Raw genomic sequence first — 57,671 nt, 5'->3', positions numbered from 1 at the left:
TATTATTCAAGTATAGGTACTACTAGTGTTCATTGTTAATATATCAGTTAGATCTTTTCAACTCCTCTGGAGAGAGGAATATAAATACTACATGAGAGAAAGGAGATCAATTATGGCTAAAGTTTTTAAAAAACCAAAAATAGTAGTCAAACAAACGACTGTCGTTGTTAGTATGACTAAGTCAGCATTATGTAGTGGTGGAAGTTCCCATATTGTTGCTGATACAAGTAATAACTAATCTTTTTATAGATTTAGTAGTATCAAAGGTAATGCAAGGAATGAAATATTTATACCTTATATCATTCTTTGCTTACCTTTTTATTTTTAGGGTTATGATTTGTATGGATAAAACTATAAAAAATATAACAGATATTGTAAAAATATATAGAGAAAATCGAAATTTATATTCTGTAACAATTGAAATAACTTCGTTTTGTAATTGGAGATGTGAACACTGCTATATTTCAGAATATACACAAAAAGGATTTGACGAAGTTACTTTTAGAAATTTATTAATTCAATTACGAGAAATGGGGACATTTGAAATTGTTTTTACTGGGGGAGAAGTGTTTGCTCATCCTGATGCTATGAAATATATAAAACTAGCTAGGGAAATGTTCTTCAATGTTATTGTCTATTCAAATATATCAATGTTGAATAAACATAGTATTAAGACTCTTTCAAACCTGTATATTGATTATATTTCTTGTACAATATTTTCTATGGATGAAACGGTTCATGATAGTATTACAAATAAAAAAGGTTCTTTGAAAAAATGTCTTCAAAATCTGGGATTATTGAAAGAATTTGGTATTCAAATAGAAATTAAAACACCACTATTCGAACAGAATATACATTCAATAGATAATGTATTTGAATTTTGCAAGAAGAATAATTTTAAATATAAAGTCGATACTCAGATTGTACCTAGAAGGGGAACTGTCAACAATAAAGTTAGAGTAAAATCGTTAACTCTTAAACAACTTATTACAATACAGAAAAAGATAGATATAATAAACGGTGTCCGTTTTATTGATAAAAACGAAAACTTCCTAACTTGTAGCTCTGTTCAGATATCCCTTTATATAACTTGTTTAGGTTCAGTACAACCATGTTCCCTTTATAGTATAAGTATTGGAAATATCTATCACACTTCTATAAAAGAAATATGGAACAAATCGATGTTTAACAAGATCGCAACATATAGTTTAAAAGATAGCAAAAATTGTAGTACTTGTACAATTGCCAATTATTGCACCCAATGTCCTGGAATTGCCTTATCTGAATCAGGTAATAGCAGAAATTGCTCTGAAATATGTAAAAAAACAGCACTAGCAAGGAGTTTCGTCTATGCTTCAATACCTTAAGCCTCTGCGCTGGTATCTTTTCTTTAATTTTCTCTTTAGTGGACTGTCCAATATTTGTACGGCTCTTCTTCCATACTTTACACAAGAATTAATTCGTGGCCACTATCAAATAGCTTTGTCAGGTTATTGCATCGCAGTTATAGGTTACCTGACTTGCAACTACATCCAAATGCGACTTGACTGGAAACAGGCCATTCTCTTTTCGACAAATCTAAAGAATGATTGGTTTCAATCTCTTTTAGGACTTGCCCACCATGATTTCAAGCAGAAAACAGTCGCAGAATACATTTCTTATCAATCTAATGATCTTGATTCACTGGAAAAAGATTATCTACCTCCACTGATGAGTTTTTTTAAGCAGATTCTACGAATTTTGATTTATACCATCATTATTACCAGAACGATCAATCCTATAGTGGCACTGATCCTACTGATTTCAACATCCATCAGTATTCAAATCCCAAAGATCGTTGGTCAATTGACTGCGAAGCGTAGACAAACCTATCTTAAAAAGCAAGGTGATTATTATCGGACCTTGGAGGATCTATTCCGAGGACATCACCTAGTTAACAAACTCACTCTACCTCATTTTATAGAGCAACAAAGAAGTTCTCTCAAAAACTTGCAGGATAAGTATCTTGGGTATGGTTTGACTAAAATTACAGGTATTCTCTTGACGGGTATTTCTTTTGAATTCATTAGCCTTATTCTCTTTTCCTATCTAGCTTACTCTCTATATCATCATCAAATTGGTATCCCTGAGGTGGTTGCAAGTTTTGGTTATATTACAGCCTTCTCAGAACCAATTCAAGAAATCCTTTACGATCTGCAAATGTTGGAGTCGGTAAAACCTGTAATTAAAAGCTTTCAAACTATTGTTAAGCATCCATCTTCAATTCAGTCACCACAGCCTTCCTTTGAAACGATCACATTGAAGAATCTTTCTAAACAACTTGGGGAATCAACATTGAAGATTTCTTTTGCCACCATTCACAAAGGAGATAAGATTGCCCTCATAGGAGAGAACGGATCAGGCAAGAGTAGCCTACTCAATATTTTAAATGGTACGGATGAGGATTTCCAAGGCGAGATCTTGCTGAATGATCTTCCCCTAAATCAGCTTTGGGGGAGATTTGGCCTGATCTTGCAACAGGAGCATAGCTTCATCTCTAGTTATGAAAATAATGTTACGCTATTCAATACTTTCCCCGCAGAGTTTAAGGATGCGGAATTCGAAGCAACACCTCCTCAATCCCTGTCAGGTGGTCAACAACAACGCATGTACCTCAATCGAGAAAAAAACCGCCAGAGTCCATTAGTTATTATGGATGAACCTTTTTCAGCCTTGGATACTCATCAGTTCGAGGCAGAATTGAAAAAAGTACTAGACTTACCGTGTGCTGTCATCATTACTTTACACCGACAGAATGAAGCACTGAAGAACTTTGACCAAGTCTGGGAAATTAGATCTGGAGAACTAATCATTGAAAAAAGTAAGTAAATTTATATTAACCATAATATAGGATGTACACTGATCTAAGTCGCATTTTCAATTTGTTATCATTACATAATTAAATGCTTTAATATTATAACAAAACGGCAGGCTAGTAATTTCTAGCTTGCCGTTTTGTTATAATATAGGCTCCGTAATTCCTATGGTAGTTTTACTCACTACAAAATTATAGAACCCAAAACAACTGTTATAATGGACATTATTTGAAATTTCCATTATAACAGACATTGATACAGTTTTGTAACATTATTTTGGTATAGTAATATTATAAAAAGAGGCGAGAAACATGAGAAAAATTGTTAGGACTTAATTTAAAATTTTTTAGGTCTTGCCATCTTTAGAAATCCTTATTTTAAAGGATTTAGCATTCAATAAATTTATCAACATTAAGTAATATTACATTATATTGGACAGTAAATGGACAGTGACAGAGTGTTTGAAGGAGAGAAAAGGAGGCCTAAGGGTCTCTTTTATGTTAATTACTTTTATTATTATAAATAATAATAAATCAATTTCAGAAATTATTAAACGTAATATAGTAAGAGTTGATAGAATGAATCTTTCAAAACTTCTAAAAATTAGTTTGATTATATTACATAACTTTTTATTTGATTATCATTTTATTGAATTATATTTTGATATAATTAATGAAATAAGATAATAAAAGGTAGAAAATATGCAGAAGATAAAAGAGAATACTGCTTTTGAAAAAATTCCTGAGATTTCAAAAAAAATAGAAGAAGTGAAAATCACCTCTTTCTATATGTTGAGCACAGATTTATATAAGATAGACAACAATAAACTAATAGAGATAATTACTAAAAAATTTGAAAATCATCCGGCTACGATTTTGACACTAATAGGTACAAAAAATAATACTCTTTTAAAAAAGAAATATAAGCCATGGAAAATTCCCAAAGAGTTGCAACATTTAAAAAACAAAGTGGATGAGAAAACTAATTATTATTTAGACTTATATTTTGCAAGATTAGAAAAAGGAAAACAGAATTGTTTATTTAGTGCTAGATCTATTCAATTTATTAAATTTGTTTTTGCTCCTTTAATAGAAGTGGATAGTGAGGAAGAATTACATTTTTTCTTTGTGACACTCACTGTTTTTCAAAACGGATCAATAGTTATCGAATTATTTGAAGATTTAAGATCATCATTCTATAGATTTGACTTTTTTTATCCAATTACAATGATGAGATGGCAAATATTTCCTGATTTTGAAAAGAGTGATAGAGAGTATTCTTTAAATACTAATCATCAACTTGATGATATATTGAAGTATATAAAAAAAGAGCTCTCATCAATAAATGGGGGATTGAAGTTAACGGAATGTATATTTTGTTTACATTTTGTCACAAATATGGAGCAGATGAATAAAATGGAGTTTTTTAAAGATGATAAATTGTATACTTGGATGGTTAATGCTCCCTACAACAAGAATAATGTATCTTCAAAATCTAGATCAAAAAATTATCTAACAAACTATTATGATTTATCTAATATCAATTACATAAATAAGGGGAGAAATTATATCATATGGCCTAATGATAATTCTAATAATTTTGAAAATAATTTTTTGAGACAAGCCAGTTTCTTTTTATCTTCAGCAATTCCATTCTTTCAGTTAGTTTGTTTAGATGAAACCATTATGGATGGACTAGACAAATTCCAACTTTCAAATGATAAACAGCTAATTAAATTTAACGAGTGGGTTCACGGTTATAAACGATCTTTTCTATATATCTATCGAATAAATCATATTGCTATTTTTGATCTATTTAAACATTTAAAAGAAACTTCTTATTTCAAGCATGATGAATATATAGAAAAAATTAAGCAGGAGGAATATGATTTGTTAAAGGATAGAAATCAATTTAATGAATTACAGAAGAATAGAGTTATGGAAATTATACTTTTCTTTGTTAGTTTGGTCTCTGTTTTACAAGTTGTAGATATTTTTACTAATAGTAAAATAATATTATTGATAAGTGCTCTACTCACTATAATTTTGTCAATTAGTATGCTTATATACAGAAATCGTAAATGAGATTTGAAATTTGATAAAATAAATATAAATGGCATCCGAACAGTTGATTTGTGTAACTGTTCAGATGCTTTTCAATTTCTATCAATAATTTTTTCGAATACGACATATTGTAATTGATTTTAAATTCTGACTTTTTCTTAAAAAATGATTTGTATTGATTTTAAATAGTATGGTATTAAAAATTATTAGTTCGTTATGAAGATTATCACTTTTTTTGTGTTTTCTTATAGAAGATTAATGTTATATTACTTAAAAAATGTACTCCAAATATAATTAAAAATAGGTATAGAGGAGAATGAAGTTGGATTTTTAAATAATTAAAGCCATATAAAACTGTGACTATTAAAAACAAGTTGAGATCAATTACAGATTCAACATAATGACCTTTTAATGTAGGCTTAATCTTTGTATGACGTAAATTAAAGTAAAAATTTAAGAAATCGGGAAGCTTTTTTAAAAAAGTTGGTACAAAAATTGGTAAAGACAGTTTTATTATTTCAAATGTATTATCATTAGTTTTGTTAAATGTGTAAAGAGTTAAAAGAATAGTAGAACTAATAATTAATGAAACCATATTTACATAGAATATAAATTTCTTTTTGTCTTTTTTAGATTCATCATTAATTAAAAGTTTGCTAGAATCGGTTTTAATAGTTTTTTTAGATCTGTAATTGGAGTCATCTTTTATAAAAAATTTCCTAGGTTTGGTTTTGATAGTTTTTTTAGGTCTGTAATTAAGAACTTTATTGGATTCATCTTTTAATTTTAATTTAAGAACTTTAAATTTAAAACTTCCTTCCCCTTTTTTGATTGAAATATTGTACCTTTTATTTATCTGATAATATAAACTCTTTGAACGATAAAATAGAAAAGAGAATACTGAAATAAGAACAAAAGAGAGAACCAAGCTCCAAGAAATTGAATTCGAAATATAAGTAGTAATAACTACACTATTTAAATTAGTTTTTGTCTTAGGAAGTAATAATAGTAAACTTAAATAAAAATTATATATAAAAATATTCACAAATCCAGTTATTGCCTGATAGTCTGTGGATTTTGGAGAGATTACACCTTTAAAATACGATGCTTGTGAAAGTATATTATCCATAATTGCAGGTACAATTTTAGGTAGTATCCAAAGTAGCATACTTATGCTAGCGAAATTTAACTCATTATGGTCAGATTGGTTGATATCGTTTATCATCATAGCTATTAATAAAAATACTACAAATCCAGTTACAATGATCATTGCCATTATAATCTTAAACTCATCCTTCTCGATTACTATAATTCGCAAAAGAGAAATTCGGATAATTAGTAACACGTAATAAATTGCTATTATAGCAATTAGTTTATCAAAAAAAGTTTTATCAAATTGTAGCTGGGAATTTAAAAGGAATACTAGTAATAATAAATATGAAAATAGATTTCCGAAAATATGAGTTTGGTATTTAACATTGGTTTTAATATCTTCAGATTCTATGTTTAAATCCTGTGGAACATATGGAGTGTAGAAAAATGATTTTTTTATTTCATTGTAAGTTTGTTCTGGTATATCTTTTAAATTAGTTTTAGTAACAAAACTATTAATAAGAAAGTGATATCCCAAAAAACCAATAACAATTACTAATAGAAATAACAATTCTTCTATGCTATCAATAGTCTTTTTAATGTATTGTATAGAGTTCAGTATTGTGGTTATGGTTGTTAATACTATTATGTCTACGATTAAATAATATATTTTTAAATAACGTCTAATTTGCTTATAATAAACTAGATATGATGATCGTAAAATAAGACATACTATTAATAGAATTAAGAGAGATAAAAATTCATCGACAGTTTTGCCTTTATATGAAATTGATATTAATTCTTTTACTATCTTTATTTCACATATCACAATTGGCAAATAAAATAAAATTCGGTATATCCTACCCCAGAATCGCTCTTCTTGAAAAATACCGTTTAAATATTTACTTGATAAATACCAGAATATGAAGAAATTAATTGACAACGTACTAATGATTGAAATAGTCCAATATAGCCACGGGGGTATTGTCACAGATATAATAGATGTTGTAGCTATAGGTAAAGGTAAAAATATTATACTAGGAATAGTTATAATACTGATTAGAATTAAGAATGCTATGGGAAACATGAATAGCAGTAATAATGGCTTATTCCAATCATTAATTAGCTTAGTTTTTATTTGTTGAAAAAAAGTTTTTGTGATATTTAAGAAATTATTAATCTTTTTCTCTTCCATATTCCCCTCCTCTTTATATGAATATCATAACACACTTAATTGGAAAAATTAATTAATTTTATCTTAGTAAAAGTTTTTTAAATAAAAGGTCATTATTACATTTTTGTGGATAATTGAATGCCCCATCTTACTTAATAATAAATTTCTTATAAAAAACGTCTGTTACAATAGACATTTTTTTGATTTTCCATTATAACGGACATTGACACAATTTTGTAATATTATTTTGGTAAAATAATATTACAAAAGGAGGCGAAGGATATGAAAAAATTTATAAGTGTTTTGCTACTTTCAATAATGGCAGTGATGTTAATTGCATGTTCTAATAGCAATCAACAGTCTTTGGATGGAGAATATTATTGGGTATCAAGTGAAAGAAACGAGCTGGCATTCACTATAAAAGGTGATAAAGGTTCCATTGAACATGGAGAAGCCGATAACTTTAAGATTGATAAACAAAAGAAAACCATTGAGTTAACTGGACAAGATATTGCAAAAAGGACAGAAGGATATTCGTTTAAAGATGGGGTCTTTTCTGTTGATATTAGTGGAATGAAACACGACTACTACTTAAAGGGTAGCAGTGCCTATAAGAAAGCTCTCAAAGAATTTGGTTACAAATGACATCATATACACCTATTTTACCGAATAGGTGTATTTTAGAGTATTATAGATGATTTTTCTATTTTGGACTTATCTATTTGTACCAAATGGTTTATATTTCTTACCAAATAATTAAATCAAAAAATTATATAATACTTTATTCTATAATTGATCCATGAATAATTTAAAAGAAGAAAATATTAGAAGAGCTATCTGGGGGAGAAGTACAACGTGTAGCCTTGGCAAAGATCCTCCTCTAATTTTGGCAGATGAATTAACTGCCGCTCTTGATCCTGAGACCCCACAGGAGATTATGGACTTGCTCCTAACATTAAAAATAAGGAACGTCTGATCATTATTGCAACACATAATCCAACCATTTGGATACAAGCTGATCAAGTGGTAAGCCTAAAAATTAGTCAATGAAGAATAGGGTAATAGCACAGATTTTCATTCTACTACATATTAATTTTCATAACAAAACACCCCAAAAGATAGATTATAACATCTATCTTTTGGGGTGCTGTTTATTATTAATTTGACCCTAAGTCTTTTTCTACGATTCTTAATCCGATTGGAAAATCATCTTTTCCCAATTTTAATTTCTGTTTCTCAATCAACTTAGCATCCTTGAGACTATATTGTAATAAATGTTGATCAGTAGCTAGATACAACATATTTTCATTTGAAATTGTAAAAGAATTTATTTCCTCTGGTGTTTCACCTGAATTGTCATCCAACACAATCGCTTTTATAGTTTCATTTTGTAAATCAAGAACAGATAAAATATTCTTTCCTTCTACCTCGTGCTTGACGACAAGGTAATGATTATCTGGACTTGGATAAAGCATATTAGGATAAGGATTGGGTAAGGTAAATAATTTCCTTTCTCCAGTGTGCAAATCGACTGACAACAATTGGTTTCCTGCCACCTTCTCAAAAGTATCTGTATCACGAATTGCAGAGATACTTACGAATGCCCTATCTTTGACAATTGCCAAGCCTTCTAACATTTCAACCTTTTTACCATCTGAAGTTAATCGAATTCTATCTTTTTCTTTCCAATGCTCTTTTTCATTTAGTACTATTAAATCTGAATCCAACACGCCTTCTGGACGATTTCGTTTTGGATCTTGATAAGCAATCTCAGCATATACGTTAGAATTATTTGCAACAATCTGACTCGAAATTGCTGTCATTTGGTTAAATTTTTTCTGAAAAACTTGCTTTCCATTAAGAGAAAAGACTGTTAATATTCCTGAGTTTGCATCTGTTTGAGCAGTATAAAAGTAATTAGAAGAGATACCTGATCCCATCATTGCATAATTCTTAGTATGATTTTTCCTTATCTCGCCTTTGGAAAAATCAATTGAAATGATATTTTGATGATCTATTGGTGCAAAATCATCACCTTCAGTTACGATCATCTTATCACCACTGTTTAAACACGAAAACCAGAGATTAACATACGTTGCTACATCAATTTTTTCTACTCGATGTAACTCGAGCTTATTCTCTTTCTTAGTATATGATTGAATACTTTTTGAGGTGACCAAGTAAAGATTCGATTCTGGATCAACTTGAAACATTGGTGTTTGGACCTTAGAACAAGAAAGCAAAAGGAAGAATAGAAATAAAATCCCAAAAAGATAAGAGCGTTTCATATATCATTCCTACTATCTATTTCTGTATACAATAGTTGTCTTAGAATTTTTAACAAATTCACCCGGATGAATTGCAATTGCTGAGCCAATATCATTGTCACTTTTATTCAAATCGATTCCTGATGTGTAGTAATACGCAGCCCATACAAGTTGAGAACAATAAAAACTATTTGTTTGTCGAGCATTCCAAAAATTTAAATTATAGGGTTTTCCTACCTGCTCACCTGCCCAATGACCGGCATTCCAATCTTGTTGAATAGTTGTTGTCTTTACTCCTACTTGCCAAACAGTTCCTTGAGTCCACTTTCCTTTTCTTAATCTTACAGGACTATTACTATTAGCTGCCTCTGCAACAGAGTAATTTTTTTGTGGCGCAATTATTCCAGCATGCCAAGTATTAAAGGGGCCTACCCCAAAACCTTGATCTGTTACACAAATTAGACCGTCTCGCCAGCTCCACGAACCAACACTTGTCCGTTCCATTGTTTTTAAATCACCTAATACAGGAGCATTTAGACCGTACTCTTTATATTCTATTTCTTTATTTGGAATATCATTTAGAATACTTTGTTCTTTATCGCTACTTTCGGTATTACTAATTGTATCTACACTCACAATTTTTATACTTTGAAAACTAAGAATGAATACCATCGACATTATGATTATTCTTGTAAATTTTCTCATTTTTTTCACCTAATGAAGCATAATCTTTTAACTGATTTAGCGGAATACATAATTCATCTTTTCTAATTCACGAATTTAATTTTGATACACTCTTTATATTATGTTATCAACTCTTATTTCTTGAAATTTAAATCACCTCTATCCATTTCTTGACTCACTTTCTCACCAAGCATAATTTTTCTCACTGCATGTAACCATGGCTCCTAATAATTCCTCTGGTGTCAGTTTCGTCAAGCCTCCATAGGTTGGATCCTGTACATGTGTATCGGAGTCTAGATAATAGATTGCTGAGATGTCCTTGGTCAACAGCCTCGCCATAAGCAATCCCATCATTTGACAGTGCGGTAGGTGTAAAGATTTTCCCATCTGGATAAGGGATAGAAATAGAATTTTTTAATAAATCTTCTGCCTTTCTTTCCTCGAACCCTATTTTCCTGGATACATTGGCACTACCGGATGGAGATTTTTTTGTGGCCCTACAAGTGTGCAAGCTGATAAGAGAATGATAATACCAAGGATGATAAAACTGAAAAATTTTTGTTTGAACGAATCTTTTTTCATCAGCCTATACCTCCTGGATAGCTATAAAAGATAATCTAGAAGATCCTACCATTCTTCAACCATGGACTAGTCGAGCCTTATCACTTCGTCGGCTTTTTCCCAAATCACTGGATTATGGGTTGCGATAATGATTAAACGATCTTGCTTCTTTAACATTAAGAGCAAGTCCATCACCTCTTGAGAGGTTTCTGGATCAAGTGCTGCAGTTAGTTCATCCGCTAAAATCAAAGGTGGATCTTTTAAAATAACTTTAGCTAATGCGACACGTTGTGCCTCGCCACCAGATAATTCATAAATCTTTTGATCCAGAGAAAGGTAAGCCAGTCCGACTTTTTTTAGCACTTCTTCTTCTTGTTGCTTCTTCTCCTTTTTCGTTAATTTTTGACCAATCAATCCCAAATCTAAATTTTTACCGATCGTCTCGTTTTCAAGTAGGCCAAAGTTTTGAAAGAGATAGCCTAATTCATGCTTAAAAAAGTGATGCTGTTTAATCTGTTTCAGTTCTTGCCCTTTATAGCTTATACTCCCTTTTTCATAAGGTTCTATCTTCGCCAAGATATTAAGCAAGGTTGTTTTACCACACCCACTATTTCCGATCAGAGCATAGACCTTACCTTCTGTAAATTGCAAACTCAAATCTTGAAAGACCGTTCGTTGGCCAAATGATTTGGTTAAATGTTCTACGCTAATCATATTAGGCTCCTTTCAGTACAGTGGCTAACAAGTGGTCTTCTTTATGAGACCGATACAGGAGAATGAACCAAGCATTAGTAATAAATAGCAAGAGAGTGACAAGAGCAATCCACCATTCTTGAGTGAGAAGGAATGTCAGGAAGCTTCCTAATAGTAAGAGGATACTTTCTGAGAGCAAAATCATTTGGTGAATCTTTACAAATCCCAGACCTGCAATTTTCTTCAAGAAGATTGGTCTTCTAAACTCTTCAAAATAGAGGAAATTCATGGTGTTAAAGAGTAGTATGGAAGTAGCTATTGCAAAGATTCCTCCTGCAATGGTAATGAGATTCTCTAATTGAATGGATTGGATCATCTGCTGGTATACAGACGCCGCATAGTCATATTGACTAACATTTTTTTCAAGCCCATTCTCAACTACTAGTTTCTTGCTTTTTTCCAGACCATCAAAGTAAAGATAAGAATTAAGATGAGAGAAATAAGGATTATCGTAGCCACCAAAGCTTCTAGGTAGAACAACAACCAAAATCGGGTCTGTCAAGAATTGCTGATAGCTCATCGGTGTATTATTATAGATAAATCGTTTTTGGTTGTTAGGAAGATAGGTCACCCGTGCTTTCATAGGCAACTGACTCTTTCCTTGTTCATCACTAGGAGTCAGATAATCTTCATAGCGTTTTTTCAACTCCTCTTCTTGCCCTTTCAACTTTTCAGGAAGCAAGAGTCCAAATTCTCCAGCTTGCAAGTGATTCAAGCGCTCTTTTTCCTCAGGGGATACTAAGATCCTTTGGATATCAAGGTAATTTGGTGTTACATACAGGGTGTTGGCAAGAGGATCGTAATCTGTGATCGAAAGCTCTCTCCCTGTTCTAGGATCGTTCATGAAGCCTTTTGAATTAAATGCGGCAAGCTGATGATGGACCAAAAGTCCACCTTTTTCAATGCCAGACTCGATCAGTTTAGACCATTTAGCTCTTTGTTCAATTTGAATTTCTTTGTTTGTCGTTTGTAAAACATTTTCCCGATTCAAACTAATTTGTATCCAATTTGTCTCTTTAGACCAAGCCAAACTTCCCTCTTGATAAGTCTGCCAGATAGAGCCATAGATGCTGACACGATGAATTGAGAGACCAATGACAGTGATTGCAAGAAATTGACATGTAAAGAGAAAAAACAAGACTCTTTTTAATGGAATTTTTCCCTTTAAAAGGCTAACCAAGTGTACTGTCTGAATACTGAATGCAAAGAAAAAGGATAGGAAAGTAGATAAAATAAATAAAAGTGTATTGTAAATAATACTAGCTGAAATGATGAGAGAATAAGCAAAAGGGGTCAATTGTAAATAATAAATCAGAATAGCTCCTAGGACACTTCCACCAATACACCCTATAAACAATTCTTTACCATCTTCCATGAGAGAATGTCCAAAGAGCTGGTATCGTCTTATTCCAGAAATATAACGAATCCCTGCACTTCTCATTTCAAGTGTTTTTTGAATAATGGTCAATGCACCAAAGCTGATGATAAAAATAACCAAGGCTAGAGATTGGGAACCCGAACCAAAAAATACCATGAAATTTTGCAGGGGATTGGGCTTATTCATGAAACTTTTTGAAAAACCAAGATCGTGGAGTTTTTGATCCAATTTTTCAAGGGTTAAATTCCCAGATAGTATATAGTAATTGGTAAGCAAACTTTCCTTTGCAACGAATTCTTTCTCTTCTTTTTTGATGCCATTAGGAAGTGCTCCTTCTCCGTAGATATCATACGTAAACTTGACTTGCCCTTTAGAATCCGTTTTTTGAATCTGACGAGCAATCAAACTATTGTTTTCCTTTGCTAACTGATCTAAGCTAGATGAGAGCTCTTCATAAACAACTTCCTTTTCTTGTTGAAGAATCCCTATTACAGGTAGGCTTCGATGGATGACCGTATTAGGTGAAATAAAGGCAATCCAAAGCAGAAAGATTAGAATAAAAAGGTTCGAGAAAAGTATAAATAAACGTTTCATAATTCTACTCTTTCTAGTTTATCCTAGAGAGATTTCTTCTCTCTAGGACAAACTTTAGCAATTAAAATCCATAATTAAAGTATGCAGTTTCACCAAAACTTGTATTTATGAACGATGTTGATGTGTGATGAGCAGAAGCATAACCTACATTAGCTCTGCTGTCACTTGCTCGAGCCACACTTGACCAATGCCATCGATAGTCGTGGAAATAATTTGAGAATGCTCCCCAATTGACTGGATTATGATAACCTCCGTAACTCCAGTTACCACCAGATACCCAATCAGCAAAGACAGGACACGCTAAGCTACAACTAATAATTACAGTTAAGACAGAAAGGATAATTTTACTCGTTTTCATGACTGTTCACCTTCCATAATTAGAATTAAAAGCTTTATTTAACAATAAAATTATGAATTGCTCAAAATATAGTTTCCGTTTTTTTCTCCTTTCCAGAGCAACTCTTCACATCTGTATTATAAAACTTTTTCCAAAAAAATACGAATTATTATACATAAAATAACTAAAAAATGAAGCTGGTTCTGCAACCAACTTCTTTTTTATTTATTCCACCACTGCTTCAGCAATTTCTTCTGCAGTGATACCTGCAAAGTAACGACCTAGGTTAATGGTTTGAAGGGCTTTGAGGACGTCTTCACGTTCGTATTTGACACCACGAAGAACATCTTCTACTGCTGCAACATCTTCGATACCAAAGAAGTCACCGTAAATCTTGATATCTTGAATTTTTGATTCAATGATATTAGCGAAGATTTCAACCTTACCGCTAGGGAATTTAGTACCACGACGGACATTGTATTCAGGAGACTTTCCATAGTTCCAATCCCAGGTACCGAACTTGGTTTCCTTGATACGATTGATTTCAGCCAATTCTTCATCCGAGAAGACATATTCTGTCATTTCAGGGTATTCTTTCTTCATGTAGTCCAAAAGCAAGTCACGGAACTGTTCCACCGTGATTTTTTCTGGCAATTCATCGATGATATTGGTCACACGAGCACGGACTGATTTAACCCCTTTGGACTCAAACTTGTCTTTAGACACCTTGAGTGCATTAGCAAGGACAGACAAATCCACGTCAAAGAGAAAATAGCAGAGGTGAATCTTCTTATAGAATTAGACCTTAACAATCAGTCTTACCAGGAAATCAAAGATGAGTTAATCAAGGAAATCGCCCAGCTGGATTTGACCATTATAGATTTGCAGGATAAGGTTGCTCATCTTAACAAGGTAGCAGAGGTCTTAATCAATCTCAACAACTCATACCCAGAAAATAGAAGACTGGCAAAATATGACTATGCCAAGATGAACCTGACTTCAGATATCAAACTGGAGCAGGTGGAGAAAGAAATCGAAGAAAATCAAAGATTTATGACTAAATGGATAGATGATTACGAATATAAGGTTAGGAGATTAGAGAATTTTATCAATATACTTGATAACACAAGAAATCAAAATGTTACCAAATTAGAACGGGAAACAAAATCAGTATAGTTATTTGAGATACCATGGAAAAATTATAAGGCTGATAGTATTAATTTCACTATCAGCCTTACAGGTTATTTAACGTTTCAGAAAAACTATAATGTCAAGATTAACTAAACAGTATCTAATTCTTTCAAATAATTTTCTATCTTCATCAACATTAAAGGATTGTTATAAATCTTACATAACTCTCTTGCTTCTATATAATAATTTTTGACTTGTTCTTTGTCTAGAAATTTGGCTCCAGCATTTCCTACAAGAACAAGTAGGGGAGCTAGTTGGTAGCTTGTCTGTCTTTGTTTACAGAGTTCAATCGTCTCAAGAGCTTCTTGGATGGCTTCGTTATATTTTTCCTTTGACACTAGGTAGTGAGCGTAGTTGTAACGAACTCTGATGTAGCCAAATAAAAACTCTTGATGCTCAAAATTTTTTGTTTGATATAACTCCATTAAATGAGAGTAGTTTGCCTCATATTCTTGTTCACGACCCACTAAGGAATAGAAATTAGATAGAGTATTCAATGCCTTTAAATAAATCAGAGTATTTGAGGAGACTTTTAATAATATATTTTCCAATGAAGAAATAGCCTCACACTTACTGTCATATTGATAGAAGTCAATAATAGCTTTAATCCATTCAAGGTAAGTTCGGTCTTCTAGTGTTAGAAAAGTACTTCGTTCAATCTCTATTCTATAAATATATTCCAAATCGTCATAATTTCTGTCATCTAATAGTCGAGCAGATAACTGCTTGAAATTAGAGAGGTTAGATTTAATTTCAATTTGTTCATTAAAAAAATAATCTAATGGGACTTCAAGTCGTTGTGAGAGTTTGAACAAAAGGTCTGCGGAGGGAATGAAATGCCCTCTCTCAATTTTACTAATCTGGCTTTGTTCACAAATTCCTTCTGCAAGAGTTTGTTGGGAGAGTCTCAACTCTTTTCTTTTCAATCTGAATTTCTCTGCGAGTGTATTCATTAAAGATAATAAACCTTCCTATTTGCTTAATTTCATTATAAAATTTTTAGTTCAAAATAGCAAGTTAAAGGGATGAATAATTCTTTATGATAATAAAAAAAAAAAAAAGTTCAAGACGCAATAAAAATAATTGACTGAATAAAATATGTATGTTAGAATAAAAACAAGGAAAAAGAAAGGGGTTTCATTGCATGAGAAAAAAACGTGGAATTAAAAAATTAGTTACATTTGCATTACTAGGTGTTTTTATGTTTAGTAATACAATTCCTTACCAACAGTTTATTCAGAAGAATAAACAATTGGAGATTCGAGTGCAATCACAAAATAAGTCCAATGGTCTTGATATTGGGAAGGCTGATTAGTTGATTAAATGATGAAAATACTATTAACTATATAGTATTTCTGTTTTATCTAATTTTTAATTAGAAAGAAGTGATTCCAATGTACTGGGGTGTGATTTGTTGATACTTCTAAATGCAGTCATTGTTATTGTTAGACTTTAAGTGAAGGAAATGAGGGCTTTACGATGAAGAAAAGCATAAAAAAAATAATTACAACATCTTTACTTGCACTGACTTTAGCTGGTGCAGGTGGTTCGATTGTTTCAGCTGCAACAGTTTGGTATAAAGGTACTGCAGTTTATTGGAATTATGGTCGTGTTGCTGGTCTTTGGAGCTATTCAAATGTTCAGTCTGGTGTTTACGAACACGCATCATCTGCTAACGGGGGATTCTCAGGCTGGAAATCCCCTGGAGTAGAAGCACATGCTTCTAAATACATCGGAACTGGTACAGCTGAATGTTACTGGAATTGTAGGTAAGTACCTATGACATACAAAAACATGTTATTAGGTAAAATGAAATACTTAATCCTGTTTTTGATTGCCATCCAGAGTGTCTTACTTGCTCTGGTGGCAATTTTTTTAGCAGGTTTACAGTATCAACAGTCATGGCAGAGTTATAATCATCATTCCGGGACCGTAACAGTTTATCTTCAGAAGTTAACAGAAGAGCAATCACAAGATGTATTTAATTATTTTTTAGAACAGAGTGACTTGTCCATATGGACAAAACGTTCTGAAAGTAGTGATACAGGAGAAGGTCTAAATAGGATTTATATAGACATCCTTGGTAGCTCTGCTGGTTTTTCAGATTTTGAAAGTACGGGTAAAATAGTTGTCTCACAACAACAATTTGCAAATTTATTATCTCATAGTGACAATAGTATGACTATTGGACTTGACAAAGGCTCAAATAATATGCTTTACGAGCTTCCAGATTTATTATTTAGCACACCTGTAGTCATTGAACGATTAGATTTTACTTTCCAAAACACTAATACGATTAATGGGATATACCATATCAATGGTCTCCACGATGCTGTCTCAAGAGATAACTTTTTGTTGCATCTTTCAAAGGTGTCAGGTATTTCTGTTGAGGACTTGACAAAAGAAAGTTTTGGAAGTAGTACTGATCAGGGAATTTGGGGAATAATACTTGCTATCAGCATCTTAGTAAATGCCTTCATTTTACTGATCCTATTCTTAATCTGTGTTCTTCAATCCTTTAAACATTTTGGAACATTGATTCTTTTAGGATGGGATAGAAAAGAATTATGGTCTGCTTTTTTCAAAAATTCTCTACTATTTTCAATCTATATTATTCCTATTGTCTCTTTATGTAGTTGGTTGTTGTCAGGCTGGTCTAGTTTTGGTTTATCATCGTTTATTCTAGTTTTTGCTGGAGTCAGCCTCTCAGTCTTGTTGCTACTATTGATATTCATTATTCCAACAATTATTGTTTATTCGGTTTCTCCATTAGCAGCAATCCATAAACGATTACCAATGAAGCCTTTAATGGTAACCTGCTTGTTATTCTATACCTTGGTAGCTGGTTTGTTAATCGCAGTCAGTTACTATTTAGATGCTCCAATGAATCAGTTTATTGATAATATGAAAGTATCTAGGGAGTGGAAGAATGTTGAAGATATGTACGTTATCTCCAGCTTTGTTGAGGGAGATGATGTAGGTACATATGCAGGAACTACAAATTCCCTTGAGCGTAGTATGTATAACTTTTACCAGCGTATATCTGAGCTTCCGGGTGTCTATATTGCCCAAGGACAATTTCTTAATCAGGAGTCCCTTGATGCAGTCTATGGGACATACCAGCATGTCCCTAAAAAACCATTTTGGTATTTGAAATTCTCCTATAATTACCTGAAAGACCTAGGTATTCCCCTAAGTGATGAAGAGTTGCTAGAGATGAGGAATGGTACTCGACTTTATCTTCTACCTAACACGCTCAATACAGAAGAACTTGAAGTGATGAAGGCGTATTTACAGGAAAGTGTCACTGTAAAACCGGGAGATTTACAAACTAATTTCACAGAAAATCCGAAATTTATGTTCAAGGTTTACCAACCGTCTCGATCAATATTTACATGGTCAGATTCCATTTCTTATGGTACAACTAGTGAGAATCCAGTTATTTTTGTCTCAACACCAGAGAATTTATATTTCATGGAGTCGGCAAACTTAGTTGTCAGTGGCTATAATGGTCTTTTGAAGATTCGTGATAGGGAAACGATGAAACAGGTAGTGTCCATTTTAGAAACAGAATTTCCAGATTTAAAGGATAATCGGTTGAGTTTTACAACTGTCAAGAACTTTATCAATGGTCTTCAAAAAGATCTGAGTTATACATTTTATCTTTTCGGCACGATCATAGCGATTATCATAATTACGATGATGGCTATTTTCTGGAGTTTTGTCTTAATGTACCGCATGTTATTTGAAGAAAAATTGTATGTTCAATACTTTATGGGATTCTCACCATGGAAAAGATATATTGGTGTGCTTTCTCTCATTATTAGTTTTTCTGTGATGGAACTAATCGTTTCTATCTTAGTGGGTTCTAAGTTGGGAATAGTCATGACACTAGCTACATTTGCTTTTCAGATAATGCTACTTTACTTCAGTTTGTTCCGTAAAGAAGGAGAGAGTATCATACAATCATTTAAGGAGTAATCTCATGTCTAGAATTTCAGTACAAAATGTATCAAAACAATTTGGTTCAAGAGAAATTTTCAAAGACTTAAGCTTTGATATTGAGGAAAATGAATTTGTAGCTTTAGTAGGACCTTCTGGTTCTGGAAAATCGACTATCCTCAATATGATTGGACTATTGGATACTGTTGACAGTGGGAAAATCCTGATCAACGGAAAAGTTTTGCCTAAGGTAAATTCGCAATCAGCAGTTCATTACCGAAGGAATGTCATCAACTATCTTTTTCAATCCAATGCACTCATTTCTACATCTAGTGTGAAAGATAACCTGATGCTTGCCATGACTTTTTCGAATTTCTCTAGACAGGAGAAGGAGCAGAGAATCAAGGAAACGCTAGAATTTGTTGGTCTACAAAATCGGTTAAATAGTAAAATCAATGAATTATCGGGAGGTGAACAGCAGAGAATTGCGATTGTGAGAGCTATTTTAAAGCCCGGAGATATTGTCCTAGCAGATGAACCAACCGGATCGTTAGATCCTGAAATGTCTCAAAAAGCATTCGATTTGATTCGAACTTTGAGAGATCAATTTGGTAAAACAATTTTGGTTGTTACGCATAACATGGAGCAAGCACGGCAATGTGATAGGATCATTTCACTGGAGTAGGTTCTTGTAAATTAACTCAACCATTATTAGCACTTGATACGGTTACTTTAGATTATGGAATATCGAAGGTGGAGAGTTCAAACATGAAAAAATTTACATACGATATTATAAAACAGCCAAGTTTGTCTAATCGTTTGGAGTTAAAAATCATATTTATTCCATGTTATTTTGAGGAAGATATTGTGAAAGTCAAAGATGATGATGAAGTTGAGTGGGATTTGTTAGAATTTCAAAAATTTAGAGCATTTTTGGCTTAGTAATCTGTGCTGAAGGCTCAAAACCTATGGTAAAAAAGTAGCTTTGAAAACGTATTGCCTCCAAAGATTTAGTTAAATAATGATTTAACACAGAAAGAAATTATTGAAGTTCTGGAAAGATGTTGTTTCAGTATAGAAATAAGTCTTGAAAAACTGGATTTGAAGAATTATTTTGATTATATTGTTTCGGATGACAATTGCAATTGAAGATTCGTACTCAGGGATACAGGTATCAACTAGTGCTGGTATTGATACTATTGGATATTACGATTACCCATTGCCTTTATTTAATGCTAAGGCAAATTGGAAGGCTGGAAGTATGCAAGAAGTATTGAACGTAATTCAATCACAACATGAGTTTTAAAACGTCTAGACGTACTTAGAAAAATTAAAAATATACTTTTTTCAGATTGAAGACAAAGCCCTTAGAACCCAAGCTTCTAAAGGCTTTTCTTTGTGTAAAGTCATATAATAGAGATAAAGTTGGGCTTACTTTAGCATGTTTAAATATCAATAAAATTGGTGAAATGGATAGCAAATATCCCTTTTTATTACTATAATTTAAAGGGAAATAATTCTTCTAATTAACAACTATTGTAGAAAGAATTTCTTTAAATTAAAAAACTATGGTTCAACTATTTTAATTAAATAATACTTTTATATATTTTAACTTTATCTTCAAAAGTTAATTTCATAATAAAAGCACCCCAAAAGTTAGATTTTTCTGTCTAACTTTTAGGGTGCAGTTCATAGATACCTCTTTTTTGATATACTCAAGATTATTTATCACTTGATTGGTTCTAAAATAGATCCAGTAACAATAGTTGTTACAATGTATAAAAAGAATTTAAATTTTCAAAAAATTTAAAAGTTCCTCTTTTGTTTTCATCAATTATCTTTAGAACTATTTAAATTTAGTTCTTGTTTAATGTATTTACTAGCTATAAGTAAACAATTATTGAGACTATTAAAAATGTATCTAGGCTCTTCAATCATAGTAGGGTCATAATTACTTTCCTCGAATTCTATTTCCCATATAGAAGTTCCCTCAGGATGTTTGTACCCAGCTAAATATCGAAGCTGATTCCTAAAAATGATGAAAACTTTTCTATCTTCATCGTTATCTAAAAATAAATAAGCTTTGTAAAATATATCATCAAAATTTATAATAATTTCTAAGTCAATTGGTTCAGAATCATCTTTCCTTGAGTCTACATAAGAGACAGTTTTTCCACATATAGAAGCGAAATCTTGAAAAGTTTTGAAATATAGATTTTTATCTTCGCGTGATTGTTCAAATCTATAATCCATTTTCTTTTCTTTAATGTGATTCTCTATTTCTATTTTCTTTTGAAAATAAGAAAAGCCATTGATGATTAAATTAGTAAAAATAGTTGCACTAACTGAGATAAGTGCGGTAGCAATTACTTCAGACATAAAAACCTCTAATTAATTATATTTTCATATTCTCATTTTCTCTAGTGTAATTGTTTAATTACAATTGACTCTTACATTACTATATTTCAAATCAATCTTTGAATAAACATCTACAAATAGAAGAGATCTTTGTAAAATTTTTCTTAGAAGTTAAGTAAATTGAAATACAATTTGGTTCAAATCTGATTAATAATGATTAAAATAAATCATTAAACAAATTATCAAAGTAATCGTCTAATTCAAGATCTACCTCAGCAATACTAGGAGAAAAAGGTTTGAAAATAGAGTCTAAAGTGGATATAAAGTATAAACCTTTATCTATATCTACCATCTTTATAAAGCTCGCAACACCATATAATTGTGAAATGTATTGTTGCTTAGTCCCAGTGAAGGAGATTCTCTCCATGTGCGATTCTAGATCAAATGTTTTAATGTAATAGATGTCTTGCCTTAACTTCCTAACTATGCTTTTAGGAACAGATAATTTTTCATTGACTATTATACCTGTGACTTTTTTTCGGTCACCTGGTTTTATAACTACTGTTTTGTTTTGATTAATTTGAAAACCGTAACAATTCACGATTTTTTCAACTATATCCTTTATCCAAAATACATTGCTATTACCAGATATAGTAATATCATCTGCGTATCTTGTATATTTCAGTCTGTTTTTTTTACATAGCCCCTGGATTCTCTTATCCATTTCAATACAGATTATATTTGCAAGATACGGGCTTGTTGGAGCCCCTTGAGGAAGTTGACTATTAAATGTACATAAATTAGCAAGAGCACAAGCTATAGTATTTGAGTAACCAAGATCATAGAAGAATTTTTTAATAAGTCCGAAATGAATACTAGGAAAAAAATCTACTATATCCATTTTTAAAATATATTTAGAATTTACGTGAGGATATGCATTAGTAATAATTGATTTTCCTCTTACAAAGCCATGTGCACAATCTTCAATTGGAATCTTATATAATATATTTTCTAATATCCATCTTTGTATTCTTTTTAAAGGTAAAATAGGAGCATTGATTTGCCGATAATCACTCCCATTTTTTTTTAAAATCTGTATAGATTTGTATAAATTATTTCTATAAAAAAGTGTTCTGTAAAAATACTTTTTATCTATATCGATATTTTTCCTTAATGCTTCTAAAGTTAAAAATACAGGAATGTCTAGAGAAATAATTTTATCAAACTTAATCATATTAAACCTTTTTTGAGTAACTAAAACTAATTTAACCTTGTAAAAGCCTTTTCCTGTGGGGCAGTGAGGCTGTGGACCTCCACGAAGCAAAACGCCCCAGGGCAAAAATTTGCAAAATTTTGCTCTCGTTATAGGGAGCGGAGCTTCATATAACGACAGATATTTGTAACCATTTATACTTAGATAGGACGACTCATCCATCAGACACTCTAACTCAAAATGTAAAGTTAATATCTTGATTCTTTTGTTTTTTATCTCTGTGTTTTTCGCCTACTATATCAAATGTATCATTGATGTCATTCCAAGAAATTTTGTTTAAACCAACTGAATTTAAAAAAGTAGTACCTTGATCAGAAATATAAAAACAATTTGCAGTTTTTTCAATCAAACCTTCTTCTAAACAAGCCTGTATTGCATCATCAGTATAGCAGATTAATTTCGAAAGTTCAAGTTCTGTCAATTCTACATTCTTATTATCTTTTGATGATATGTAAATAAGAACTTTGACTTTATCTTTATCATCATCTTCAATCTTTTTATAATCCAAATACCAATTAACTTTATGTTTTTCTTTGACCCAGTGACTATATTTGTGATGAATTTTACCATCTTTGTTGTCTCTCGGAAATAAAGATCTCCACGTATTCTCTCTAGGACTGTCACTCCAAAACAAACTCAAAGTATTATTTGGGGTGTTTCGGCACGTAGTTACTACAGATTCAGTTTTTTGAAAACCTAAAATATCTTTTTTTCTTGCTGGACGAACAACTTCAGTTTCAAAATTTTCAATTAAAATTTCACTGGTTTCATTATTGTGAAAATATCTTTTTGACTTTTCATAACAACGTACAGCTCCATTTTTGGAATTTCTCATAAAAGAATCCAAAATACGTTGCTCAGCTATCTCTGTCATATGTATACAAAAAACCAAAATACATATATTATCGGGTATATAATCTTTTGTTAATGTAAGAAAATCATCTATTGTGCTACCGGATCCTGAATAATCATCAATAAGTACAATATACTCTGTGTTTTTTAAAATATCCTTCCATTTATTTTGAAGCCTAGTTTTTGTATTATTGTAATACTTAGCATTATGAAATTTATAATCTTCACCTTCTTCTGATAAATATCTTTCATAACCTACTTCATTATCAATAACAGAACTCATTTGTTTATATTCGTAATTCGCAATATTATTTACCGTCTTATATAAATTAATCATGTCAAGTGAACTGTTAGTTTTATATGTTTCTTTATTTAGTATACTTAAGAAATGGACATTCTTTTCTACACTAAATCCTTGCATGGTAAGAAACTTAACGAATCTAGAATGAAAGTGAGAGAAAACCTCTTCAATTTTCTGTTGTGAGTAATATTGGTAATGATTTTTAATACAATCAACTACAATATGTTTAACATTCGGTCGTAATTCCAATTCCTTTTGTGATATAAATTTCCCAAGTCTATTACGAAAACCTTTCATATATTTATCACAGTAATCCATATTAAGAGAATTTCGTTCGTAAAATGTATTGACTAATGCATCAAAGTCAGGATTAGTAGTCATAATTTTTTTGACACCTAATTTCTAAACTATAAATTTCGGTGTGCCACATAGATAGTATTATCAATACAAACACTTAACTATTATATAAGTGACACATCAATTGTACATAATATAACACATATCTATGGAAAATTAAATATAGTTAACAATTTTTTAGAAAGATAATAAAAATTTTTGAAAAGAGTCATTTTTCAGAATCTTTATTGTTTGCTGTTATAACAGATATTTTTTGAGTTTCCGTTATAACAGACATTGACATAGTCTTATAATATTATTTTGGCAAAATAATATTACACTAGAGGTAATAAAGAAAGTACATAAAGAAGGCCATGAAATTGGAAATCATACCTGGGATCACCCGATTTTAACAAACTTACCTTTGGATGATGCTGAACATGAAATTATGGACACAAGGGATATCATTCAAAAAGTGACAGGTATCCAAACGAAAATTACTCGTCCACCATATGGTTCCATTAATAGTGCTGTCCAGTATGCAGTAGATCAGTCATTTATAATGTGGGATGTAGATACCTTTGATTGGAAGACTCATAATACAGATGCTATTCTACAAGAAATTAAAAATGAGGTCAGTCCAGGTTCCATCATTTTGATGCATGATATCCATCAAACTTCCATTGATGCCCTTCCGACTGTTATTGAGTATTTACAGTCTCAAGGATATGGTTTGGTAACGGTTAATGGACTATTGGATCATAAAATAGATAGTCATCATATATATTATAGAAAGAATTAAGAAAGTAATTGTAAAGAAAGAGAGTTGGAAAAACTCTCTTTTTTCTGTAAACAAGCTGCTAAAATAATAATGTAGCATAGACGTCTGATTTTAATTTTTTGTTTGAGATAGTAGTATGAAATGTCTAAAACATATTATTTGTAAGGTACGAAGTTCCCAACAATAATTCCTACAATTCTAGGATCTTCATCATACGAAAGAAAAATATCGTGATAGTTTGGATTGATAGAAACTAACCGTAAACCCTGCTCCTCACGATAAACTCGTTTAATATAAGTCTGGCTATTGCAGACTACTGCATAAACTGCTCCATCATAATCAAATCCTGTCTCACGAATGAGAGCCACAGAGCCATTTTGATATTTGGGCTCCATTGAGTCACCAGAAATCCATGAGGCGAAATCATGGGCTAGTTCTTCATTAAAATAAACAGTATCATAGTTCTGATCGTTATAAACCGATGAGCCAATACCAGCAGACATTTTTTCGTAAACATGGTACTCGTATAGTTTTTCTGATATCGAAACAACATTCTTACATTGTTCTTTTTGAGCTAAGCTTCTGACATAACTAAGTGCATTATTCTTACCTTCATCCGATAAAGTATTATATATTCGGACGATTTCGATCTCTGTAAAAAAACCTTTCGGTACATTTAGAATCTGCTCTAGTTGTTGCACTTTTTCTCTAGATGGTTGTTTTACTCCACGTTCCCATGCGGAATAGGCTTGATAGCTGACTCCCAATTGATCAGCAATATCTTTTTGAGTCATTTTTAGCTCTTTTCTGCGAGCCTTTAGTTTTTCTGGTTGGTACATCGTTTCCCTCACATTAATAGTAATTTCAATTCAGCTTTTTGTTTTGCCTCTTTGTCAGTTAGCTTATTTTTATCCCAAACATAAGCTATAGATTTTCCTCTATCATAAATGAGCCATACTTTTAGATTGTCACGGCAAGTCTTTATTGTTTTCCAATTCTTTTGATCTAGAAGTTCTGGATATTCTTGACTAGTCACGAAGCCTTTTTTGATTACTGATTGCTGAATCTTATTGATTAGAAAAGTCTGATAGTTGTTGAATTCCTTTATAATCTGTTCTTTGACACCGTGAAACAAAAGGAGCAGTGTGGCATTTTGTCCATCAATATAAGCATCGATAGCCTGCTTAATGGTACTTTCTTTTCCAGGATAATATTCTCTAAGAAGATCTAAAAGGCGATAAAACAATGCCTGTTTTGAAACATCCAGACTATTTTGAATCTTTTGAAAGGTGTCGCAACTATAATAAATCTTTGACAACAAAACAATGTCAGGCATTAATACTACAGCAGAGAAAATATTCGCTTCTCGCTCTAGTAGGTTCTCCTGATTATCAATAGATTCTGCAAAATAATTACCTTCATGCTCTAGGATAAAATGTCCTAGCTCATGACACAGCGTAAAATTTTGCTTCACAATGGGATTATCCTTTTCATAAGAAAAACTAATACCTAATTCATCAATAACAGTTAATCCTTCAATCTTGTGATTAGAGAAGTGGTGACTAATTACTTGAATTTGATATTTTTGAATACAATGTTGAAAGAAGTAATTAAAATTATAATTTAATAATGAAATATCATAATCCTTCATGTATTGGTATAACACATGTTTTGTAGACTTACTTATTCTTGTATACAATTCATCCAAAGAATGGTACCTCCTTTAAGTATAAATTACAAAACTAAATCAATTTGGTTGAGTTTATTATATAAAAAAAAGTGGACGATTGTCCACTAGAAATCAGAGTTACAATTCTACAATCTTAATTCTATTGTTTTGAATAAGATCTCTGAATATATCTGTATTCGATTGCTTATTTATTGAATATTCTCCGAATAAGGACGAAATAGAGTGAATCAATTCCCTCCTTTTCTTATCAGTAGTTGTTCCCTTGTAGACATTATAAACAAAGATAAAATGTACTTCAGGATTGTCAACATAACTATCCAAAATTTTTCTAAAATAACCATAATCAGCTTTGGATAGAGAGTGTCCAAAGAAAATTATTTCTTTTATAGATGGACTAAGAATTTCAGACATACTACTGTTTCCAAACCATTCCTCAAACATTTCTTTTGTATATAAATCAAGAGTTCTTGATGTCTTTGTAAATATATACTCGTTTGATAATGGAGATAAAAACTCATCATCCACACCAAAAATAATCTCTTGAGTCTCCGAATCAAGACGACCATGTAAATTTAAAGTTTTGATGGGATTTCCTTTAAAAATTGGATGAAGGTATTCCGCTCTATCTCTGTTTTCAGACATATCCCAAGGCGTTGTATAGTTAAACGTTAAAACGTTATAAGTTGAATTTTCCGTGTCTTTTCTAATTTTTTTTAAAATAGATTCTATCAAATCCCCTGCATTTTTTTGATAGGCAAAGCTCATCTCGTAAATACTTAAAGTAAGATATTCTCTAAAATCCATCTCTAGCTCTTTTAATTCTGCTAAAAGAACTTGAGCAACCATCGGAAATAATTCTTTCTCTAATTTACTTTCAAACGTGTCTTCAAATTTTTCTCTATCGATTGTACTACCAATGTTTTTTTCATTATATTCATAATACTCTTTCCATAATTCATTCTCTTTTTTTCTAAATTCTATAAATAAATCTTTAGTGCCTTTAACTTTAAAAGAATCAAGCTTTTTATTCAGTAAATTATATGACAACAATTCATATATCTTTTCGATTTCTTTATTGTTCAGATGACTAATTCTTTGAGTACGTATCATAGATTTGCCATTTTGATAAATTGAAAGCAAACTATCACCGATGTTCTCCACAATATTCATACTATTATCGTTAGTAGTCAACTGATTTGCAATTTGATTTTCAACTTGAAACCAATCCGTATCGTTGGTCATTTTTCTATATAGAAAAATTATATACCATGAATTTAATTCAGGCACTATCTCGCTTTTTCTTATGCCTTCGTCATGCGCAAAGTTGATATCTTTTAAGTATCGCTCAATTTCAGAAAGAGTATATTCAAAAATATTACTATAACCATCTTTTTGAAGCTCTTTGCTATTATAATTGAGTTTATTTTCTAATATATACTCCAAAAACTTTTTATAATCAGAAGGAACTCCGCATGTTAAATCAAAGCCATTACCCAATACTAAAAGTGTTTTTGGTAAGTCCCCAATATTTAAAAATTCTGTTTTATAATCCAACTTCTGTACTCCCCTTTACTAACTCATCAATAGCAACTTTATAGAAATCCGCCAACTTAACTACCGTACTCAGATATATATCCTCACTTTAATCACCATTTTTGGAACTTTAATTTAAAGTTTTATAGTTTGTATTGTTTCTAGATCTTTGGTAACGATCGCAGTATCAAATCGTATTTCAAATAAAACTAACGATTCCCCTGCAAATTCAATAGTATTTTTGTAACCTGGTACTTTAGCAATAAATTGTTCCGCCACTTCAAAAATAGTTTTGGTACTTTTTTGAACTAAACCCTTAGCTTTTACGTGTTCATTCCCAGAGTGTGGAATTGTAGTAAATGCAATATGAGAGTTTGATTCCATTTCCTTAATCTTATCATTACCTTTGAATGATGAGAAGTAGAGTATATTATTGGTTGAATCATAAATAAAATTGACTATTCTTACATTTGGAATATTGTTTACAGATGTCGCTAAGGCTATTTCTTTTTGTTCAGACATTATTTTCAAAAATTCTTTTTTTACATCCATTCTTAAAACACTTCCTTTATTCAATGTAATTATCTAACAAAAAAGTCTAATTTTAAGTTTACTTGTTTTTTTCAAATGCTTCTTTTCTCTTTTCCATAAATTCAATCAGTTCTTTTTTGAAGATTTCTTTTTCTTTCTCAGTTAAACCCTTTGAATTCATACGGAAAAGCAATTCAATATTATCTAATTCATCTGATTTTTCTTCTGAATTTCCAACTAAATAATCAATTGATACATTTAAAACTTGTGCTATCTTAACAAGATTTTCTTGGGTTGGTTTTTTCTTGCCTCTCTCCCAGTCTGCATAGGACGATTGTCCTATCCCTAATCGTTTAGCGAGTTCAACCTGAGTTAGGTGAGCTTGTTTTCGTAATTCTTTTAAACGTTCTGCAAACGCCATAGTTATTCCTCTTCAATTTTTTTCAAAAAAATTTTAAAAACCCCTTGACATTTATCGCTGTTGGCGATAAAATATAAATATAGCTGGTAGCGATATTAGAGATCAAAATAATAATCCCTACCAATTGAGATCATTGACAATTAAATAAAAAGTGCGTCTGACAACCAGAGGACTGATCATCAGAACAACACATAAACTTCGTACCTTTATTGTAAATGTTTTGATAAGAAAAGTCAAGTCCGTTTTATGGTTGAAGTGAAGATAGAAAACAAGATTCAATTCTTGTGGGCTTCCACGCATTTCGGACTTTCGCACTTTTCCGAATAGTAAAGTGAACTGGCTTCGCCAAAGGGCGTAAGAGAATCTTAAGGGTATGATAATGACTCCCCAATGAGATTGGCTGGGAAAGCGATGGTAATTCACGCAAAGCACCTTGCTAAACGTTGCCACCGTGGAAAGAGGGATCTTTCCAACCAAATAACTTTTCTTTACTGCTGTCTATCTAATTAGATAGACCTACTCTCAAGCTACTAAGTTCTTTCCTTTTTTCACTTAGTAGCTTTTTTACTTATTACAATAAAGGAGAATGATATGACAAACTTTTTTCGCACTACAATGTAAACGACTCTATGATAACTATGAATTTACCTATGGTATGTTTAGTGAATCTGATAAACTACAGGCTAAACTCTATGCTCAGGCTCAAATAGATTTAGATCATCTCGCAGATGATGCTCGTAAAAATGGCTATGCCCATGGGGATATTCAATTCTATAGTCGCATGTTTAAACGAAAACTATTTACCCACTATTACTCAAGAGTGAAGCAACTAGCTTAACTCTTTTTATTTTACACTCAGAAAGGAAATCTTATGATCTCAGAAACACTTAAAATGAAACCAGAATTTATTGGCCCTGCTTACTATGAACGTTTAGGAAATGCTCCGAAATTTATTTTTGGGAAAGAAGGTAAATATCAACGTCACATTCTAAATAGCGCAGAGCACGGTGCCTTTCATGTCATCACACCAGCCTCTACAACGGTCTTCCCAGAAGATGCTCTAGTAGAAGCAGTTAACCCAATCTTTTTCCCAGACACTGCTTTAAACGGCAATACTGTTGCACCTTATCTCAATATCTTTGCGGAAAAATTGGTAATTAAAAAATAAGAAATAAAAGGAGAAAATCACATGGCTAAAATTGGATTAAACTACGGAGAAAAACTACAAATTGCTGACAAGACTTATCGTGTCATTACAGACGGCCTGGATGTCCCAGCTGTCCTTGGAAAACTGACTTTCCGAGGCATTGAAGGCCCTGATATCATCTTTGAAGTGGATCGCTCGCAACGAAATCCTGATGGATCATTTGTCCAAGTTAATACTGGAGAGATCCGTGGAATTGTCGTAGGTATTCACTCTTCTGTCCAGCATGAAACCCTCTTTTTCACTATCGCAGATATGTCAGAGTCTGAAATTGAAGACTTGGGCATTAAATACCGAGAAGAAGTTGAACTAGAAGATATTGTTATCACACATACCCACGTCAATCGTAATGATATCTATAAGCTCTTTGCTTCTAAAATCAAGAAAAAAGCTGGAGGCACACCAACTAAAGAAAACAAACCGGTAGAAAATAAGAAAGAAAACTAGGAGGTGATGCAGGATGAAACTCTTTACCTATCGTGGAAAAAGAGTTCGAGTTTTTCATCGTAAACTAAAGGGAATCACATGGTTTATCTGGTGGTTTCCTTTTTTGTTGGCTATTAGTGTCTACAGCTACTTACATTTAGAAGAATTAAAAGCTCATCCCTTACCCCAAGGATATTTTCTAGGAGCTGGATTTCTCTTTTCTTTGATCTTCTCTTGGTTTATCAATCGAGTTTGCTACAGGAAGATGCTCTTTTTTCAAAAGCTCAATAGTCTTCGAATTCTCTCTCGATTTTTGCTGGAGAATAACCTCTATCTCGTTAAAAAGGTTAAGCGTGAAAACAAGATCGTTGAAAAAATCACCTTGCCTCAAGTGTATGTCAAACAGTCTCGCTACAAGATTGAAGTGAGTTTCATTCTAGAAGGCAATAAGTTCCAAGATCGTTTTCTAAATCTTGGGGCCACGCTTGAAGTCATGTTTAACGGAGACTTTCGCAATAAAACCTTTGATAACTGCTTTATCAAATATGAAATTGCTATTAACCGAATTGATAGCAGGATCACCATCGATGAAGTAAAAGTCAAGGGATCCAAACTCCAGCTCATGAAAGATGTATCTTGGGATTATATTGAAGAACCTCATCTTCTCATCGGTGGTGGAACAGGTGGAGGTAAAACCGTTGTTCTCATGACCATTATCTACGCCCTGGCTAAAATCGGCTTTGTCGATATCTGTGATCCCAAGAATTCGGACCTTGCTGGATTAAAGAAAATTCCAGTCTTTCATGGTCGTGTTTATACGAGTAAGGAAGATATCATTAACTGTTTTAAAGAGAATGTAGAGTTCATGGAAAAACGCTATGAATTGATGTCTACTTCGCAAAAATTTCAAGCTGGAAAGAACTTTACTCACTATGACATGAAACCAAAATTCATTTTAGTGGACGAGTGGGCAGCTCTTATGGCAAAGATTGATCGTGACTATAGCCAACAGTCAGAACTCATGGAATACCTCTCCCAGTTAGTTTTAGAAGGTCGTCAAGCTGGAGTCTTTATCATCTTTGCTATGCAACGACCCGATGGAGAATTTATCAAAACTGCTCTTCGGGATAACTTTATGAAGCGTCTTTCCGTCGGTCATTTAGAATCAACAGGCTATGACATGATGTTTGGAGATGCTAATAAAACCAAAGAGTTTAAAAAGCTAGATGAGATTAACGGAGTGAAAGTCAAAGGACGAGGCTATATCGCAAACAACGGTGAGCTGGCTGGGGAATTTTTCTCTCCTTATGTACCGCTCGATCAAGGTTTTTCCTTCTACGATGCTTACTCTAAAATTCCTATTATGGAGTTTGAAGGAGAAGAGTTTTCAGTATTTGAAGAATACAAACCACCAATTGAAACAATTGACCCTATAGAGGAAGAGGAGTCTATAGAAAACGAGTCAAACAAGAGACCGCTCAAGGAATTTGCGGACGAACAAAATCTTAAAATGCCAACCTTACGCAAGATTATCTATCTCTTAACAGAACAAGGGATCATCTTTGAACGGACTGTATCCGCTATTCTAGTGGATCCTTTTCAAGAAAAACTTCTTCTTGAAATCCTCGCTCAATTTGAAGAGGGAGGACGCAGGTCTTATCCAAAAGCAGTTGAAGCGACGATTGTTCATCATGGGCTAGGACAAGGGCAAGGGCAAGCCTGACCGCAGGTCAGGCGCAGACCGTAGCCCGAAGTCTCTAGGCCATGATGAAACTTCAACCCCCGTTTTCTAATAGGGGGGTTACATTTGGCAAAAACGCCAAGTCCACCCCTCCTCATTCCTTATGGGAGTTGGGTTTTCAATTTTTATGAAGTGTGTCACTTTCGTCAAAAAAGTGTGTCACTTTGTTAGAAAGAGGTGTTGCGATGAATGGACAAAATTAGTCCTTTTCATATTAAGAATTTCAGAAAACAAACAGGACTTAGTCAAAAAGCATTTGCACAAGCTGTTGATCTTCCTACAAGAACCTATCGCTCTTATGAAACAGGTGAAAGAGGACTAACGATTGAGAAGTTTAGAGAACTAAAAGAAAAACTCGGTTACTATCAAGAGTGCGATAAAAACAGTCTTCGGGCTCAGATCGACTATCTACGATTGACCTTTCCTCGATTAAAAGATTTAGATGCTTTCTGTGAAAACTTTCTTCACTGCCACCTAAGTGAATTTACAGACCAAGAAACACGTCTCATGAACTATACCCACTTATGGCAACGAGGGAATATCTGGATTTTTGATTTCTTTGATAAGTCTGTGACCAATGACTACCAAACTTGTCTTCAACTATCCGGGCAAGGATGCCGTGAGTTAGAACTACTTCTAGAAGACAAGGGGATCACTTGGCAGATCTTTCTTCAAAACATTCTTTATTCCTATGAAGATGTTCGGGTGAAGCGTCTCGATATCGCTCTAGATGAACTCTATAAAGGCTATGGTCACGAGGACGAACAAATTCAGATTCCAAAATTGATTGATAAACTCTATTCCAAAGAGATTGTTCTAGACACGATCAAGAAATGGAATATCACGGGTGGTGGATCTTTCACAGATAATGAAGACATGGAAGCTAATCACGGTTTGTCCATTTATTTTGGAAGCCGTCAAAGCCAACTCTACTTTAACTTTTATGAAAAGCGCTATGAAATAGCTCGAATGGAAAACATCTCCTTGGACGAATCCTTGGAGATTTTTGGTATCTGGAATCGCTATGAACTCCGCTTTTCAGATCAGAAAGCTCAAGGCATTGTGGAGGAATACATCAACGGTGTAGATCTCGGAGAAATTGCAAGAGGTATCGTCAATAAAGAAATCCAAGTCTATGATGGCCTCACTCGTTTCGGAGCCTATAAGCCTGATGAGAAATGGCAACGGCTCTTTGGAGGAGTCGAACCCTTAAAACTGTCAACCAACCCACAGCCTTACAGTATTGAGCGAACCATTCGCTGGCTGACCTATCAAGTTGCTAACTCTCTTGCACTAGTCACTGAAGCAGACAAGATCCTCCAAACAGAATACATGAAAATGATTCAGAATAGCGGAGAGATTACTGATCGAGGAAAAGCCATGTTACGACTTCTCAAAGCCAATAAACACTATGAACACTAGAAAGGAAAAACTATATGGAATACAAAGTTCAAATCAATTCACTAGACAACTTTAAAGCCTGGTCTGGTGGACTAACCACCTTGAACACTGTCCGTGAACGTGGTGGAGTAGATACTCTAACCGTCATTTGTGAGGATATCTTCTCTGGTGATACGCCAACAGAAGGACAAATCAATGACTGGCTCTGGTTTGATTCAGATTTTATCTACCAAGCTCTAGGCTACGATGATCTACTTGAGGCTTCTTGAGATGCTGAAGAAGATTTATCAAGCTGACTTTTTACTTCTTCCAGAACAAGAATTCTGGCATATGTACGTTCTCTTACGAAAAGGAAAGGACTTCTACTATGAATGCGCTGGAAGATCTACCGAAAAACCACCAGATGCGAAAGGTTTCTATGACTATGAACATGCCTGTTTCACGCTAGATGGTCAAGTTTTGAGCGTAAATAAAAAAATGCGCCCCTCACTCATTACTTATATCCAAAAGACCATCAAAGACAATCAAGAAACATTTAGAAAGGAAATTGAAATGGCTACTAAAACTATTTTTGAAAAGAAAGTCTCTCAAGTCACAAATGAACTGGGAGAATTACTTAAAAAGAAAGATCATAGAGAGGCTTGGACCAAGGCTGGAGAATTAAATAGTCTCCTTAAAAAAGAAGAAGCCAAAGACCTAAAACCTGACCTGATCGAACAACTCCAAACTGAGCTACGAGGCTACTATTACATTAATGGCGAGATCGAAAAAGCCAATAAGCGCCTCTATGCAAAAGGCTCAAAGCTCATTGAACTCGCTGCTCTCTAAAAGGAGGATCTATGGATAAAGCCAAACGCTATTTGCTTCAAGCAAAAGAATATCTCTCACACTTTAAAAAGGTGGAGAAAAAAGGAGGCCCACCAAAACTAAAAGTCACCAATAAAAAGACCGTCAATATTGCAGTCATAGGAGGAATATCTTTCCTCCTTTTTGTTGGTCTCATGGGATCTATCCGTGCTATCACACTATCAAATAAGGTAGGTACACTACAAGCTCAAGTGGAGACTACTAAAAATCAAAAAGCACAGCCAATGGAGTCTAGTAGAAAATACGACTACAAACTCCAATATTACCTGAATGATTATGTCTATGCTTACTTCACCCTTCCGCAAGAAGGGGATAAACAACAAGCTCAAGTGGAATACTTAAATAGCTTTTACAACTTTATTCCTGATGTGAAAGCTCAAGGTCAAGTTCGAAATCCTAGTGAACTCCTCTATTCTCAGTTAGTGACTGTAGAAGGGAAGGTTGCGACCTATAAGATCAAATACAAGGAAACTATCCGTAGGGACAATAACACGGAAGAAAAAGAAATCGTGACAGGTTTCAATATTCCATTTGATGAAAAAGATGGAAAATACTATGTTTCTGGCCTTCCTTGGTTCTCTGCTATTGAATCCTCACAAGCTGGGCACTTTAGCGAAGATGATCAGCTTCAACTAACCGCTAATGACCACTTTTCAGATGGTCAGCGTAAAAAAGTTGAAAAATTCCTCAAAGTCTTCTTTACCAACTATACTACTAACCAAGATAACCTTAATCTGATTGCTAAGGATGTGGATATTATAGCCAATACCACCTTTAAAACAATTGATTATACCTATCTAAAAAAAGACGGTCAGAATCTAATCGCTTATGTTCAAGCAACCTTTGAGGTCGGAGGGACCACTCACTCAGAAAACTTCACTTTTACCCTCTCAGAAAAAGAAAAGACCTACTATGTCACAAAACTAGAACACACCATTCCACTGAATTATGCAAATGATAAAGAATAGGAGAACTCTATGAATACAGACAATCTACGAACCTTCCTTCAGGGTGATGGAATTTGGATCCTAACAGCTATTGCCGTGCTCTTAGCGATCAAGGCTTGGCGGAACAGTTCTTGGCTTCAACTCTTCTCTGTCGTTGGTTTCTATGCCGTTATTGTTTCAATTGCCAAAGGACAAGATATCCTAAAAGCAGTCGGCTGGTTCCTACGACTCTTCGGTATTGAATCAGGACTTTAAGTATGAACGAAGAAAGACTGTATGATTACAGTAAGGGCCTAAATGCTCCTTATTGGATCCAAGAAATCAAGACAAAAAAGGGCACTCGACTATGGTACTTTGCGACACCCATGCAGTTGTCCTTTTTCATTGTCTTTATCATCGTTTTTGTGGCCATGTTACTCTTTGGAGGATTTATCTTTGTGCCACTCGCAAAAATCACTCACTCAATTTCTCTCTTGCTCTATTGGTATCTCCCTTACAAATTGGCTAAATTCTATACTGAATACGAGCCTCACGGTAAAAAGATGCACGTCTTTATTGGAGATTACCTGATTTACTTTTGGGATTTTAAGCTAAACAAAAAAGCTGTCTACCATGAAGATCGAATAGAGCCTGTAGAAGAAATTGTCTTTGAAAAAACAAATCTATAGAAAAGGAGGACCTATGAGTATTACTTTAACTTATCCTATTAGGGAAACACATGAAAATCTAGCTCTCAAAAAAGATCAAACAGTCGTTGCTTATTACCGTATTCCAAACACTCCTATCACGATTACGGATGATGAAAAAAAGGGCAAACACAAAATTACGGTTGCTCAAATGATGAAGAAGCTCCAGAAAAACAAGTTCTTTGAAATATCTCTGATTCCTAAAGACTATCTTCTAGAAGAGAAAATGCGAGACTTTTCAGACGCTCTAGCAGATGACAGTCGTGAACTAGGAGAAGAACTTCTTCTTTACACGGTGGATCGCCTAACAGATGAAATGGAGATTCCTTATCAGTTTGACTGGGTTGTGGGCGTGACCTTACGCAAACAAAATCATGGAGCTACCGTCAAAGACTTGGCCTATGAGAGCTTTAATGAGTTTACTGAAAAAATCGCTAAGGGTCTTGGCTATGAATATGAATTAAGTCCCACTTGGTATGAAGACTACAAAAGTGATGAATTCACCATTTTCCAAGCCTTCTCTGTCCTTCGGGCAAAACGGTTATCCAATGAAGAACTCTTTTATTACCAGCGAATGCAATACCTCCGCTATATCCCTCACTACAAGAAGGAGGTACTGGCCAATCGTGCTCAATTCAATATCACTGATACCTTGATCAAAGTCTTAAAAGGTGGCTTCCTCAAGCTAGAAAGCCCTTATGGATCCTCTTTTGTGACGATTCTTCCTGTAGGTAAATTTCCTGTTCAATTCAACGGTTTTCATCTTGGCGAATTTATCCAACGTTTGAACTTTCCCGTAGAGCTACGAATCAAGGCAGAATTTATTGATACTGGTAAAATCAAGGGTCGAATGGGACGATCGAATACACGTTACAGAAACATCATGGAAGAGGCAGAAAATACCGATACTGTCCAACAAGACGAGATCATCATGGGTTCCATCTCCCTAAAGGACTTAATGAAGAAAGTCGGAAATAAGGAGGATATCATCGAATATGGAGCCTATCTGATCGTCTCTGCTTCTAGTGTGAATCAACTCCGTCAAAGACGACAAGTGGTCTTAAACTATTTTGATGATATGGGAGTCGAAATCAGTGAGGCCTCTCAAGACGGACCTTATCTCTTTCAAGCTCTACTCTATGGAGAAAATCTTCAAAAGAAAACTCGCACTTGGACACATATGGTCACAGCTCGTGGATTTTCAGAACTCATGCCTTTCACCAATACCTCTTCTGGAAACCGTATCGGTTGGTATATCGGCCGAGTAGACAACTGGACAGGACGTTGGGACAATATTGCGAAAGCCATTGATTCCTCAAAGAACATTGTCCTCTATAATGCGACAGTCGGAAATAAGGAAGATATTGCTGGAAAGATCACTAAGAACCCACACATCATTATTACGGGTGCAACAGGACAAGGGAAATCTTTCCTTGCCCAGATCATCTTTTTAAGTGTGGCTTTGCAGAATGTCAAAACACTTTATATTGACCCTAAACGTGAACTTAGAAATCACTACCAAGAAGTGATCAACTCACCTGAATTCGCACGTCTCTATCCTGAACGCAAGAAACAGATTGAGAACTTTAACTTTGTGACGCTGGATAGCTCACTACCATCCAACCACGGAGTTTTAGATCCTATTGTCGTTCTAGATAAAGAACAAGCTGTAGAGGTCGCAAAAAACATGCTTGAGTTTCTACTACAAGCCGTAGATGATGTCACGATGGATCAAAAAACAGCTATCACAGAAGCTATTAATGCGATTGTGGAGAAACGAGTCGCTGGTGAGAAGGTCGGATTTAAACACGTCCTAAAAGTTCTGAGAGACTCTACTTCCTCTGAAATTGCTTCGGTTGGTCGTTATCTGACCTCAATTGTCACAAACTCTATCTTGGAACTAGCCTTTTCAGATGGAACCACTCAAGGACTTAACTATGAATCACGGGTGACCATCCTAGAGGTCAATAACCTCAAACTACCAAAGGACGATCCCACAAAAATTTCAGATCATGAACGTAATTCTATTGCCCTCATGTTTGCGCTTGGTGCCTTCTGTACCCACTTTGGAGAACGAAATGAAAATGAAGATACCATTGAGTTCTTTGACGAAGCATGGATTCTTATGAAGTCGGCAGAAGGAAAAGCCGTTATCAAAAATATGCGTCGGATTGGACGCTCCAAAAATAATACCTTGGCACTGATTACGCAATCTGTACATGATGCAGAAAATGACGATGATACAACAGGTTTTGGTACCATCTTTGCTTTCTATGAAAAGTCAGAACGAGAAGATATCTTGAAACACGTCAATCTTGAAGTCACTGAAAGCAATCTCGAATGGATTGATAATATGATCTCTGGCCAATGCCTGTACTATGACGTGTATGGCAATCTCAATATGATTTCCGTACACAACATCTTTGAAGATATTGATATGCTTCTAAAACCAATGAAAGCTACGGTATCATCAAGCCTTGAAAATAAATACGCTAGTTAGGAGGTGAATCCATGCAAGAAGCTTTTGACAAATTAAGAGGAGTCGATATCTTCTCTCTCAAGTCCTACATGGAGCCGACTGGATTCGCTTCCTTTAACGGGGCTTGGGTTCTGATTAATGAGCTTTTCGTTAACTTCTTCTTTTTTATTCTAAATGCAGTGGTGGGCTTCTTTTCTTTGCTGATTCGAATTCTTGAAAAGATTGATCTCTATTCCAACTACAAGAACTATGTCTTTAATGGAGCGATGAATATCTGGAAAGGATTCATCGGTTCAAGCTCTGGCGGAGTCGCAAAACAATCACTCGTTTCAATGTTGCTTCTAATCCTAGCTTTCTATCTCTTTTACCAGTTTTTCTTTTCGAAAGGTGCTTTTTCAAGGACTCTCCTTCATGTCTTTCTAGTACTCATCCTTGGCTTTGGTTATTTTGGAACAATCGCTGGAACATCAGGTGGTCTGTATCTACTAGATACCATTAACCATGTCTCTCAAGATGTCACTAAAAATATCACGAATATCAAGGTGGAGTATGGCAATAATAAATCCATTAAAATTGGCGATTCCATGGCAGATAGCTATATTGCAGAAACATCTTATAAAGCTTATGTCTTTGTCAATACAGGTCAAGAAAATGGGAAATATAAGAATAGCCAAGATGGGAAACAAGAGACTTTTGACGATAGTAAGGTATTAGGAACAGGCGATAAGAATGGAAACTTTAAAGCAGTTAAATCGAAAGATCGCAATAAATATCTGGATGAACTAGGAAATGGAGCCAATGATGATGGTGAAAAGAACCGTTGGGTTTCAGCTATGCCAGATTTCATCTTTACTCGCATGTTTTATGTCATCTTCAAAATTTGTGAAGCCTTTGTATTAGCAATACCGGTTATTTTGATTCAAATGTTAAACGTCATCGCTCAAACACTCGTCCTGATGATGATTCTGCTCTTTCCAATTGTGCTATTGATGTCCTTCGTACCAAGAATGCAAGATTTGATTTTTGGAGTTCTAAAAGTCATGTTTGGTGGGCTGCTTTTTCCAGCTATCACGAGTCTATTAACTCTGTTAGTCTTCTATATTGAAAAAATGATAGAAAACATTGTCATTACAGGTTTTGATGGCATCCTTAAAACACTTCCATCCTTAATCATCTTTGGACTTGTCTTTAAACTACTCATTTCAGTTGTATCAAAAGGACTTGTATACTTCCTTCTATGGAAATACAAAGCTGAACTGATCCAATTCATTCTTGGATCTAAAGCACGTATGGTTGCGAGTGATATTGGAAACAAAGTTGAAAGTGGGATCACAAAAACCCGAGAAGTGGCTTCACAAGTACCATCACGAAGTCTTTCATCTGCTCAACACCTTGGAAACTTTGCCCTAGCAGGTGCTGGTTTTGGAGCTGGGATGATGATGAATGCCAAGAGTCACTTCCAAAATGTTGGTTCTTTCTTTACCAATAAGGAATCAGAGCACCAACCCGATGAAGTGCTCCCAACAGAAACGCTTGAAACTCCAGAAAGTCCGGATGCTCCTGAACCAAACATTCCGAAAACAAAGCCAGCGCTAGAAGGGATTAAACCAGTTGAAGAAAAAACACCACCAACTCCTTCAATGGAATCCCCAATCACAGCGGAGCCAACACCAAGTTCAAGCGAGGAATTCCAAACTCTTAAAGAAGAATGGATTTCTCCATTTAAACAACTCCGAATTAATAGTATTGAGCACAAATTAGAGGAATATAAAGACCCTCAAGCTATGTACAAAGCTCAAGGATCGAATGCTTTCACTCGTGCTTACAGAAAGACCATGACACGAGATGATAAATTGAGAGCCAATATTGAACGAAGAGACCGATTAACAGAACGCTTAAAACAACTTAGAGGAGAATGATATGAATACCAAGATACGCTCAAGAACTGCTTTTCCAAGAGTTCTTGAAGAAACTCTTTATCAGGCCTACCAAGAAGGAAAACGCTCAGTCGATTTCCTTCTTTTATTTCCAGTCACAGAACAAGAGCGAGACCAAATCATCCTACAGGTTAAGTCCTATTCAGTCGTTTTAGATGCTAAATGGCGTTTTGGGACTGTTTTGTTCACTGCTTATATAAGACATTAACTAGAAAGGAGATTCGATGAAAAAACTAAAATGGTTTCTATTAGCTGGTCTCATTCCTCTCTTTCTACCAGTCCTCATTATCATTATCCTTATGGGGGCTGTCGGGGGTGGTGGAACGAATGGCTCACCCCAATCCCAAAATGGAGTGACTTATGCGGATCACTGGTCAGATGGAGATCCCTATACTCACAACCTACTGGTTCATCGCTTCGGTATCACAGCAGAGCAATTAGACGGCTTTTTAGATACGTTAGGAATCTCCTATGATAAGAACCGAATTAATGGGAAGAAGCTCCTCGAATGGGAAGCTAAATCTAATCTTGATGTCCGTGGAATCGTTGCGATCGCACTGAATGAAAGTTCCCTTGGAACTGCTGGGGTAGCCACTAATCCTGGAGCCAATATGTTTGGTTTTGGGGCCTATGACTCCAATCCAGAATATGCCAATAACTTTAATGATGAGGTTGCTGTTGTCGGACTAACCCAACAAACTATTATTGGGAATAAAAACCAAACCTTTAAAATCCAAGATGACAAGGCTAAGAAATTTGCGAATGGTACTCTAAATCCAGCTACCGATGGCGGTGTCTATTTTACAGATACTACGGGATCCGGAAAAAGACGTGCAGAAACCATGCAAAAACTGGATGCCTATATAGATGAACACGGAGGAACACCAAAAGCTCCTGAACAAACTACAGGAAAAACTAGAGATGGTGGAGGAGTAACTTCAAATGATATACCGGTAGGTTACAGTCTGACAACAGCTATTGATACCGCAGGATATATCGCTAGCACCTATCCATGGGGACAATGTACCTGGTATGTCTTCAACCGTGGAAAACAAGTCGGAGTCAATTTTGATCCATTTATGGGTAATGGTGGTCAATGGATGAATAAGCCAGGTTTCACAACAACCCATACACCAACAGAACACTCTGCTCTATCATTTAGTCCTGGACAAGCTGGAGCTGATCCAATATACGGACATGTTTCATTTGTGGAACAGGTCAAATCAGATGGTTCAATTCTCGTCTCAGAGTGTAATGTTAAAGGATTGGGGATTATTAGTTACCGCACGTTTGATGCGGAAACTGCCAAACAATTTACATATGTTATTGGACATTAGAAAGGAATAGATATAGATGATTCAAGTTGTAGATAAAAAAGATTTAATGGAATTGATTGGATATTCTGAAACACAAGCTAGTAAATTAATACGAAAGGCTAAAAGCCAGCTTGTACAAGAAGGATTTGAATGGTATAAGAATAAACGTATTGGACGTGTACCGATTATTACAGTTGAATCCATTCTTGGTTTTCAAATACAATTAAAAAATGATATAATTGAGGGGAACCTTCAAAGCGCTGTCATGACTGAAGGAGATAAATAGCATGGCGGTAATTAAACAGGACGATGGACTGTGGCTAGTTGATATTAGTGATGGTAAAAGTTCCTTAACTGGCAAACGTATACGACACCGTAAATCTAATTTTTTAACGAAAAAAGAAGCAGAGGAATATGAGGCTTATTACCGTATCCATAAGTTAAATCAGATACAGAATACAAAAAAACTCACCATTTCCTCTCTTTATGTAATGTTAAAAGAAGAAGATGAGCTTCGTGGAAATAAAAGAGGTACAATAGATACTCAGAACTCATACTATACTCAATATGTATCGCGATTCTTTGAAAATGCTGATATGTCTTCAGTTACCATTCAAGATGTAAAAAAATATCGAGATTGGTTAATTGAAAAACCTAGCGTAAAAGGTGGGACACTTACACCAACGCATATTAACCAACAAATGATTTTTGTTCATAAGTTGTTTGATATTGCTATTTCGAAAGGATTCAGACAGGATAATCCATGTGATGCTATTCGGAAACTTCCAGAAAAGCATAAAGAAATGTCCTACTATACTCCTGAACAATTCAAGGAGTTTGAGTCCTATTTTGAAGAAAGTGAGTATCCTTTTAAACTTCTATATCGTGTACTCATGTTTACGGGAATTCGTATGGGGGAGGCACTTGCCTTAACTTGGAGAGATGTTTTTCTTGACGAGGGATATATTAAAATCCGTAAGTCAGCCTATTATCGCAATGGGAAAACACATATTGGATCTGTAAAGACAACTCAATCAAATAGAGAAATCTACATCCATAAAGCTTTTGTGGATGAGTTGAAAACCTGGAAGTCAATACAAAGTCAGAGGCTATCTAAGCTCACTGATTCAACAGATGATTTGCAGATTTTCCAATTTTCAGGGGAACCTATGACTGCTCCAAATGTCTCTAACTTTAGAGCAGCATTCAAGAAAAGATTGCCAGAAGATTTCAAATTGATCCGAAACCATGATTTTAGGCATTCGCATGTAGCCTTTTTGATAAATCAGGGATTGAGGAGAGGAGAAGGAAAGGATTATATCTTTTTCACACTGATGAAACGACTAGGACATAGTTCTATCAATACAACAATAAATATCTACTCACATTTGTTCCCATCACAACAAAAAGAAGTCGCTAACGCATTTGACGATTTTTAGAAAAATGGGCAGAAGTGGGCAGTGAAAATTAAGCAATAGGGTCTAAACCCTTGATACGAAAGGAATCTAGAAAACATTATGATGAATATGCAAAATATGATGAAGCAAGCTCAAAAATTGCAAAAGCAAATGGAGCAAAGCCAAGCAGAATTAGCCGCAACTCAATTTGTAGGGAAATCTGCTCAAGACTTGGTTGTTGCAACTCTTACAGGTGATAAGAAGGTTGTTTCCATCGATTTCAACGCCGCAGTGGTCGACCCAGAAGATACAGAAACTCTTTCTGATATGACGGTTCAAGCCATCAATGCTGCCATTGAAGAAATTGATGCGGCAACCAAGAAAAAACTCGGTGCTTTCGCAGGGAAATTACCATTTTAAACTAAGGAAGTTTTGGTATTTTCTTGGTTCATTTCAAAATTAGAACTCATTTAAAAGAGGCTCAGTTTTGAGCCTTTTTCAGATTGAAGACAAAGTCATATTAAAAACTTTCCTTGGGTGAGTACGGACGTCAGCGAACTTCTTCGAAGTTCCAAGACTAATTATTGAGCCTAAGGTCTCAATAATTCCGAGTGCCTGAAACGTTATTGTTTCAGGCACTTTTCTCACGGCGGAAAGTTTTAGTATTTTTTCTTTGAAATACTAACGATTTGTTTTTAGGTTAGTGTCAGAAATTTTATTCTTTTCTTAGTTCAATGACTTGATCGTATCGACTTTCATTATCTATATGGTGAGCGATTTCTAACACCATCATCGGTAGTGAGAAAATCAAGTCTCGAACCATCTGGCTATTTTCTGCGTCAAGAGCTGCAGTTACCTCATCTGCTAATAAAATATCCTTTTTACGAAGTAGGAAGCGGGCTAGTTCAATCCGGACACGTTGTCCGCCTGAAATATTTTCTCCGTTATTAGTGATTACAAAATCAAGGCCATCAGTTAGTTCATGATCGAGTTTGACCTGTCTTAAAACAGTCTCTAATTCTTGATCTGAAAACTCTTGTCCCAAACTGAGATTGTAGCGAATAGTATCATTAAAGAGGAAGGGATGCTGGCTGATAATGCCTACCTGACGAACAAAGTGACTTGTTTTAACTCCATCCCTTGTACGACAAGTAATCGTTCCAGCATCCGGCTTTTCTTCCCCTGTGATCATTCTAAAGAGGGTTGATTTCCCACAGCCACTTGGCCCTTTGATGAGGACTTTTTCGCCTTGTCGAATGGCTAGATTAAGATCGCGAAGAATCTCTCTACCATTATAAGATTTACTTAAATGAGAAATTTCTAGTTCTTCTACTTGAGAGATCGAATGATTGTCCGTTTCACTATCATTTGCTCGATTTAAAATTCCGAAAATCTTTTCTGACGTTGTTTTGGCTCCTTGTACTTCAACCACATCATACATGATATTTTGGATAGGTCCTACCAGTTGACCAGCAGCAATATACATTGCAACCAGGCTAGCCACTGAAACATGATGCCCCTGCATGGCAAGGAAAAACCCCAATACCAAGGGGAGTACTTGGCTAAGAAAGACCATGAAACCATTACAAAAGAAAACAATATTATGGGTAAAAGCAAACTTTTGAATGGCTCGTTGATAACGAAGATTGATATTCCAGACGCGCTGAGAATTTTCAGGCAAGGCTTGATTCATCCGCAAGGTTTGAGCCCCTCGAATACTATCAGAGATTTGGTTATGAACGGCTGTCCTTCCCTGAGACAATTCATCCCCTGAATTCTTTAGCTTATTATTCATTAAGAATTGTGGAATGGGACGTAAGATCGTGAAGAAAACAAAGATAGAACCCAATAAAACATTTTGGGCAATGATATAGATCGCCGTAATCAGTGCTCCAAATCCCCAACATGAAATAGACATATAGCGTTCAAAAAAGTTATCTCCTAAAAATTCCATATCCTGTGTTAGCATGGTAATCTTTTCATCTTCACTATATTCCCTGTCTTCCATTAACTTCTGAAAAAGTGCCGTTCGGATATTCATGTGAATTTCACGTCGAAAGACATTATTTGCATGATTACAAAATAACATGAGACTATACAAAGCGAAATAGACAGAAAAACCAAAGAGAGCAAATTTCCAAATAGAGGAATAGGTAAGGTTATTTTGATCTATAGATAATGCTTTGGCGACAACCAAAGGTTGCCCTAATGCAAGACCCCCATTTGCCAGTGCTCCAATAATGGTTAGGTATTTTGTTTTTTTATCAAGATATTTAAAGATATTAATCATAAATCTCTCCTAGAAAATAGAACCCTATGATTGAGAAATATCAGATATAATCATTAAATCTTATTACATATTATTCTTTGTGATATATTTTACATGCTCATTATACATCTAAGAATAAGTCTGGTCAATGAATATTCAAAAAATTAGAAATGATTAAATCTTTAATAACTAATATTTTAAGATAAGCCTTTGAAAATGCTCTATTTGTCTGTCGGATGAAAATTTACTTTAGTCAATCTTTACAGAAATGAAATAAAAAGCACCCCCAAAGAAAGATATGAAAATATCTAACTCTAGGAGTACTGCTCAGTTTTGAGCTTTTTTTATTCATCAAAAAATCCGGATAAGTCCAAGCCTCCGAAGGGGTTGGTGGAGAAGTTCTCTTGCTCTTCAAGGAGGGTACGGCCTTGATCAAATTCGAGGAATTGTTGGTAGACAAGGGCTGTCATGCGGGCATCCTCTAAGCTATCGTGTGATTTTCCTGCGACTCCCAAAAATTCTGCAACGGTGTGGAGTTGGAGATTTTTAATGCCATGGAGGTCAGATGGACGACGTTCGAAAGCCTCGTCAAAGACATCGACAGCGTACTGGTCTTCTAGATCCAAGCCATTTTCAAGCAGGATAGGTAGGTCGCTCTTTTTGGCATTGTATCCGATCAAGGGCCGGTCTCCTACAAAGGCCTTGAATTCGTTGAGGACCTGTTCGAGTTGTGGGGCATTTTGGATCTTGTCCTGGGTAATGCCAGTCAGGCCGTTAATAAAGCTTTTTAGGGGCTTATCGGTGTAAACGTAGGAGTCGTAGTGATCGACTTCTTTACCGTCCGTAAAGCGTACGGCAGATACCTGGATGATTTGATAGGCGCCTTCGTATTGGTTAAATTCGAGGTCAAAGGCGATATAATCTTCTAATGCTTTCATGGGAAATCTCCTGTGCTAGAAAAGAAAAGGGACTGGTAGGATCCAGCCCCGGATTATCGACGGAAAACGCGTGCCCAGAAACCTTTGCTTTCTTGCTCTTGAACTTTTTCGTTGGCTTGTTCGAGTTCAAGTTTCAAGGTATCGCGGTCGTTCATTGCTTGTAAAGTCAATTGTTGTTGTTGGTCCAATTGCTTGTCTTTTTCAGCAATTTGAACGTCTTTTACGCGCAACTGTTCATCTTTCTTAGCGAGTTGCTCGTCTTTGGCTTTGAGTTGCTCGTAGAGACGGACGATTTCAGCATTTTTTTCATCTACCAAAATTTCCATCAATTCGCGTTGCTTCACATCATCGCTGACTGGTTCATCTTCAAAAATAGTTTTTTTGTAGATTTCTTCGAGCTTGATCAAGCCACTACGGGTTACAACGGTAACCCCTTTTTCGTTTTTTTGGGTATCTTCTGGAGCCAGCGCCTTGACACGGTTATTGACCGCCTGGCGGCTGACTCCTAAAATTTCAGCAATTTCGCTGACAGTTTTTTCAATCGCCATAACTTCCTCTAATATCTTTTTCTATGAAATACTCTATTAGATAGTAACATAAGTAGGCTAAGCTGTCAAATGAAGCAAAGAAAGGCTAAGCCTTGATACCACGATTAGTGGGCCTCTGTCATTTCAGGAAGATGGAGGCTTGATTGTGCTAAGTCAATGGTGAGTTGGTAATCGGTTTGATCACGCACAGTGATTTCAAAGTCCGTCGTGTAAAGGACCAAGCGAAGAGTTGCACCTTTTTCGAGCTTGTAGATGGTTGGTTGGAGATCAAAGTCAAATTCCATCCACTCGCCTGGTGTTACGGCCTCAACCTCTAAGAGGTCATGCCGGTTTTGGAGGTTGAGATAACCTTTCGAAATGACCCGTTGGCCCGCTTCCTTGAATGGCAACTCGGTCAAGTTGTCTAGCATATGGTAGCGACCGTTATCCAGTGTACGGACCGATAAGACTGCAGGATAGGGTTGGAGGTATTTCTTGCTTCCAAGCTCTAAGAGTTGGGCTGAGAGAAGGCCTTTATTGGTGCTGGAGTGAAGTCGTAGGTGAAGGCGAGCTTTCCCGTTGAGGTGCAGGTCTTCTTCTATTGGAAGATCGATGGTCACCTGCTGGGCCTTGTCTTGATAGAGATCGCTTAAGAAGGTCGGATAAGCCTTGCCATAGCGCTCGTAATCTTTTGTCTCGTAGCGGTTTTGGATGACTTTTTCACCATCTCCGAGTAGGAAGGTCCGCTGACTTGTTTGGTTGCCAAAATCATCCAAGGAAGTCCAACTTTGTTCTCCTGTATTGTCCTGCCAAATGACAGTTGGCAACTCATAGCTTGAATCGTAGCCCAGCAATTTTTTAGAGAGGAGGGCGTTCATGCTCTCACGGAAGTCAATGGACTGCCAGTTGTTGAGGTAGACATGGGCACCATTGTGGTAGAAGAGGTGTTTCTTGATGCTTGCTGGAAGGGCTTGGAACATGTTAAAGACGTGAAGCGGTTTGACGTTCCAGTCTTGGGAGCCATGGGTAAAGACCACCTCTGCCTTGACCCGATTTGCGTTTAAGAGATAATTGCGGTCGTGCCAGAATTGGTTGTAGTCCCCAGAAGCGCGGTCCAGCTCTTTTTTGACGCGATCAAGATCGGCTTGGTGGGCCGCATTGTGGTGTAAATAATCTCCACCTAGAAGGTTGCGTGAATAGGTCAATTCGGCAAGGGAATCAAAATCTTCGCCTGGATAGCCGCCAGGACTTGTCACGAGACCATTTTCGCGGTAATAGTTGTACCAAGAAGAGATCCCAGCCTCTGCAATGATGACTTCAAGGCCGTCCACGCCTGTGGTCGCAAGGCCGTTAGACATGGTTCCAAGGTAAGAGATTCCAGTCGTTGCGACCTTTCCATTAGACCAATCAGCTTTGACTTGGCGTTTGCGTGTGTGATCTGTAAAGGCCCGGCAACGGCCATTGAGCCAGTCGATAACGTTCTTGTAGGCTTCGATTTGTTGGTAATTTCCATTGGTCATCAAGCCTTGCGAATCTTTTGTCCCCACTCCAGATACGTAGAGATTAGCGTAGCCGCGTGGAAGGAGGTAGTCGTTGAGGGTATAGCTGGAATTGATATGGGTGAGAGTTTCTTCAGCTTCATCGACTAGCTCAGCTGAACCGACAGGATCCACCAATTCTAATTGAGGTACTTCTACTTGAATGGTATGAGGTTCTTTGACCTCGAGGTCGACATTCATATTGTAGAGGGCCTTGTCGCTGGCCTTATCGTTGGTCCCTTGGTGATAAGGACTTGCGGTCATAACAGCTGGAATCTTGCCTTCATAGCGAGGACGGATAATGCTGACCTTGACCAAGTCTGGCAGACCATCTTTGTCGGTATCGACCCGACTTTCCACATAGACGACCTCGCGGATGGCATCATGGCTCGTAAAGGTTGCGAGGCTCTTGCCGTTAAAATAGTGATACTGGTTATCTTCAGGAATCAAGCCATCGCTGACCAACTGATCGATGAGTAAATTTCCTTTTACTGTTCGAGTATTGAGAAGGTGATAGAGGTTTTCTACCAAGTTTCCATACTCAATCGGAAATTGGACTTCTTTCAAGAAGCTATCCGTATCTTCAAAATCAATAAAATAGCGGAAACCGAGTAATTGGAGGGCTACTGTGTAAAAAATGTTCGGAGACCATTCGCAGTCAGATTGGATATACGTTAAAAAGTCTGTTTTAGAATCCACCACTAGGTTAGAGAGGGGATAATCTGTATCTTTATAGGTGAAGTAAACCTTGCGGACAAACCATTCAAACAGTTCTTTTTCTGGGAGGTGGGTGGGAAGGTCAAACCCAATTTCTTTTAGTTCCTTAAGAATGTCTTTTTGGTCAACAGATAGATAGCTATATTGATTGTATTTCATAGACTGCTCCTTTTATCAGTTTCTTTTTTCTTTACTTCTTATATTATACTTGATAAAATAGTATTTGTCTAAAGACCTTTCGTCTATAAGGAGAAGGAATATTGAAAAAAATATCTTTTGAACAAGTTGCAAGAAGACGGACCTTATTGTTTGGGGTTCTTGCCGTCATTTTTGGGATTCTCATTTTTCGAAACGGCGTTGGTTTCACCAAATTTTCCTTGGATCTATTAGCCATTTACTTTTTAGTTGATGGACTAGGAAGCTTTCTTCTTCGCTTTTTGTTACGTAGCAAGTCTATTTCCTATAGCCACTCTATTTGGTTTATTTTTCTTTCACTTGCGTTGATCTGGTTGAATCGACTGAGTAGTCTGCCCGTAAACTTAGTTGTGATTTGTTTAGGGGCATATCAGTTGGGGAGTGCCATTGTCTATGGGATCACATTTTGGCTTTATAAGGCCAATCGGGTAAAAGGAGGCTGGCTCTATTTATGGGATGCGCTTTTAAACGGTGGGCTTGGTCTAGCAACTGTCTTGGAACCTGGTTCAGATGGGCACTTCCAATTTATCCTCTTGGGGGCTTATCTGGTCTTGTTGGGGATTTCTAATATTCGAGATGGTATTTTATTTGACAAAGACCAACAAGGCCAAGAGTTAAAACGTCGCTTTCGTATTAGCCTACCGGTTATCTTTGCAGCCTTTATCCCTGCTAAGGAGTTAAAACGGTTTAACCAGTTTCTTCAAAAAGGGAGCTCGGCGGGACACACAGGCCCTTATCGATTGGTGAAAAAAGAAGAAGAGGCAAGGGAATTAGAAATTTTGGTTCATACTTCTGACAGCAACTTATTTGGAGCGATTGGGCATGTAGATATTTGTTATCAGGGGAAGGTCATTTCTTACGGAAGTTACGATCCCTTTTCAGAGCGTCTATTTGGGACGATTGGGGATGGCGTACTGTTTAAAGTGGATAAGGAACCATACATCGAACTATGTAAAAAAGAGAGTCAAAAGACGCTGTTTGGCTACAGCCTATCCCTTACCGAAGAAGAGAATCAGGCAGTAGAGAAGCGTCTAGCTGAAATTGATCAGTTGTTAGAACCTTGGGATCCACCTAGGAGGTTACTGGAAGACGGTCAGCCGACCTACGCTTACAAATTGAAATATGATTTAGGGGCTGAGCTATATAAATTTACTTCTTCGCGTTTTAAATCTTACTTTGTTCTGTCTACTAATTGCTGCCTGTTAGCAGATTCCATTGTGGGACAGGCAGGAACGGCTGTATTAGATGTGCGTGGAGTGATTGCACCAGGGACCTATCAGGATTACTTAGAATACGAATTTGAAGCTCCAAACGGGCGGGTCCATACACGAACAGTATACTAAAAAAAGAAAGACAGATTTTTATTTTTGAAAAATCTGTCTTTTTTGCACAAGATTTCTTGTAAAAAGCCAGAAAATCTTTTACAATAAAAAGTGCTTGGAGGAAAGTATGACAGCAAATCAGATCGTAAGAGTGATCCCAGTCTTGAAAGTGAATAACCGAAATGTCAATCAACGCTTTTATGAAGAGACATTGGGAATGAAAGTATTAGTGGAAGAAGGAGCTCTCCTATCTTTAGGAGATGCCTCAAAAGTAGAGAAAATTGTCTTAGAAGAGTCACCGAGTATGCGTTCGCGTAAGGTCGAAGGTCCAAAGAAATTGGGTCGCATCGTGGTGAAAGTGGCACAAGCTCAAGAAATTGATTATTTGTTGGCCCGCCAGCCAGAAACAAGCGCCCTTTACCAAGGAGCTAATGGTCGCGCCTTTGAAGTTGTGTCTCCTCAAGGAGATACCATTTTCGTGCATGCTGAAGAAAATCTTGAAAGCCTAGAACCGTTGGAGAAAGCGCCTCTTGTTGACGTGCCAGAAGATTTCAAAGGTTTGACCAGCTTTGATGTGGACTTTCTTGAGGTCAATGTGGCCGATTTTGCTGAGGCTGAGAAGTTCTATAGCAACTTGCCAGCTTTGGCCCACTTTATCCATTTGCAGGAAGCTCAAGGAGAAGATCTCCAAGTGGAGAACAAGGTGACTTGGGATTTGAGCATGATCAAGGTCGAATTGGCATCTTTTGATGTGGAAGTCGTGAAAGAACGCTTGGGAGAAACTGTCGATTTTGTGCACCGTAAGGGAACTTTCTTGATTGCCAAGGATCCAAGCCAGATTGAACTCTGGTTTGAAGCCAATCAAGATCAGGTCCATATTTCTTATGAAGAATAAGAATGGAGTGATGAGCGTGAATGCAATCATCGAAAAAATTACCGAACAAATCCAAGAAGGCATCTATCCAGGTGCCTCTCTTGCGCTTTACCGCAAGGGTCAGTGGAGTGAGCACTATCTGGGACTAGCGGATCCTGAAAAAGGAGAGTCAGTAGTGGCTGACCTGGTCTATGATTTGGCCAGTGTCAGTAAGGTCGTCGGAGTCGCTACCATCTGTGCTTTTTTGTATGCGAAAGGGGAGCTTCCGCTCGATCGTCCCTTTAAAGAGTTTTACCCGCGTTTTGCTCATGAGAAGACGACCATCCGGGAACTCTTGACCCATACTTCTGGGCTGGATCCTTTTATCCCCAACCGGGATCAATTGGATGCGAGACAGTTGAAAACAGCTCTTGAAAATTTGCAGTTGAAAGAAGACAAGAGTTTTCATTACACCGACGTCAATTTTCTTCTGCTGGGCTTTTGGTTAGAAGACAGGTTTCACCAGCCCTTGGATCGTTTATTTGAAGAGCTGATCTTTACACCTTGGAAGATGACAGAGACACGGTTTGGACCGGTCGAAAAGGCGGTGCCAACGGTCCGTGGCCTTGCTTCTGGAAGTGTTCATGATCCCAAAGCGAGAGTATTGGGCTGTCATGCGGGAAGTGCTGGACTTTTTTCAACTGTTGCTGATCTAGAGCGCTTCTTAGAGCATTATCTGAAGGATGATTTTGCGCGTGACTTGTCTCAGAATTTTGCGCGTGAAGAGGGAAAGACCCGCGCTCTTGGATGGAATCTAGAGGGTGACTGGTTGGATCATACGGGCTATACTGGAACCTTCATCATGTACAATCGCAAGAGGCAGGAAGCTGTGATCTTTTTGTCCAACCGGACCTATGAGAAGGACGAACGGGCCCAATGGATCTTGGATCGCAATTCTTTGATGGACCTGATCAAACAAGAATGTGAAAAATAGAAATGGAAGGCTAGGATGATGGATCCTAGCCTTTTGCTATCTGTCAGATAGAACTCAACTCCGTCTTAGGTTGGATTTCCTTCAAAAGCATCGCTTTTTTGGCTGATTTATATTAAAATAGTAATGACCTTAATAGAGCGAGATGAATATGAACAAAGAGATAGGCGTCGGAAGGGCGCATAGTAAAATTATCTTAATTGGAGAGCATGCGGTGGTCTATGGTTATCCGGCTATTGCTTTGCCACTCCATCATATCGAAGTGACCTGCCAGATCATCCCGGCAGACAGTCCATGGATTTTGTTTGAAGACGACACCTTGTCCATGGCGGTTTTTGCGTCTCTGGAGCACCTCGGGATTCGCGAGGCCCGGATTCGCTGCCGAATTCAGTCCATGGTACCGGAAAAACGGGGGATGGGATCATCTGCGGCGGTGAGTATCGCAGCTATTCGTGCCGTTTTTGACTATTATCAAGAGAAGCTGGATGATGAGACCTTAGAAATCCTGGTCAATCGAGCAGAAACCATTGCCCATATGAATCCAAGTGGGCTCGATGCCAAGACTTGTTTGAGCGATCAAGCCATTAAATTCATCCGGAATGTAGGCTTTTACCCGCTGGAGCTGGGAATAAAAGCGAGCTTGGTGATTGCAGATACGGGGATTCATGGCAATACCCGTGAGGCGATCCAAAAGGTGGAAGCCAAAGGGCAGGAAGTTTTGTCCCATTTCCATGAGATTGGTCAGTTGACCCAGCAGGTGGAAGAGGCTCTAAAAATGAATGATCTAATGAGCCTAGGAAAGGCTCTGACTACTTGTCATGACCACTTGATAGCCGTCGGTGTCAGCTGTGTTGAAGCAGACCATTTGGTCGCCGTTGCACTTGAAAACGGGGCCTTAGGCGCTAAAATGAGCGGGGGTGGTCTTGGAGGCTGTGTGATTGCCCTCGTCAAGGATTCTCGTGAAGCAGCAACCATTGCCCATGCATTAGAAAAAGAAGGAGCGCACCATACATGGATCGAAAACCTGTAAAGGCTAAGTCCTATGCCAATATCGCGATTATCAAATACTGGGGAAAAGAAGATGCCAAACAGATGGTCCCTTCGACCAGTTCGATTTCGTTGACCTTAGAGAATATGTATACAGAGACCCGTCTATCTCCCTTGCCAGCAGATGCGACTGCGCATGAATTTTACATCGATGGGGAATTCCAAAATCCAGCTGAGCAAGCCAAAATTGGAGCTGTGATTGATGGCTTGAAGCCATCAGATGAAGCAGGATTTGTTCGGGTGGATACCAGCAACAACATGCCAACCGCAGCAGGCTTGTCCTCTAGCTCGAGCGGCCTCTCTGCTCTCGTCAAGGCTTGCAATCAGTATTATGATTTGGGCTTGAGTCAGGAGGAATTAGCTCAAAAAGCCAAGTTTGCTTCGGGCTCTTCTTCACGGTCTTTCTTTGGACCCTTAGCAGCCTGGGACAAAGAAAGTGGAGAAATTTATAAGGTCAAAACAGACCTGAAACTCGCGATGATCATGCTGGTCCTCAATGACAAGCAAAAGCCCGTTTCCAGCCGGGAAGGGATGAAACGCTGCATGGAGACTTCGACTAATTTCAAAGAATGGATCGAAGAGTCTCGAAAAGATTATAAGGACATGCTGGACTATCTAGCTGGCAATGATTTTGAACAGGTCGGTCAGCTGACAGAGCGCAATGCCCTTGCTATGCATGCGACGACTAGAACAGCCACTCCAGCCTTTAGCTACTTGACAGAAGACAGCCACAAAGCTATGGACTTTGTCCGTGAGCTTCGCGCTGCAGGCCATGCTTGTTACTTCACCATGGATGCAGGGCCAAACGTTAAGGTTCTCTGTTTAGAAGAGGACTTGGATCAGCTGGTGCCTTTATTTGATGCCCGCTATCGGACCATCGTATCTAAGACAAAGGATCCTCAAGATGAAGACTAAGTATCAGGTACAGACTGGAGGCAAGCTCTATTTAGCTGGAGAATACGCGGTGCTAACGCCTGGTTATGGAGCTGTGATTCAGTTTATCCCTATTTATCTGTCAGCTATCATCCAAGAAGCAACAGCCTACCAGCTAGCCTCAGACCTTTTTGGTTACAAGGTAGATTTGACCCCAAATAAGGACTACGCCTTGATTCAAGAGACTATTCAGCTTATGGAAGAGTGGCTGAAAGATCAGGGGATAGCCCCTAAACCCTTTGATCTTCACCTTAGAGGGACACTGGGCGAAGAGGGGAAAAAGTATGGGATTGGTTCCAGCGGAAGTGTGGTCTTGCTCGTGATCAAGGCCATGGCCACTCTGTATGAACTAGACCTAAGTCCAGATCTGCTCTTTCGACTAGCAGCAGTGGTCTTGGTGCAAAGAGGGGACAATGGTTCCATGGGCGATTTGGCTTGTATCGCCAACGAGGACTTGATTTATTACCAATCCTTTGATCGGGCTTGGTTGCATGAAGTCTTGACTTCTCAGCCTCTTTCACAAGTTTTAGACCTGGATTGGGACTACCAGATCCGCTCGATCCAGCCGGCCATCTCTTATGATTTTCTGGTTGGTTGGACCAAGGAACCAGCGATTTCAAGTGATTTGATCCGCCAGGTCAAGGGAGCGATCAAGGAAGAATTTCTTCAGGAGAGCCAGAGCGCAGTGAAGATTCTTGAAAAAGGTCTCCGTGAAGGGAACCAAAAGGAAATCGAGACCAGTATCAAACGCGCCGATAAGAACCTAAAGTCTTTGAACCCTTTGATCTATACCCCAGCTCTAAAAGTCCTGCAACAAGCGACAGAGGGTCTTTCTGCCTGCGCCAAATCTAGTGGTGCTGGGGGAGGCGACTGTGGGATCGCCCTTAGTTTTGATCCAGTTGAGACTCAGACCTTGATAGACCGCTGGAAGAAAAAGAATATTGAAGTCATTTACCAAGAAAGGATGGGAGATTCGTGAGCGAAAATCGAAAAGACCAGCATATTCGTTATGCCTTGGAGCAAAGCTCCTCCTATAATAGCTTTGATGAGATCGAGCTGATTCACCGATCCCTCCCCCTTGTGGATCTAGCGGAGATTGATTTGACAACCCATTTCGCAGGGCGTGATTGGGAGTTTCCTTTTTACATCAATGCCATGACAGGCGGGAGTAAACGAGCCAAAGAGATCAATCAAAAGTTGGCAGCAGTAGCCGAAGCCTGTGGGCTTCTCTTTGTGACTGGCTCTTACAGCGCAGGGCTGAAGGATCCGAACGATCAATCGTATGCGGTCAAAAAAGACCATCCTCATCTTCTTTTAGCGACCAACATTGGCATCGATAAAGAGCCAGATTTGGGCTTGCGAACAGTGGAAGAGCTACACCCTCTCTTTCTTCAAGTCCATGTGAATCTGATGCAAGAGTTGCTCATGCCTGAAGGGGAGCGGAGTTTCCACACTTGGAAAGACCATCTCAAGAGCTATGGGCAGGGCTTTCCAGTACCTGTAGTCCTGAAGGAAGTCGGCTTTGGTATGGATCCCAAAACAGTTCAGGCTGCGCTAGATGCTGGGATCAAAACCGTCGATATTTCTGGTCGTGGTGGCACTAGTTTTGCCTATATTGAGAATCGTCGTGGTGGCAATCGCGCTTATCTGGATGATTGGGGACAATCAACTGCGCAGTGTCTCTTACAGTTACAGGATCAGATAGATCAGGTTGAGGTCCTAGCAAGTGGGGGCATTCGTCATCCCCTTGATATGGTCAAGGCCTTGGTCCTTGGAGCACGTGGCGTAGGACTTTCCCGCGTTTTTCTTGAGATGGTAGAGACTAAGAGTATTGAAGAAGTAATCGTCCTTGTCCAAGGCTGGAAAGAAGACCTCAGATTGCTCCTTTGTGCGCTCGGTTGTCAGAACCTGAAAGAGCTCCGTGAAGTCGACTATCTCCTCTATGGAAAATTGTGGCAAGCGAATCAACAGAGAAAATGAAGAAAAATCATTTTAGAAACTTTCCTTAGGTGAGTACGGACGTCAGCGAACTTCTACGAAGTTCCATGACTTAGTTTTGAACCTAAGGTTTCAAAACTCCCGAGTGCCTGAAACAAAAACGTTTCAGGCACTTTTCTCACAGCGGAAAGTTTTCGTATATTATGATTCATTTTGAAAATTAGAACTCTTTTATAGTTCTTTGAAGAATCACTTAACTTATTTTACTTAAAAATTAGTTCCTATTCGTTTAGGATTGGCAAAATAAGCCAATTCTTTCTTTTTTTTAAAAAGTGTTCTCCTCAAAAATTCTGATAGTTTACGAATTGTTTACGGTTGCTGGAATCGCTTGCAAAATAGGCTTGTAAAAGAGTATACTAAATAAGGAAAAACATTTTTAAAAAGGAGTTTAGGATGAAGAAGCACTATTTTCGATCAGCTGTAGCAGCCTTGCTTCCGCTTTTGTTGATTGCTCAACCTGTTGAGGCTTGTACAGGGTTCATCATCGGGAAGAAACTGACGGCCGACGGTTCGACCTTGGTAGGTCGTACCGAAGATTTAGAGCCCAACCATAATAAAAATTTTGTGGTCAGAGAGCGTGTCTACAATAAAAAAGGAGCCATCTTTGAGGATGCTGCCAACGGTTTTCAATATCCCTTGCCAGAGATTAGCTATAAGTATACAGCGGTTCCAGATGTCACCCCTGATCAGGGAATTTTTGACGAAGCAGGATTCAATGAATATGGGGTTTCCATTTCTGCCACTGTATCTGCTTCAGCAAATGACAAGATCCAAAAAGTGGATCCCTACGTCAAGGATGGCCTCGCAGAATCGGGCTTGACCAGTATCGTTCTCCCTAGTGTGAAAACCGCAAGAGAAGGGGTTGAACTCATTGCTAAGATCGTCGAAGAAAAAGGCGCTGCAGAAGGAAATATTGTGACCATTGCCGATAAAGAAGGCGTCTGGTATATGGAAATCCTATCTGGCCATCAATAT

Annotated in this window: 57 protein-coding genes and 4 pseudogenes (2 of these 61 running past the window's edge); 40 read left to right on the top strand and 21 right to left on the bottom strand. The window is 36.4% G+C overall.

The annotated features are described in order from the left end of the window. The 5 genes from TZ97_RS07510 to TZ97_RS07490 all read left to right on the top strand — a co-directional run. On the top strand, positions 1-39 hold the 3' end of the coding sequence (locus TZ97_RS07510) for a radical SAM/SPASM domain-containing protein (protein WP_045759921.1). It extends 1,011 nt beyond the left edge of the window; only the last 39 of its 1,050 coding nucleotides appear in the window; the start codon falls outside the window, past its left edge; the stop codon is at positions 37-39. A 73-nt stretch (positions 40-112) separates the two neighbouring features. After that, positions 113-238: an SSH motif RaS-RiPP peptide gene (locus TZ97_RS11040; RefSeq protein WP_268747588.1), complete on the top strand. Its 126-nt coding sequence runs from the start codon at positions 113-115 to the stop codon at positions 236-238. Between the two features lie 103 nt (positions 239-341). Continuing rightward, positions 342-1,367, top strand: a complete 1,026-nt coding sequence (locus TZ97_RS07505) for a radical SAM/SPASM domain-containing protein (protein WP_045760220.1) — start codon at positions 342-344, stop codon at positions 1,365-1,367. Then, the gene (locus TZ97_RS07500; protein WP_045759920.1) at positions 1,351-2,868 is read left to right on the top strand and encodes an ATP-binding cassette domain-containing protein; all 1,518 of its coding nucleotides are present in this window, start codon (positions 1,351-1,353) and stop codon (positions 2,866-2,868) included. The genes TZ97_RS07505 and TZ97_RS07500 overlap by 17 nt, the downstream gene beginning before the upstream one ends. A gap of 688 nt (positions 2,869-3,556) precedes the next feature. Next, the gene (locus TZ97_RS07490) at positions 3,557-4,939 is read left to right on the top strand and encodes a hypothetical protein (RefSeq protein ID WP_045759918.1); all 1,383 of its coding nucleotides are present in this window, start codon (positions 3,557-3,559) and stop codon (positions 4,937-4,939) included. Positions 4,940-5,144: 205 nt separating this feature from the next. Here the strand turns inward: TZ97_RS07490 and TZ97_RS07485 are convergent, their stop codons facing one another. Next, positions 5,145-7,205 carry a hypothetical protein gene (locus TZ97_RS07485; RefSeq protein ID WP_045759917.1) on the bottom strand — a complete coding sequence of 687 codons (2,061 nt, stop codon included), beginning with the start codon at positions 7,203-7,205 and terminating at the stop codon, positions 5,145-5,147. A 261-nt stretch (positions 7,206-7,466) separates the two neighbouring features. Between TZ97_RS07485 and TZ97_RS07480 the strand changes: the two genes are divergently transcribed. Continuing rightward, positions 7,467-7,829 (top strand): hypothetical protein, encoded by a 363-nt coding sequence (locus TZ97_RS07480; protein WP_045759916.1) that lies wholly within the window; start codon positions 7,467-7,469, stop codon positions 7,827-7,829. A 185-nt stretch (positions 7,830-8,014) separates the two neighbouring features. Next, positions 8,015-8,234: pseudogene (locus TZ97_RS10935) on the top strand (ABC transporter ATP-binding protein); the annotation flags it as partial. 107 nt (positions 8,235-8,341) lie between these two features. Here the strand turns inward: TZ97_RS10935 and TZ97_RS07475 are convergent. The 7 genes and pseudogenes from TZ97_RS07475 to TZ97_RS07455 all read right to left on the bottom strand — a co-directional run. Next, complete coding sequence (locus tag TZ97_RS07475; protein ID WP_003003145.1) at positions 8,342-9,472, bottom strand: hypothetical protein; 1,131 nt, start codon at positions 9,470-9,472, stop codon at positions 8,342-8,344. A 12-nt stretch (positions 9,473-9,484) separates the two neighbouring features. Further along, positions 9,485-10,156 (bottom strand): YiiX/YebB-like N1pC/P60 family cysteine hydrolase, encoded by a 672-nt coding sequence (locus tag TZ97_RS07470; protein ID WP_045759915.1) that lies wholly within the window; start codon positions 10,154-10,156, stop codon positions 9,485-9,487. A 426-nt stretch (positions 10,157-10,582) separates the two neighbouring features. Next, positions 10,583-10,717, bottom strand: a complete 135-nt coding sequence (locus TZ97_RS11035; RefSeq protein WP_003003109.1) for a hypothetical protein — start codon at positions 10,715-10,717, stop codon at positions 10,583-10,585. Between the two features lie 66 nt (positions 10,718-10,783). Beyond that, complete coding sequence (locus tag TZ97_RS07465; RefSeq protein ID WP_045759914.1) at positions 10,784-11,410, bottom strand: putative bacteriocin export ABC transporter; 627 nt, start codon at positions 11,408-11,410, stop codon at positions 10,784-10,786. A 1-nt stretch (position 11,411) separates the two neighbouring features. After that, a complete protein-coding gene (locus tag TZ97_RS07460) occupies positions 11,412-13,421 on the bottom strand; it encodes a DUF1430 domain-containing protein (protein ID WP_045759913.1) in 2,010 nt (669 codons plus the stop codon). Positions 13,422-13,482: 61 nt separating this feature from the next. Then, on the bottom strand, positions 13,483-13,779 hold the full coding sequence (locus TZ97_RS10295; RefSeq protein WP_080934905.1) for a lactococcin 972 family bacteriocin: 297 nt from the start codon (positions 13,777-13,779) through the stop codon (positions 13,483-13,485). Positions 13,780-13,983: 204 nt separating this feature from the next. Then, positions 13,984-14,541 (bottom strand): annotated as a pseudogene (locus tag TZ97_RS07455) (lipoate protein ligase C-terminal domain-containing protein); the annotation flags it as partial. Here TZ97_RS07455 and TZ97_RS10700 point away from each other — a divergent pair. Next, positions 14,518-14,934: pseudogene (locus tag TZ97_RS10700) on the top strand (helical hairpin domain-containing protein); the annotation flags it as partial. The pseudogenes TZ97_RS07455 and TZ97_RS10700 sit on opposite strands and share 24 nt — an antisense overlap. A gap of 104 nt (positions 14,935-15,038) precedes the next feature. Here the strand turns inward: TZ97_RS10700 and TZ97_RS07445 are convergent. Further along, complete coding sequence (locus TZ97_RS07445) at positions 15,039-15,902, bottom strand: helix-turn-helix domain-containing protein (protein ID WP_045759912.1); 864 nt, start codon at positions 15,900-15,902, stop codon at positions 15,039-15,041. A 191-nt stretch (positions 15,903-16,093) separates the two neighbouring features. Here TZ97_RS07445 and TZ97_RS11030 point away from each other — a divergent pair, with 191 nt between their 5' ends. The 6 genes from TZ97_RS11030 to TZ97_RS10685 all read left to right on the top strand — a co-directional run bounded on the left by TZ97_RS11030 (position 16,094) and on the right by TZ97_RS10685 (position 20,197). Continuing rightward, a complete protein-coding gene (locus tag TZ97_RS11030; RefSeq protein ID WP_152620220.1) occupies positions 16,094-16,264 on the top strand; it encodes a PhrA family quorum-sensing system peptide in 171 nt (56 codons plus the stop codon). 164 nt (positions 16,265-16,428) lie between these two features. Continuing rightward, on the top strand, positions 16,429-16,722 hold the full coding sequence (locus TZ97_RS07440) for a hypothetical protein (RefSeq protein WP_023026925.1): 294 nt from the start codon (positions 16,429-16,431) through the stop codon (positions 16,720-16,722). A gap of 6 nt (positions 16,723-16,728) precedes the next feature. Further along, positions 16,729-18,930, top strand: a complete 2,202-nt coding sequence (locus tag TZ97_RS07435) for an ABC transporter permease (RefSeq protein WP_045759911.1) — start codon at positions 16,729-16,731, stop codon at positions 18,928-18,930. Positions 18,931-18,934: 4 nt separating this feature from the next. Next, complete coding sequence (locus TZ97_RS07430) at positions 18,935-19,576, top strand: ATP-binding cassette domain-containing protein (protein WP_045759910.1); 642 nt, start codon at positions 18,935-18,937, stop codon at positions 19,574-19,576. Positions 19,577-19,659: 83 nt separating this feature from the next. After that, positions 19,660-19,833: a hypothetical protein gene (locus TZ97_RS10840; RefSeq protein WP_235287917.1), complete on the top strand. Its 174-nt coding sequence runs from the start codon at positions 19,660-19,662 to the stop codon at positions 19,831-19,833. Between the two features lie 190 nt (positions 19,834-20,023). Then, the gene (locus TZ97_RS10685; protein ID WP_235287915.1) at positions 20,024-20,197 is read left to right on the top strand and encodes an HAD family hydrolase; all 174 of its coding nucleotides are present in this window, start codon (positions 20,024-20,026) and stop codon (positions 20,195-20,197) included. Between the two features lie 524 nt (positions 20,198-20,721). Here the strand turns inward: TZ97_RS10685 and TZ97_RS07415 are convergent. The 3 genes from TZ97_RS07415 to TZ97_RS07405 form a co-directional block, all read right to left on the bottom strand. Further along, the gene (locus TZ97_RS07415; protein WP_045759909.1) at positions 20,722-21,270 is read right to left on the bottom strand and encodes a hypothetical protein; all 549 of its coding nucleotides are present in this window, start codon (positions 21,268-21,270) and stop codon (positions 20,722-20,724) included. Positions 21,271-21,466: 196 nt separating this feature from the next. Then, on the bottom strand, positions 21,467-22,483 hold the full coding sequence (locus TZ97_RS07410) for a retron St85 family RNA-directed DNA polymerase (protein ID WP_045760216.1): 1,017 nt from the start codon (positions 22,481-22,483) through the stop codon (positions 21,467-21,469). Positions 22,484-22,697: 214 nt separating this feature from the next. Continuing rightward, entirely contained in the window at positions 22,698-24,056 is a 1,359-nt protein-coding gene (locus TZ97_RS07405) for a phosphoribosyltransferase-like protein (protein ID WP_045759908.1), read from the bottom strand. Positions 24,057-24,357: 301 nt separating this feature from the next. On the opposite strand from TZ97_RS07405, the pseudogene TZ97_RS07400 reads away from it, so the two are divergent. Beyond that, a pseudogene (locus tag TZ97_RS07400) lies at positions 24,358-24,813 on the top strand (polysaccharide deacetylase family protein); the annotation flags it as partial. Positions 24,814-24,947: 134 nt separating this feature from the next. On the opposite strand, the gene TZ97_RS07395 reads toward TZ97_RS07400, so the two are convergent. From TZ97_RS07395 to TZ97_RS07375, 5 genes are all read right to left on the bottom strand, one after another. Continuing rightward, positions 24,948-25,631, bottom strand: coding sequence for an XRE family transcriptional regulator (locus TZ97_RS07395; RefSeq protein ID WP_045759906.1), 684 nt, complete (start codon positions 25,629-25,631; stop codon positions 24,948-24,950). Between the two features lie 8 nt (positions 25,632-25,639). Continuing rightward, positions 25,640-26,500 carry an ImmA/IrrE family metallo-endopeptidase gene (locus TZ97_RS07390; protein ID WP_045759905.1) on the bottom strand — a complete coding sequence of 287 codons (861 nt, stop codon included), beginning with the start codon at positions 26,498-26,500 and terminating at the stop codon, positions 25,640-25,642. A gap of 99 nt (positions 26,501-26,599) precedes the next feature. Beyond that, a complete protein-coding gene (locus tag TZ97_RS07385) occupies positions 26,600-28,036 on the bottom strand; it encodes an AbiH family protein (RefSeq protein WP_045759904.1) in 1,437 nt (478 codons plus the stop codon). A gap of 114 nt (positions 28,037-28,150) precedes the next feature. Beyond that, positions 28,151-28,567: a pyridoxamine 5'-phosphate oxidase family protein gene (locus tag TZ97_RS07380; RefSeq protein WP_045759903.1), complete on the bottom strand. Its 417-nt coding sequence runs from the start codon at positions 28,565-28,567 to the stop codon at positions 28,151-28,153. 58 nt (positions 28,568-28,625) lie between these two features. Then, positions 28,626-28,967 (bottom strand): helix-turn-helix domain-containing protein, encoded by a 342-nt coding sequence (locus TZ97_RS07375; protein ID WP_045759902.1) that lies wholly within the window; start codon positions 28,965-28,967, stop codon positions 28,626-28,628. A gap of 655 nt (positions 28,968-29,622) precedes the next feature. On the opposite strand from TZ97_RS07375, the gene TZ97_RS07370 reads away from it, so the two are divergent. The 17 genes from TZ97_RS07370 to TZ97_RS07290 all read left to right on the top strand — a co-directional run bounded on the left by TZ97_RS07370 (position 29,623) and on the right by TZ97_RS07290 (position 43,788). Further along, positions 29,623-29,805 carry a hypothetical protein gene (locus TZ97_RS07370; RefSeq protein WP_045759901.1) on the top strand — a complete coding sequence of 61 codons (183 nt, stop codon included), beginning with the start codon at positions 29,623-29,625 and terminating at the stop codon, positions 29,803-29,805. Positions 29,806-29,838: 33 nt separating this feature from the next. Next, positions 29,839-30,135: a hypothetical protein gene (locus TZ97_RS07365; protein WP_045759900.1), complete on the top strand. Its 297-nt coding sequence runs from the start codon at positions 29,839-29,841 to the stop codon at positions 30,133-30,135. A gap of 21 nt (positions 30,136-30,156) precedes the next feature. Then, the gene (locus TZ97_RS07360) at positions 30,157-30,618 is read left to right on the top strand and encodes a hypothetical protein (RefSeq protein ID WP_045759899.1); all 462 of its coding nucleotides are present in this window, start codon (positions 30,157-30,159) and stop codon (positions 30,616-30,618) included. A 13-nt stretch (positions 30,619-30,631) separates the two neighbouring features. After that, positions 30,632-32,320, top strand: coding sequence for an FtsK/SpoIIIE domain-containing protein (locus tag TZ97_RS07355; protein WP_045759898.1), 1,689 nt, complete (start codon positions 30,632-30,634; stop codon positions 32,318-32,320). 207 nt (positions 32,321-32,527) lie between these two features. Then, on the top strand, positions 32,528-33,760 hold the full coding sequence (locus tag TZ97_RS07350) for a replication initiation factor domain-containing protein (RefSeq protein ID WP_045759897.1): 1,233 nt from the start codon (positions 32,528-32,530) through the stop codon (positions 33,758-33,760). Positions 33,761-33,774: 14 nt separating this feature from the next. Next, complete coding sequence (locus tag TZ97_RS07345) at positions 33,775-34,008, top strand: hypothetical protein (protein ID WP_045759896.1); 234 nt, start codon at positions 33,775-33,777, stop codon at positions 34,006-34,008. 1 nt (position 34,009) lies between these two features. Further along, a complete protein-coding gene (locus tag TZ97_RS07340; protein WP_045759895.1) occupies positions 34,010-34,567 on the top strand; it encodes a hypothetical protein in 558 nt (185 codons plus the stop codon). An 11-nt stretch (positions 34,568-34,578) separates the two neighbouring features. Then, complete coding sequence (locus TZ97_RS07335) at positions 34,579-35,574, top strand: conjugal transfer protein (protein ID WP_045759894.1); 996 nt, start codon at positions 34,579-34,581, stop codon at positions 35,572-35,574. Positions 35,575-35,583: 9 nt separating this feature from the next. Continuing rightward, positions 35,584-35,808, top strand: a complete 225-nt coding sequence (locus tag TZ97_RS07330) for a TcpD family membrane protein (protein ID WP_003005585.1) — start codon at positions 35,584-35,586, stop codon at positions 35,806-35,808. Positions 35,809-35,810: 2 nt separating this feature from the next. Beyond that, on the top strand, positions 35,811-36,221 hold the full coding sequence (locus tag TZ97_RS07325) for a conjugal transfer protein (protein WP_021153910.1): 411 nt from the start codon (positions 35,811-35,813) through the stop codon (positions 36,219-36,221). A 13-nt stretch (positions 36,222-36,234) separates the two neighbouring features. Next, entirely contained in the window at positions 36,235-38,739 is a 2,505-nt protein-coding gene (locus TZ97_RS07320) for an ATP-binding protein (protein ID WP_045759893.1), read from the top strand. Between the two features lie 11 nt (positions 38,740-38,750). Beyond that, a complete protein-coding gene (locus TZ97_RS07315; RefSeq protein WP_045759892.1) occupies positions 38,751-40,637 on the top strand; it encodes a phage tail family protein in 1,887 nt (628 codons plus the stop codon). A gap of 1 nt (position 40,638) precedes the next feature. After that, positions 40,639-40,863, top strand: coding sequence for a hypothetical protein (locus TZ97_RS07310; RefSeq protein ID WP_045759891.1), 225 nt, complete (start codon positions 40,639-40,641; stop codon positions 40,861-40,863). Between the two features lie 16 nt (positions 40,864-40,879). After that, positions 40,880-41,992 (top strand): CHAP domain-containing protein, encoded by a 1,113-nt coding sequence (locus TZ97_RS07305; RefSeq protein WP_045759890.1) that lies wholly within the window; start codon positions 40,880-40,882, stop codon positions 41,990-41,992. A 16-nt stretch (positions 41,993-42,008) separates the two neighbouring features. Further along, the gene (locus TZ97_RS07300; RefSeq protein ID WP_045759889.1) at positions 42,009-42,257 is read left to right on the top strand and encodes a DUF3173 family protein; all 249 of its coding nucleotides are present in this window, start codon (positions 42,009-42,011) and stop codon (positions 42,255-42,257) included. A gap of 1 nt (position 42,258) precedes the next feature. Further along, on the top strand, positions 42,259-43,410 hold the full coding sequence (locus TZ97_RS07295) for a site-specific integrase (protein WP_045759888.1): 1,152 nt from the start codon (positions 42,259-42,261) through the stop codon (positions 43,408-43,410). Positions 43,411-43,488: 78 nt separating this feature from the next. Beyond that, on the top strand, positions 43,489-43,788 hold the full coding sequence (locus TZ97_RS07290) for a YbaB/EbfC family nucleoid-associated protein (protein ID WP_003005613.1): 300 nt from the start codon (positions 43,489-43,491) through the stop codon (positions 43,786-43,788). Positions 43,789-44,083: 295 nt separating this feature from the next. Here TZ97_RS07290 and TZ97_RS07285 read toward each other — a convergent pair whose 3' ends face one another. The 4 genes from TZ97_RS07285 to TZ97_RS07270 all read right to left on the bottom strand — a co-directional run bounded on the left by TZ97_RS07285 (position 44,084) and on the right by TZ97_RS07270 (position 49,516). Beyond that, positions 44,084-45,658: an ATP-binding cassette domain-containing protein gene (locus TZ97_RS07285; protein ID WP_045759887.1), complete on the bottom strand. Its 1,575-nt coding sequence runs from the start codon at positions 45,656-45,658 to the stop codon at positions 44,084-44,086. A 323-nt stretch (positions 45,659-45,981) separates the two neighbouring features. Continuing rightward, positions 45,982-46,575 (bottom strand): 3'-5' exonuclease, encoded by a 594-nt coding sequence (locus TZ97_RS07280; RefSeq protein WP_045759886.1) that lies wholly within the window; start codon positions 46,573-46,575, stop codon positions 45,982-45,984. Positions 46,576-46,628: 53 nt separating this feature from the next. Further along, positions 46,629-47,123, bottom strand: coding sequence for a DUF536 domain-containing protein (locus TZ97_RS07275; protein WP_003008835.1), 495 nt, complete (start codon positions 47,121-47,123; stop codon positions 46,629-46,631). Between the two features lie 104 nt (positions 47,124-47,227). Next, positions 47,228-49,516 carry a Xaa-Pro dipeptidyl-peptidase gene (locus tag TZ97_RS07270; RefSeq protein WP_045759885.1) on the bottom strand — a complete coding sequence of 763 codons (2,289 nt, stop codon included), beginning with the start codon at positions 49,514-49,516 and terminating at the stop codon, positions 47,228-47,230. 101 nt (positions 49,517-49,617) lie between these two features. Between TZ97_RS07270 and TZ97_RS07265 the strand changes: the two genes are divergently transcribed. The 8 genes from TZ97_RS07265 to TZ97_RS07230 all read left to right on the top strand — a co-directional run. Next, entirely contained in the window at positions 49,618-50,895 is a 1,278-nt protein-coding gene (locus tag TZ97_RS07265) for an HdeD family acid-resistance protein (RefSeq protein WP_023919173.1), read from the top strand. A gap of 106 nt (positions 50,896-51,001) precedes the next feature. Further along, the gene (locus tag TZ97_RS07260; protein ID WP_024055030.1) at positions 51,002-51,769 is read left to right on the top strand and encodes a CppA N-terminal domain-containing protein; all 768 of its coding nucleotides are present in this window, start codon (positions 51,002-51,004) and stop codon (positions 51,767-51,769) included. A gap of 10 nt (positions 51,770-51,779) precedes the next feature. Continuing rightward, positions 51,780-52,721, top strand: a complete 942-nt coding sequence (locus TZ97_RS07255) for a serine hydrolase domain-containing protein (protein WP_037613944.1) — start codon at positions 51,780-51,782, stop codon at positions 52,719-52,721. A gap of 148 nt (positions 52,722-52,869) precedes the next feature. After that, a complete protein-coding gene (gene mvk, locus TZ97_RS07250) occupies positions 52,870-53,748 on the top strand; it encodes a mevalonate kinase (RefSeq protein WP_045760215.1) in 879 nt (292 codons plus the stop codon). Further along, entirely contained in the window at positions 53,730-54,680 is a 951-nt protein-coding gene (mvaD, locus tag TZ97_RS07245; RefSeq protein WP_045759884.1) for a diphosphomevalonate decarboxylase, read from the top strand. Before mvk ends, mvaD begins: the two co-directional genes overlap by 19 nt. After that, positions 54,670-55,677 (top strand): phosphomevalonate kinase, encoded by a 1,008-nt coding sequence (locus tag TZ97_RS07240; RefSeq protein WP_045759883.1) that lies wholly within the window; start codon positions 54,670-54,672, stop codon positions 55,675-55,677. The genes mvaD and TZ97_RS07240 overlap by 11 nt, the downstream gene beginning before the upstream one ends. Further along, on the top strand, positions 55,674-56,678 hold the full coding sequence (gene fni / locus TZ97_RS07235) for a type 2 isopentenyl-diphosphate Delta-isomerase (protein WP_045759882.1): 1,005 nt from the start codon (positions 55,674-55,676) through the stop codon (positions 56,676-56,678). The genes TZ97_RS07240 and fni overlap by 4 nt, the downstream gene beginning before the upstream one ends. A 411-nt stretch (positions 56,679-57,089) precedes the next feature. After that, positions 57,090-57,671: the start of a C69 family dipeptidase gene (locus TZ97_RS07230; protein WP_045759881.1), read on the top strand. Its footprint extends 1,080 nt past the window's final position; the window shows 582 of its 1,662 coding nt (coding positions 1-582); the start codon lies at positions 57,090-57,092; its stop codon lies off the right edge, out of view.

This window comes from Streptococcus parasanguinis (genome assembly GCF_000963275.1).
Taxonomy (GTDB): domain Bacteria; phylum Bacillota; class Bacilli; order Lactobacillales; family Streptococcaceae; genus Streptococcus; species Streptococcus parasanguinis_B.
The sequence above is the reverse complement of the archived record's forward strand: the minus strand, read 5'-3'. Positions and strand labels throughout refer to the sequence as shown.

Coding starts and splice junctions, on each gene's coding strand:
- TZ97_RS11040 (WP_268747588.1), top strand. CDS start 113: ATGGCTAAAGTTTTTAAAAAACCAAAAATAGTAGTCAAACAAACGACT.
- TZ97_RS07505 (WP_045760220.1), top strand. CDS start 342: ATGGATAAAACTATAAAAAATATAACAGATATTGTAAAAATATATAGA.
- TZ97_RS07500 (WP_045759920.1), top strand. CDS start 1,351: ATGCTTCAATACCTTAAGCCTCTGCGCTGGTATCTTTTCTTTAATTTT.
- TZ97_RS07490 (WP_045759918.1), top strand. CDS start 3,557: ATGCAGAAGATAAAAGAGAATACTGCTTTTGAAAAAATTCCTGAGATT.
- TZ97_RS07485 (WP_045759917.1), bottom strand. CDS start 7,205: ATGGAAGAGAAAAAGATTAATAATTTCTTAAATATCACAAAAACTTTT.
- TZ97_RS07480 (WP_045759916.1), top strand. CDS start 7,467: ATGAAAAAATTTATAAGTGTTTTGCTACTTTCAATAATGGCAGTGATG.
- TZ97_RS07475 (WP_003003145.1), bottom strand. CDS start 9,472: ATGAAACGCTCTTATCTTTTTGGGATTTTATTTCTATTCTTCCTTTTG.
- TZ97_RS07470 (WP_045759915.1), bottom strand. CDS start 10,156: ATGAGAAAATTTACAAGAATAATCATAATGTCGATGGTATTCATTCTT.
- TZ97_RS11035 (WP_003003109.1), bottom strand. CDS start 10,717: ATGAAAAAAGATTCGTTCAAACAAAAATTTTTCAGTTTTATCATCCTT.
- TZ97_RS07465 (WP_045759914.1), bottom strand. CDS start 11,410: ATGATTAGCGTAGAACATTTAACCAAATCATTTGGCCAACGAACGGTC.
- TZ97_RS07460 (WP_045759913.1), bottom strand. CDS start 13,421: ATGAAACGTTTATTTATACTTTTCTCGAACCTTTTTATTCTAATCTTT.
- TZ97_RS10295 (WP_080934905.1), bottom strand. CDS start 13,779: ATGAAAACGAGTAAAATTATCCTTTCTGTCTTAACTGTAATTATTAGT.
- TZ97_RS07445 (WP_045759912.1), bottom strand. CDS start 15,902: ATGAATACACTCGCAGAGAAATTCAGATTGAAAAGAAAAGAGTTGAGA.
- TZ97_RS11030 (WP_152620220.1), top strand. CDS start 16,094: ATGAGAAAAAAACGTGGAATTAAAAAATTAGTTACATTTGCATTACTA.
- TZ97_RS07440 (WP_023026925.1), top strand. CDS start 16,429: ATGAAGAAAAGCATAAAAAAAATAATTACAACATCTTTACTTGCACTG.
- TZ97_RS07435 (WP_045759911.1), top strand. CDS start 16,729: ATGACATACAAAAACATGTTATTAGGTAAAATGAAATACTTAATCCTG.
- TZ97_RS07430 (WP_045759910.1), top strand. CDS start 18,935: ATGTCTAGAATTTCAGTACAAAATGTATCAAAACAATTTGGTTCAAGA.
- TZ97_RS10840 (WP_235287917.1), top strand. CDS start 19,660: ATGAAAAAATTTACATACGATATTATAAAACAGCCAAGTTTGTCTAAT.
- TZ97_RS10685 (WP_235287915.1), top strand. CDS start 20,024: ATGACAATTGCAATTGAAGATTCGTACTCAGGGATACAGGTATCAACT.
- TZ97_RS07415 (WP_045759909.1), bottom strand. CDS start 21,270: ATGTCTGAAGTAATTGCTACCGCACTTATCTCAGTTAGTGCAACTATT.
- TZ97_RS07410 (WP_045760216.1), bottom strand. CDS start 22,483: ATGATTAAGTTTGATAAAATTATTTCTCTAGACATTCCTGTATTTTTA.
- TZ97_RS07405 (WP_045759908.1), bottom strand. CDS start 24,056: ATGACTACTAATCCTGACTTTGATGCATTAGTCAATACATTTTACGAA.
- TZ97_RS07395 (WP_045759906.1), bottom strand. CDS start 25,631: ATGTACCAACCAGAAAAACTAAAGGCTCGCAGAAAAGAGCTAAAAATG.
- TZ97_RS07380 (WP_045759903.1), bottom strand. CDS start 28,567: ATGGATGTAAAAAAAGAATTTTTGAAAATAATGTCTGAACAAAAAGAA.
- TZ97_RS07375 (WP_045759902.1), bottom strand. CDS start 28,967: ATGGCGTTTGCAGAACGTTTAAAAGAATTACGAAAACAAGCTCACCTA.
- TZ97_RS07370 (WP_045759901.1), top strand. CDS start 29,623: ATGTTTAGTGAATCTGATAAACTACAGGCTAAACTCTATGCTCAGGCT.
- TZ97_RS07365 (WP_045759900.1), top strand. CDS start 29,839: ATGATCTCAGAAACACTTAAAATGAAACCAGAATTTATTGGCCCTGCT.
- TZ97_RS07360 (WP_045759899.1), top strand. CDS start 30,157: ATGGCTAAAATTGGATTAAACTACGGAGAAAAACTACAAATTGCTGAC.
- TZ97_RS07355 (WP_045759898.1), top strand. CDS start 30,632: ATGAAACTCTTTACCTATCGTGGAAAAAGAGTTCGAGTTTTTCATCGT.
- TZ97_RS07350 (WP_045759897.1), top strand. CDS start 32,528: ATGGACAAAATTAGTCCTTTTCATATTAAGAATTTCAGAAAACAAACA.
- TZ97_RS07345 (WP_045759896.1), top strand. CDS start 33,775: ATGGAATACAAAGTTCAAATCAATTCACTAGACAACTTTAAAGCCTGG.
- TZ97_RS07340 (WP_045759895.1), top strand. CDS start 34,010: ATGCTGAAGAAGATTTATCAAGCTGACTTTTTACTTCTTCCAGAACAA.
- TZ97_RS07335 (WP_045759894.1), top strand. CDS start 34,579: ATGGATAAAGCCAAACGCTATTTGCTTCAAGCAAAAGAATATCTCTCA.
- TZ97_RS07330 (WP_003005585.1), top strand. CDS start 35,584: ATGAATACAGACAATCTACGAACCTTCCTTCAGGGTGATGGAATTTGG.
- TZ97_RS07325 (WP_021153910.1), top strand. CDS start 35,811: ATGAACGAAGAAAGACTGTATGATTACAGTAAGGGCCTAAATGCTCCT.
- TZ97_RS07320 (WP_045759893.1), top strand. CDS start 36,235: ATGAGTATTACTTTAACTTATCCTATTAGGGAAACACATGAAAATCTA.
- TZ97_RS07315 (WP_045759892.1), top strand. CDS start 38,751: ATGCAAGAAGCTTTTGACAAATTAAGAGGAGTCGATATCTTCTCTCTC.
- TZ97_RS07310 (WP_045759891.1), top strand. CDS start 40,639: ATGAATACCAAGATACGCTCAAGAACTGCTTTTCCAAGAGTTCTTGAA.
- TZ97_RS07305 (WP_045759890.1), top strand. CDS start 40,880: ATGAAAAAACTAAAATGGTTTCTATTAGCTGGTCTCATTCCTCTCTTT.
- TZ97_RS07300 (WP_045759889.1), top strand. CDS start 42,009: ATGATTCAAGTTGTAGATAAAAAAGATTTAATGGAATTGATTGGATAT.
- TZ97_RS07295 (WP_045759888.1), top strand. CDS start 42,259: ATGGCGGTAATTAAACAGGACGATGGACTGTGGCTAGTTGATATTAGT.
- TZ97_RS07290 (WP_003005613.1), top strand. CDS start 43,489: ATGATGAATATGCAAAATATGATGAAGCAAGCTCAAAAATTGCAAAAG.
- TZ97_RS07285 (WP_045759887.1), bottom strand. CDS start 45,658: ATGATTAATATCTTTAAATATCTTGATAAAAAAACAAAATACCTAACC.
- TZ97_RS07280 (WP_045759886.1), bottom strand. CDS start 46,575: ATGAAAGCATTAGAAGATTATATCGCCTTTGACCTCGAATTTAACCAA.
- TZ97_RS07275 (WP_003008835.1), bottom strand. CDS start 47,123: ATGGCGATTGAAAAAACTGTCAGCGAAATTGCTGAAATTTTAGGAGTC.
- TZ97_RS07270 (WP_045759885.1), bottom strand. CDS start 49,516: ATGAAATACAATCAATATAGCTATCTATCTGTTGACCAAAAAGACATT.
- TZ97_RS07260 (WP_024055030.1), top strand. CDS start 51,002: ATGACAGCAAATCAGATCGTAAGAGTGATCCCAGTCTTGAAAGTGAAT.
- TZ97_RS07255 (WP_037613944.1), top strand. CDS start 51,780: ATGAGCGTGAATGCAATCATCGAAAAAATTACCGAACAAATCCAAGAA.
- mvk (WP_045760215.1), top strand. CDS start 52,870: ATGAACAAAGAGATAGGCGTCGGAAGGGCGCATAGTAAAATTATCTTA.
- mvaD (WP_045759884.1), top strand. CDS start 53,730: ATGGATCGAAAACCTGTAAAGGCTAAGTCCTATGCCAATATCGCGATT.
- TZ97_RS07240 (WP_045759883.1), top strand. CDS start 54,670: ATGAAGACTAAGTATCAGGTACAGACTGGAGGCAAGCTCTATTTAGCT.